We start from the raw sequence: 57,671 nt of genomic DNA, 5'->3' as shown, positions 1-57,671 counted from the left end.
GTTGGAAATTATTAAAAAGGCAGCCTTAAAAGTGCCTGACCATGGTGCGTTAGCTCCTTGGCTGTTTTATGTAGTTGAAGGTGACAGCTTAAACACCCTTGGTGAATGGTTTTTCGAAGCAGCGGTGGCCGAAGCGTTGGATGAGCGAACGAAAGAACGCGCTAAATCGTTACCATTGCGAGCACCTTTAGTAATTATCGCTATTGCTAAAACACAAAAAGACCATCCGAAGGTTCCGTGGTTAGAGCAAGTAGAGTCTGCAGCCTGCAGTTGCTTTGCGATGCAACAAGCAGCTTACGCTCAAGGGTTAGGCGCAGTCTGGAGAACTGGGCATTTCGCGGTAAGTCCCACAATCAAGGCAAAACTAAATTTATCTGAGCACGATGAGATTGTAGGTTACTTATACATCGGGACACCAGAAGTGCAAATAAAGAAACAATCTCGCCATGCTTTGGACTCATTTTTTATTAATTTATAAAAATTTTGAATTTTCTTTCATTGTTGCGGTCTACTATCGGTGTGGCCGCTTATTAATTTTGGTTGTTTTATAAGCGATTGTTTTGTAGGCTTAGATAGTCAAAATTTAACAATAATAAAGACAAAATCATGGGAAATCTCTTTCTTAAAGAAAAAGAAAAATGGCGCGTTTGGACAAGTCTAGGCTTGTTTGGTTCCGTTTGCTCTTTTTTGTTGATTCAACAACAAGACTTATTGGGTTTAAATGAGCTTCATTGGATAGTGCTAAGTTCATTGCCATCGCTGATGTTGGGTGTCTTAGTATGTTGGTGGATGAGCTATTCTAGGCGATTTGAATTCTGGCGTGCTTTTCGAGTTTTATCTACGGTACTTATTTTAGCAAACCTTCCGACCATTTTAGCCGGAATGTTAAAAGTATCAGATGCTAAACATGTTGGTTTAGTTTCAGCAAGTGGATTTGTACTACTTCTTCTCGTTTTAACGATGCTTGGCGCTTGGGTAGCGAAGCGACCTAAACAATACTACTAATATTAAGTTGGTGTTGAATATTCAAATAAATAAAATAATTTTAAAAATCGACCATTTAGTCTTTACATGTCAATTCAAAACCACTAATATGCGCGCCAACAACGGAGAGATGGCTGAGTGGTTGAAAGCACCGGTCTTGAAAACCGGCATACGTTAATAGCGTATCTAGGGTTCAAATCCCTATCTCTCCGCCACCTCATTCCCAAAACCGCCTCTTAGGCGGTTTTTTTCGTTTGGAGGCGCTATGTTAATGAGTTACGTAAAACATACTGTAGTATGGGTTTTGTTTGGATACGCCTACTTACAAGGGCTATCCACAGCTTTAATAATGAGCATTGATGTACAGCCGGATCCTAGTTTGTTTACGACCGTGTTGTTTACGCTTATCTACGTTTTTCTTGCTGCACACCTTATTACCAAGTATGAAAAACTAAGCCCGTTTTTTGGCGCTATTACAGTATCCTTATCGGCAATTGTGTTATTTGGCCATTATGTGACAACAACACTCGTCGAATATTCTACAGAACTTAACCTCGCACTTTTCTTAACGTTACCAGCCGCAACTTGGCTAATCGGCGATTTAAAGAGCAAAGTCTCTTTGGATAAATAAAGCCCTTTTGAGCCCTTAGTCGATGTGTGGTAGCATTGAAGCTTCTTTTAACAAATAAGTAGAACTTAATGTCTGATTTATTTAATAACGATGCTTCTAAAGCAAGCTACGGTATTGGTTTACAAATGGGCGAGCAACTTAAAGCTAACCCATTTGAAGGTCTAAATTTAAACTCAGTATTCGAAGGCATCAAAGATGGCTTCACGGGTGCGGAGTTCCAAGTTGCGATCCCTGAGATCCAAGCAGCATTTGAAAAAATCAACGAAGAGATCCAAGCTCGTCGTGATCAAGAAGCACAGGCGATGGCTGCAGAAGGCAAAGCGTTCTTAGAAGATAACGCAAAACGTCCAGAAATCACTGTAACGCCTTCTGGCTTACAATATGAAGTAATTGAAACTGGTGAAGGTGCTAAACCAGCAGCTGAATCGTCAGTACGTGTTCATTACCACGGTACTTTAATTAATGGTGCTGTATTCGACAGTTCATATGAGCGCGGTCAACCAGCAGAATTCCCAGTTAACGGCGTGATCCGTGGTTGGACTGAAGCGCTTCAAATGATGGCTGCAGGTTCGAAATGGCGTTTATACATTCCGCACGAGCTTGCGTATGGCGAGCGCGGTGCAGGTGCTTCAATTGCACCTTACTCAACGCTTGTATTTGACGTAGAACTATTAGAAGTACTTTAATACTTATAGTTTTTCGAGTTGGGTTAACTGCAACCTAGCAACAAAAAAACCCAGCATCTGCTGGGTTTTTTTATCCAAAGTGAAAACGCTTAGAACGTTGCACTTCCTTTAGTACGAGGGAAGGCGATAACATCGCGAACGTTGCCCATACCTGTTACATAAGCAACCAAACGCTCAAAACCAAGACCAAAACCTGAATGTGGTACTGTACCGTAACGGCGAAGGTCACGATACCACCAGTAATCTTCTTTGTTGAGGCCCATTTCGTCTAAACGAGCGTCAAGCACATCCAAACGTTCTTCACGTTGTGAACCACCTATGATTTCACCAATACCTGGTGCCACCACGTCCATTGCAGCAACCGTTTTGCCATCTTCATTTTGGCGCATGTAGAACGCTTTAATATCGCGAGGGTAATTTTTAATAACTACAGGCGCTTCAAAATGGACTTCAGCCAAATATCTTTCGTGTTCAGATTGAAGATCAACACCCCATTCAACAGGGAATTCAAATTGCTTACCACAATTTTGAAGAATCGTAATGGCATCAGTGTAGTCAACTTGCGCAAAATCTTTATCGATGAAAGACTCAAGACGAGTTACCGCTGTTGGCTCAATACGCTCTGCAAAGAAAGCCATATCATCAGGACGTTCTGTAAGCACTGCTTTAAACACATATTTAAGCATGTCTTCTGCAAGTTTTGCGATATCATTTAGGTCTGCAAACGCAACCTCTGGCTCAACCATCCAGAATTCTGCTAGGTGACGCGAAGTATTTGAGTTTTCTGCACGGAATGTGGGACCAAAAGTGTAGATTTTTGACATCGCGCTTGCGTACGTTTCACCGTTTAGCTGACCTGACACCGTTAGGAAAGCTTCTTTGCCAAAGAAATCCTCACTGTAATCTACATCACCTTTTTCTGTGCGTGGTAGGTTGTTCATGTCTAATGTAGAAACACGAAACATTTCACCAGCGCCTTCACAGTCGCTTGCGGTTACGATAGGCGTGCTAATCCAAACATATCCACGCTCGTGATAGAAACGGTGAATAGCTTGTGCAAGACAGTTACGTACGCGAGTAACGGCACCAATAACGTTCGTACGAGGGCGTAGGTGAGCGTGTTCACGTAAATATTCAATCGAATGACGCTTAGCTGCCATTGGGTATGTGTCTGGATTTTCAACCCAGCCTAACACTTCAACCGATTCTGCTTGGATTTCGAATGATTGACCAGCACCTTCAGACGCGACAAGTTTACCGGTGACTGAAACAGAGCAGCTCGCTGTTAAACGAGTTATTTCTTCATAATTATTGAGTGAATTTGGCACTACAGCTTGAATAGGATCAAAACAAGAACCGTCATGAACGGCTAAAAAAGAAATACCTGCTTTTGAATCGCGTCGTGTACGGATCCAGCCCTTAACTGTGACTTGGCTGTCAACCGCAACGGTGCCCTTTAATAGCTCCGTTATCGCTATGTGACTCATTTTCACTCCAATGATTTTAGTTACCAATAAATATTCTATACGTGCATCATAAATGTTGATGCGAGTGTCGTATCTTACAATCGAAATACAAATAAAAAAACCAGCTTTTTCGTTTCAATGTAAAATTGTTGGAAACAAACGCACGATCTAGAGACTGAGTAGAAATTACATTTCATTTTAGGCGATTTGTTGAACAATTTGACGCTGTGTGAATAGGTTATCTCGTATTTTTATGGCAAACTATAGACTGTGGTTTAAATTCAAAACGATATATAAAAAGAATGAAGCAAGCTTTTATACTCCGAGGACTACCAGGATCGGGTAAGTCACATTATGCCTTCTCGCTCGCCGAAGAATTAGTTGGTGGGGATGAAACACGTTATGTGATTTGTTCTACGGACGATTATTTTTTGCAGTCAGACGGGTCCTATCAATTTGATAAAACGAAACTATCTGAGTTTCATAATTTAAACTTAGCGCGATTCATCAACTCGCTAGCGGAAGGGATTGAGCTGGTCATTGTCGATAACACGAACATTCGACGTTGGGAATATGTCGCCTACAGCGCAGCTGCGCATGCAATGGGGTATCAAGTTAAAGAAGTTGTAGTAGGTGAAGTAAAAGATAAGTCTTTACAGCATCTTTACCAAAAGCGAAATATCCACCATGTCGCACTAAGAACCATCAGTAACATGGCACGTCAGTTTGAGTGGTAGTCCACTCAAACTGTCAGTGAGTTATGCACTAAAATTCATCTTGATAGATAGCATCAAAAACTGCATTACAAAGTCGAGTTATATCTTCTGATGGTGAAGTATATGGCGGCATTAAATAGATTAGTTTGCCAAACGGACGGATCCAGACACCTTTTTCGATAAAGAAACGCTGTATTTTGGCTACATCAACACTTCTATTAAGTTCTACAACGCCAATAGCACCTAATATTCTAACGTCAACAACGGAAGATAACGTTTCACAGGATTTTAGTGCTTTAAGTGACGATTCAACGCGAGTGACATTGTCAGCCCAATTCGATTCAAACAGCAAATCTATACTGGCGCTCGCAACCTTACAAGCTAAAGGGTTGCCCATAAAAGTAGGTCCATGCATAAGCACACCCGCTTCACCAGAACTTATCCCATTTGCAATTTTATCCGTCGTCAAAGTAGCTGATAAGGTCATCATGCCACCAGTCAGAGCTTTACCGATACACAGAATGTCTGGCTCTATATTTGCGTGTTCGTAGGCAAATAATTTTCCTGTGCGGCCGAAGCCTGTTGCGATTTCATCCAAAATGAGAAGGACATCGTATTTGTCGCATAGCAGTCTCAACGATTTAAGGTAGCTTGGATGGTAGAAATTCATTCCTCCCGCGTTTTGTACAATGGGTTCAATGATAAATGCACAAACCTCGTTATGGTGATTTTTAAACGCATCTTCAAGTTGCTCAAGTTCTAGTTCGTCGAAATTGGAATAAAAAGCGGACTTTGGGGCTTCAACGAATATGTGTTCAGGCAAGAAACCTTTATACATGCTGTGCATCGAATTAATCGGATCACAAACACTCATCGCGGCGAACGTGTCGCCATGATAGCCTTTTTTTGCGGTCATGAGTTTTGACTTGGTCGTAATACCTTGGCTCAGCCAATATTGCATCGCCATTTTTATTGATACTTCGACACTTACAGAACCACTGTCGGCTAGAAAAACTTTACTTAAGCGAGGCGCAGTTATATTAACTAGTCTTTTACAGAGCTCAACGGCGGGCTCATGCGTGATGCCTCCAAACATAATGTGACTCATAGTTTGCGCTTGCTCGACGATAGCATTTACGAGTTCGGGGTGACTATAACCGTGAATTGCGCTCCACCATGAGGCCATCCCATCAATGAGCGTTTTGCCATTTTCGAGGATAATTTTATTCTCGTAAGTCCGTGCAACTGGATACACAGGGAGTGGATTAATCATCGATGTATAAGGATGCCAGATATGATTTTTATCAAAATCCAAATCAATAGTGTTTAATTTATTCAATGGTAAACCTTTGGTGGCTGGTCAGCGTTGACAACAAACATTCGTGCAGTAGACTAAGCAAAAACCACAGTCCCGGCAAGGGATAGAAGACAATAAAGAAGAGATAGTTATGAGTTTGGGAACTGTACGTCACGATTGGACTTATGAAGAAGTCAAAGCGCTATTTGAAATGCCATTTAACGACCTGCTATTTAAAGCGGCGTCAATTCACCGTGAAACATTTAACCCGAATGAAGTTCAAATCTCAACGCTCCTGTCCATTAAAACCGGTGCTTGTCCTGAAGATTGTAAATACTGTCCGCAGTCAGGTCATTACAAAACAGAGTTAGAGCGTGAACGATTAATGGAAGTAGAGAAGGTAGTAGAACAAGCTCGACTAGCGAAAACTAAAGGCGCGACACGTTTTTGTATGGGTGCAGCTTGGTCAGATCCGAAAGACAGAGACATGCCGTACATCGAAAAAATGGTAAAAGAAGTCAAAGCGCTTGGCCTAGAAACGTGTATGACGCTTGGCATGCTGTCTGAAGACAAAGCAAATACCTTAGCGACGGCTGGTTTGGATTATTACAACCACAATCTCGATACCTCACCCGAGTACTATCAACAAATCATCACAACACGTACTTATCAGGACCGTTTAGACACGCTTGATCATGTTCGTGGTGCAGGCATGAAAGTGTGTTCAGGTGGCATCGTGGGTATGGGTGAGCAAGCAGCAGATCGTTTTGGCTTATTACTTAATTTAGCAAACTTACCTAAGCAACCAGAAAGTGTGCCAATCAACATGCTAGTGAAAGTAAAAGGTACGCCACTTGAAAACGTAGACGATTTAGATCATTTTGAATTTATCCGCACTATCGCAGTAGCGCGTATCATGATGCCTAAAAGTTATGTGCGTTTGTCTGCAGGCCGCACTCAAATGAACGAACAAATGCAATCCATGTGTTTCTTCGCGGGGGCAAATAGCATTTTTTACGGTGATAAGTTGCTGACAACTGAAAACCCTGAAGCAGATGCAGACATGTTATTACTTAAGAAGCTCGGTATGCGTCCGGAAACTCGAGAAGACTATTCTGACGAAGCCTATGAAGCCTCGCTGAGTTCAGCTATCGCGGATAAACAGACCTCTGAGTTGTTTTACGAAGCCTAATATGAGCCATTTCGCTTTTGTAGAACAAGCAGTAATTGCGCGCGAACTCGAAAATTTGAGAAGAGCGCGCACGTGCATCGAGTCGTCGGATGGTCGCCAGATCACCGTCGATGGTAGACGCTATTTGAATTTTGCAAGCAATGATTACCTCGGAATTGGTTCTGTAACGGATGTTTCGAATTTAAGGCAAAATCGGATAGGCGCGAGTGCGTCGGCGTTAGTGACGGGGTATACGCAAGAACATTACGCGCTCGAAGCTCTTTTATGCGATACATTAGGTTACGAAGCCGCGTTGCTCTGCAATTCAGGTTTTAGTGCTAACGTAGGTGTGATAAAAGCATTATTTAATGACCCGAAAGTCAGCACTAACAGCACTGTATTTCAAGATAAATTGAACCACGCGAGTTTGCTTGACGGTAGCTTAGATTCGAATGCAAAGCTGGAACGCTTTAACCATAATGACGTAAACCATCTTAGAAGTCGGCTCGAAAAATCAAAATCCGAAAACAAGCTTATTGTAACCGAAGGCATTTTTTCAATGGATGGTGACTGTGCCCAGCTCGATGCGATAGCGGACCTTGCCAAAAAGCACAATGCGTGGCTAATGGTTGATGATGCTCACGCGTTTGGCGTTTTGGGCAAACATGGCTTAGGGTCTGTCGAAACGATAAGACCAAACATACTGATCATCACGTTTGGTAAAGCTGTCGGTGGTCAAGGCGCTTGTATTTTAGGTTCGCAATCCTTTATCGATTATCTTCTTCAATTTAATCGCGAATACATCTATTCAACAGCGATGTCGCCGATTTTAGCGGCATTGAATTTAAAGCAAGTAGAACGAGTGCTAAATGCATCGGCGCAACGCGAAAAACTTCAGTCGAACATTGAGTACTTTACTCGTTGTGCAACTGAACTGGCATTACCTCTGCTGAGTTCTAAATCGCCGATTCAACCGATAGTGTTGGGCGATGCTGAAGCAACCGTTTGCGCACAGAAAAAGCTAAGAGAAAAGGGGATTTGGCTTACTGCAATTCGCCCACCTACAGTTCCGTTTAATACCGCAAGACTGAGAATTACGATTACCTCAGAACATACGCGAGAGGATATCGATACGTTACTCATGGAGCTTAAACAGATCGTATGAACGCTATCAACAAGTCCATGACTGCAAAAAAATTTTCTAAAGCCGCTGCATTTTATGAAGAGCATGCGAAAGTGCAAGCAAAGAGCGCGCAGATTCTATTCGAATGGATAGGCTCCGAAAAACGGCGTTGTGCATTAGACTTAGGTTGCGGACCAGGGTTACATTATTCGACATTAAGTGCTGTTTCAAACCTAGTCGTACAATTAGACCTCAGCGAATCAATGTTAGCGTCGAGTGAGGGGATTCATAAAGTTTGTGCTGATATGGATGCTCTGCCTTTTCAACAAAACGTATTCGACTTAGTATTTAGCAATTTTGCGATGCAGTGGAGCCAAGATTTGAACGCGTTATTAACAAATTTAGCATCCGTCCTTAAGCCGCGTGGTGAAGCTTATCTGAGTGTTGTTCTAGAAGGCTCGCTAAGCGAAGTAAAACAAGCCTATCTCGATTCAAACTTAAAAAGTAACGTTAATAAATTCACTCATATTGAGACTCTCAAGCGCTACATAAAATCTTCGTCACTTAAACTGCAAACGATAGAGCAGGTTTCCCTAAAAGACGTCTTTATGACACCAAAAGAAGCATTGCAATCGATCAAGAAGATTGGTGCTAATCACACATTAGTGCCTAAGCAAGCTTGTGTTGGTCTAGGTGGCAAATCCAAAATCTTATCTATTTTGTCTAATTACCCATGCAAAAACGGGATTTATGAAGTGACTTACGAAGTGGCATTATTAAAGTTAACTAAGGGGTAACAAGGAAATGCAATCATTCTTCATTACAGGAACAGACACTGAAGTAGGCAAAACACACGTAACGTCGCTGCTGCTAAAATATCTTGCGCATAAACAAAGGTTAGGCTTCGGGTTTAAACCAATCGCCGCTGGAGCAGAAATCGCGTTTGGACAGCCCGTTAACACGGATGCTTTACTATTGATGGAGTCGTCTACGACGCATGCAAAGTATGAACAAGTCAACCCTTTTTGCTTTATGAGTCCTGTTGCGCCACATATAGCTGCAGCGAGAGAAGGCAGATCGCTTTCAGTATTAGAATTGACAACGAAGTATCAAGAGATTACTTCTCTTGGGCAAGAATACACGTTAGTTGAAGGCGCTGGCGGGTGGATGATCCCGTTGAACGATACTGAATATTATTCTGATTGGGTTAGCCTGCAACAGTTACCAGTGATTTTGGTGGTTGGAATGAAACTGGGTTGTTTGAACCATGCGTTGTTAACGTTAAGAGTCATTGAACAAGCGGGATGTCAATGCGTAGGATGGGTCGCCAATCAAGTCGACCCTGAAATGCTCGAATATGAGCAAAATTTAGAAACGTTAAAAAGTCATCTGCACGTTCCGCTTCTAGCTGAATCACCGTATACCGAAGAGAAGCCTAAATTAAAAGTACAGCCAGCGCTTCATTCAGTGTTTAATCTGTAAGTTCGCCTCGCTGCCATTTTTCAAAATTTGGCAGCAACTCTTGTAAAATTTTTATTGCTGGAATTGTGTATCGAATACCGTTGAACATTACCGACGTATTTTCTTTTTCAGATGTTATACCGGTCAGTGTCCAACCTTCACCACGTTCTTTGCAATATACTTTTGTTGTTGGCGGGATCACGTTAAACTCTGTAGACATCTTATTTTTCCAATCTGAAAACGATAGTCTCGGATTATAACAAACAACAATAAAATGGAAATTATTACAGAACATTTGACGTTACGACCCATCAAGTACAAAGATGTTACATATCTACATAAGATACTCTCTCAACATTCGACGCAACGATTTAACGATTATGAGAAGGGGATAACGAGCACAGAACTTAGAGCTTGGATACAGTGGGATATCGAACAGTACCTACAGAAAAAAGGCGTTCGTTTAGCGATTATTAAAGATAATGAACAATTAATAGGCTCTATAGGCATTCAATTCGCTTCGAGATTTGATGCTTTCTTAGTTTCATTTGAGCTAGATGAGAACTATCGTGGTTATCACTATATGCAAGAAGCGTTAAGCGCGTTGCAAATGTATAGCAAAGGGATAGAGTGGTTACGTTCTAAAAATTGGAAAGCCAAAATCCACGTTGACAATATTGCTGCAATAAACACCGTTACAAACTGCGGATTCCATACTTATCTTCGTCGCTTGAATAATTGCTACTTAATCTATTCGTTTTGAACACATCATACTAACCGATATGTTGAAGTTTCGTACTCAGCAATCTCAACGTGTTACCAACATCGTCATGTTTATCAACTTCACTGAAAACAAACGTCATCACGTAAAGATCGATTAATAGCGGAACTTTCGATTTTAAAAATGGCTGGCCTTGATGTATTTCGTGTTCAAGTAATGATAGATGGCAAGATTCGGATCGACCTGAAAGGATAAGTTCACTAAAGTATGTTTTCGAGAGCGTTCTATGTGCGATATAAAACGGATATAAGAACGATGCAAAATGCCGCAAAGATAAACGAGGGGAGTGTTGTTTGTTCGTTTGTTTAGCTTCAAGAATTAGTGCGCACGCTTGTTTATCAAAAGCCTCCTTTAAAAGAGCACCCTTATTCGGATAATGTGTAAATACCGTACCGTTAGCAACGTGTGATTGCGTTGCTATCTGCCTTGTGGTCGTATCACAAAAGCCTTGATTATGAAAAAGATGCCATGCAGCGTCTAGGATGCGTTCTTTAGTCTTTAGTCGCTTATCCATTTAGTTATCTCTCTGTTATATCGCCATTTTCCTAAATAACTGAGCGTGCTCATTAAATAAATTGAGCGCGCTCAGTTAATAAAATATGGTGTACAAACAAAAATATTTCCAATTTTGACGCCCAAAATCGTAGAACTATGACGTGTTGCAACTTCGCAACAAGGGAAGAGTTGGGTATAATGCAGCTACCCCAATGCGTGCAAGAAACGCATCAATTTATCGTATCGTTACAAGTAAAAGTGAGGAATTTCCTATGACCGTTGGCATTATCATGGGTTCGAAGTCAGATTGGCCTACAATGCAACATGCAGCAGAAATGTTAGATAATTTTGGTATTGCTTACGAAACAAAAGTTGTATCAGCACACCGCACACCTCACTTATTAGCAGAATATGCATCCAATGCTGCTGAGCGCGGAATTAAAGTAATCATTGCAGGCGCTGGTGGCGCTGCGCATTTACCGGGCATGGCTGCGGCATTTACAAGCCTGCCAGTGTTAGGTGTTCCCGTAAAATCTAAAACACTTAACGGTGTCGATTCTCTTTTATCTATCTGTCAGATGCCAAAAGGCGTTGCAGTGGGTACATTGGCCATAGGAGATGCGGGTGCGGCGAACGCAGGTTTACTTGCGGCACAAATTTTAGGATGTCAAAATCCGGAAATTTTCGAAAAAATTGAAGCATTTAGAAAAGCACAAACTGAATCTGTTCTAGCCAACCCTAATCCAGCTGAATAATATGAATATTTTAGTACTTGGAGCGGGTCAATTAGCTCGCATGATGAGTCTCGCAGGGACTCCACTTGATTTAGTAACATTGGCTTATGATTCTTCTTCAGGTAACGTTATCGATCCTGTCAGTTTTAAGCAATATGACATGTCACTGCAAGACGCAATTATCTGGGCAGATAGCATTACCGCAGAATTCGAACACATTCCATTAGACGTCCTTGCGCTTTGCCAAGCATCAAAGAAGTTTTATCCAGGCGCAGAAGCGATTGCGACAGGCGGGGATCGAGCGAAAGAAAAAGCGCTTTTAGACGAAGCTAATGTACCTAGTGCCCCTCACTGTTTGATCACAGAGCGTACGCATTTTGATCAAGCAATTACAAGCTTGGGTTATCCACTCGTTTTAAAAACGTGCCAAGCGGGCTACGATGGCAAAGGTCAGTGGCGTGTAAAAGAAGACTCTAACGTTGAACAAATTTGGTCAGAGATGAGCGAATTTTTATCTCGGGGAAATGCTCAACAACCGCATGCGATATTAGCAGAACAGATGATTAAGTTTGACAGAGAAGTCAGTATTATCGGCGCTCGAGGTAAAAACGGCGAAGTTAAGATTTACCCCTTAACTGAAAATCAGCATACCAATGGTGTGTTAACGTTATCTGTTGCGGGTAAAGAAAAGCCCGATATTCAGTCACAGGCGGAAGAGGCATTTACCAAAATAGCCAATGCGCTCGACTATGTTGGAGTACTCGCCGTGGAATTCTTCGATGTTGAAGGTGATTTACTGGTAAATGAAATCGCACCTCGCGTTCATAATTCCGGTCACTGGAGTCAACAAGGCGCGCATACGAGTCAATTTGAAAATCACATGCGAGCTATCGCGGGTTTACCATTAGGATCGACAACTCTTCTTCGTCCAACAGCAATGATTAATGTGCTTGGCGAAAAAGAAATTCCAAAAGAAGTGCTTGCCGTGAGCGATGTAACCAGTCACTGGTATGGTAAATCTTCAAAACCGGGTAGAAAGATGGGTCATATAAATGTCTCAGGAAATACACTGCATGATCTCGGTGAGAAGTTAGCTGAACTCGCTGAAATATTGCCAGAGGAAAGATACCCTGGTGTGCTAGACACCGCAAAGTCACTCATTTTAAATTAAAAAATTGAGTCCTGAGAGGGACTCAAATTTTTTTAATCTTTTTTATCTTTAATTTGAACTTTCCATGAAATCACTAGTCTTAACTTATGAGACTTGGATGAGTCTCAATCATATTCGTTGTCCGTCAACGACTATGTGAGCGCAGAGAGTATTTGGCCAGTGTTTTACTGGCCTTTTTTTTGCGTTTATTCGTCCCATTGTTGCTTCAGGTTTTTAATAACTTTCGCTAAAGTTACAGCAATTATAAAAAACCAAAGAAAAAACTATGTTGAAGCAATCTTTTCTCGCCGTCGCAATATCTACGTTGATGCTGACGGGTTGTCAATCTACCTCAAAATCCACAATATCAACTAACATCGAAACAACAACGCCCGCAAGCATTGTGCAAACACCGTTAGATTTTGGTGGTGAAAATATTACGCTTGAGCAAGCAATGGCCGACCCAGATTGGCTTGGTCGACAGCCCGAAGCAGCGATTTGGGGAGCGGATTCAAACTCAATCGTGTTCAAACAAAAACGAGAAGGCTCTGTCGTTCGTGATTTGTACAAGGTAACACTCAGCGACAACACGGTTTCTTCGATTCCTTTGTCTAAACTTCATACAGTGGTTAATCGAGACGCAATTTTGTCACCAGACGGGCAATTTCAGGTTTATACCTTTGAAGGTAATATCTTTACAAAAAACGGTATTACCGCTGAGGTTAAACAACTAACGTTTGGCAGTGAGAATGTAAGAATCGACCAGTTTCTCACAAATGGTTTGCTTGCTTACTCTAAAGGTACTTCTCTTTTTACCATAGATGTAAACACAGGTATTTCGAAAGAGTTAGTAAATTTGCACTTGGTCGATGCACCAAAAGGCGTTCAAGAGCCTCAAACATTGCTTGCGAAAAACCAATTGCGTTTGATTAAGTACATCCAAGTACAACATAAAAACGCCAAAGACAGGGAAGCGTATAAAAAGGAGGTTGAAGCGCAAAATGACTTCCAATTCAAAAACGATTTTTATCTGGGCAAAGGCAAAGAGCTTGTTGCAGTAAGTTTAAGTCCATCCGGTAAAGCGCTCGTCGTTGCGTTTAGAGAGAAAAAACCAGCGCGTAGCGAGCACGATATAATGCCGCATTACGTAAACAGCGATGGAAACATTCACCCTAAAGCAGTTCGTCAGCGCGTTGCTGAAAGTACGCCTCAAAATACTGATTTTATGTTTATCGACCTTGAAACAGGCGTGCAAGAGTCGATTGACTTATCTTCAATACCAGGATTTGACGAAGACGTTTTAGCCGCGGTTAAAGCAGAAAATGCTAAAGCAAAAGGTGAAATATACGAATCTAAAAAAGCGCCAAGGGCTATCAACTTAATTGAGGATTGGGTGTGGCGTGATGATGTAATTAAGTGGAGCCCTGACGGTTCTATAGTTGCCATGATGCTAGAGGCTTGGGACAATAAAGATCGTTGGTTAGTGACTTTAAATACGGATGGTAAGTCTGTCACTACGCAACACCGTTTGCATGATGATGCTTGGGTAAACTACAACTTTAATCAATTTGGCTGGTTGCACAATTCCAATACACTGTATTACCTTTCAGAGGAAACAGGATACAGTCAGCTTTACCTAAAACCAGTTAACGGCAAAGCTAAGCATCTCACCGATGGCAAATTTGAAGTTTCTGATCTCACCGTCACAAAAGACGACCAATATATTTATTTTAAATCGAACCAAAAACACCCTGGCATTTACGAAGTTTATCGTGTAAATACCGTTACGGGCGATGTAACTCAGCTCACCGACTTAAATGGTATGACTGACTATAAATTAAGTCCGGATGAGCAGAATTTACTGTTGACACACTCAACCGTAATGCTACCTAACGAGCTTTATGTAACCTCTACAAAAGGTAGCGATAAAGTAACGAGACTTACCTATACGGTATCGGATGATTTTCTAAATAAGAAACTGATTGCACCTAAGATTGTCGCGGTAAAGTCTAGCCATACGGATGCTCCAATCTATGCCAAAGTATACTACCCGGCAGATTACAAAGAAGGCGAATCAGGGAAAACGCGAAAAGCAGTTATTTTTAACCATGGCGCGGGTTACTTGCAAAACAGCCATTTTGGTTGGTCCGGCTATTTTAGAGAATTTATGTTCCATAGCTTGCTTGCCCAAGAAGGTTACGTCGTTATGGATATGGATTATCGAGCATCTAAAGGGTATGGACGAGATTGGCGAACCGCAATTTACCGTCAAATGGGGACTCCTGAAATCCAGGATTTAGCAGATGGCGTGAAATGGATGGCTGAAAACGCCAACGTAAATGTAAACTCAGTGGGCACCTACGGCGGTAGCTACGGTGGATTTATGACGTTCATGGCGTTATTTACACAACCAGACCTTTTCCAAGCAGGGGCAGCATTACGCCCTGTTGCGGACTGGAACTATTACAACCATGGCTACACATCAAATATTTTGAATTTGCCGGATGTTGATCCGATTGCTTACGAGCGTAGCTCACCAATTTTCCACGCTGAAGGATTGAAAAAACCACTCCTAATCAATGCTCCTATGGTTGATGACAATGTGTTCTTCCAAGGTGTGGTGCGTTTAGTACAGCGATTAATTGAATTAGAAAAAACAGACTTTGAAACAGCGATTTTCCCTGTTGAACCGCATGGGTTCGTTCAACCGTCGAGTTGGTTAGACGAATACCGCCGTATTCATAAATTATTTGAAGAAAACCTAAAGTAAACTCAGTTTAAACTGATGAGTCTTGTAAGAAGCCGGCTGTTAAGTCGGCTTCTTTCTTAAATCAATCAACAAAAAGAGGACGAATCCGGCTATTGCACCGAATAAATGGGCGTCGGTAGCAACACTTGATTCAATAAGCGATGCTATCGAGTCACTAGCCCCATGAATTTGTTCCCACGAAAGTTTGCCGATGACACCAATTAATAATAACCAACCATCTTTTCGCCCTAACTTAATATCGTATAAAGTTCCCCAAATAATCACACCGTGTAAAACACCACTTAAGCCAGTGTAATAGTGTATGGAAGGAGAGAGCTGGTAGATAGCAGTACCCGTGGCAATAGACAGCATAACAATATTGAGTAAGTAACGCTGAGCGTTCGTATATTCGCCATGTAATGACCAAATAAACACCACACCAAGGGCATTTAATAATAAATGTGCCAAATTGGAATGCGTAAACTGGCTTGAAAATAGTTGCCAGTATTGGCCTGACTCAATCGCTGTTCGATCAAATTCAAATACGCCGTTTAGCGGTGTGAAAAAGATGACGGCTAAAACCGCGAGTAAGATACCCGGGCCTAAAAGGTGTTGGCGTTCAACAGGGAGATTATAAATCATAATTTTAGCGCAATTTTTTTGCGTATTTTGCACGTTTCCCAGTAAGATGCCAAATATGTAGACGTCAATTCGAACTTAATATGAAGTTATTACCTCTTTCGCTTATCTTATCTAGTCTAAGTTTATCGGCGTTCGCGGACGTATCAACGCCAATAGAAACTCGAGAACCGGAAGCCGCAACAGGCTTTGCCATTCAAACTGAGGCAACAAGCAACGATTATATGGTTGTTGCGGCCAATCCTCATGCAAGTCGTGCAGGTCAATGGGTACTGAGTCAAGGTGGTAGTGCAATTGATGCAGCGATAGCGACACAACTCGTGCTAACGCTAGTTGAACCGCAATCGTCGGGTATCGGTGGCGGAGCATTTATTCTTTACTACGATAAATCATCTAAAAAGATGATGTCTATCGACGGGCGTGAAACCGCACCACATGACGCCGGGCCAGATTTGTTTCTTGACGAAACAGGCAAGCCTGCGCGATGGATTGATGCTGTTGTTGGCGGTCGTTCAGTCGGTGTACCCGGCGTCTTAAAAGCTTTTGCAGAAGCACATAAAAGATATGGCAAATTACCGTGGGCAACGCTCTTTAAACCAGCCATCCATTTAGCCGAAGCTGGATTTTTGGTCTCACCTCGACTCCATAGTTTGCTAGCAAAACGTCTAAATCCAGGTGCATACGAGCTTGAACCATCAAAAAGCTATTTCTATCCACATGGTGAACCACTAGCCACAGGTACGCTACGAACCAACCCAGAATTGGCAAATTTGTATAAAAAAATTGCCCAAGAAGGCGTATCAGCCTTCTATGAAGGAGAAAATGCTGAAAAACTCGTTAAAGCAGTGCGAGAATCGACGGTTTCACCTGGCAAATTATCTCTCCAAGATCTAAAAGATTATACGCCGAAATGGCGTGAACCAATTTGTGTCGAATATAAATTGTATAACGTGTGTTCAATGGCACCACCGAGCAGTGGCGGCATTGCTGTATTACAAATGCTTAAATTGCTTGAAAATAAGCACATGGAAAATTACGCGCCAAACGACGTAATGGCACTTCATTATTTTACTCAAGCGTCTAGACTGGCGTTTGCGGATAGAGATTTTTATGTTGCAGATCCCGATTTTGTTGAAGTACCAACCGCTGAATTGCTGCAATCGCCTTATTTGAAAGAACGCGCATCGTTAATTCAAGACAAAGACGTAAAAGACTACCCGGTTGGTATACCAGTCCAAGGTTTAGCAAGAGCTAAGGACGATGCGTATGAATTGCCTTCAACGTCTCACATGTCAATCATCGATAAAGACGGAAATGCGCTGTCGATGACAACATCCATTGAAATGGCCTTTGGTTCTACCGTTATGGTGAACGGTTATCTTTTAAACAATCAACTTACTGATTTTGCATTGAGTCCTGAAATAAATGGTAAACCCGTAGCAAACCGAGTAGAAGCGGGGAAGCGCCCGCGAAGTTCAATGTCGCCGGTCATGGTTTTTAATAAGGATGGTTCCTTAAAATTATTAGTCGGTTCACCGGGTGGAAGTCGAATAATTAACTACGTAGCACAAACACTGATAGCGGTACTTGATTGGAAGATGACGCCACAACAAGCGATTAATCTACCGAGAATTACAAATCGTAACAAGTACACGACTCTTGAACGAGGCACTTCGCTTGAGAATTACGTTGAACAATTCGAGAAATTAGGGCATGAAGTTAAGATATTAGATTTAAATTCCGGTCTACACGCCATCGAAGTCACTAAAAATGGCTATTTAGGTGGAGCAGACCCTCGCCGTGAGGGCGTTGCACTTGGAGAAAGCAGCCTATAACCATAGGTTTCGATTAAGCTTTCATGTACAATAGTCAGACCATTCTAACTCATAAATGGTCTGACTAGCCGAGTTTACATTGCTTTTTATTTCACTTCGGCAATAATCACCTTTTAGCATTAAAAAATCGTCAAAGCTTATAATATGTCAAAGAAAACTGAGCAAAATTTCTTATATATCCCTTATTCAGGACCAAATTTATTGGAAACGCCGCTTCTTAACAAAGGCAGTGCGTTTACTCAAAGAGAACGTGAAACGTTCAACCTAGCGGGACTCTTGCCTCCTCGCTATGAAACCATTGAAGAACAAGTAGAACGTTGTTACCAACAGTACCGTAGTTTCGAAGACAATTTGAATAAACATATTTATCTTCGTGCCATTCAAGATAACAACGAAACTTTGTACTACCGCCTTGTTCGTGATCATCTTGAAGAGATGATGCCTATCATTTACACGCCTACCGTTGGTGATGCATGTGAAAGCTTCTCGGATATATATCGCAGTTCGCGAGGTCTATTTATTTCGTACGAAGACCGTCATCACATCGATGATATCCTAAGAAACGCGACCAAGAATAAGGTAAAGGTCATTGTTGTCACTGATGGCGAACGTATTCTGGGCCTTGGCGACCAAGGTATCGGTGGTATGGGGATCCCAATTGGTAAGCTGTCACTTTATACCGCGTGCGGTGGCATAAGCCCAGCCTACACGCTGCCTGTTATGTTAGATGTTGGTACAAACAACGAAAAATTACTAAACGATCCTATGTATATGGGCGCGCGTCATAAACGTATTAGCCAAGAAGAATACGATGAATTTTTAGATATATTCATAAAGGCCGTTAAACGTCGTTGGCCGACGGTACTTCTTCAGTTTGAAGATTTTGCACAACCAAATGCGATGCCATTGCTAAAACGTTACCGCGATGAAATTTGTTGTTTTAATGATGACATTCAGGGTACGGCTGCGGTTACCGTCGGTTCATTGTTGGCTGCTTGTCGTGTGAAAGGTGCAAAATTATCTGAGCAAAAAGTAGTCTTTGTAGGCGCAGGGTCTGCTGGTTGTGGTATCGCGGAGCAAATTATCGCGCAAATGGTTTCAGAAGGTGTTTCTGACGAGCAAGCGCGTAGCCAAATTTACATGGTTGATCGATTCGGTTTATTAACCGAAGGCATGGAGGACCTACGAGACTTCCAAGCGGCGTTAGTACAGAAGAAAAACGTAATTGGCGAGTGGAGCTATAGCGGCGAATTTGCATCCTTACTTGACGTAATGCACTGCGCGAAACCGGATATTTTGATTGGAGTTTCTGGTCAACCAGGCTTGTTCACTGAGCAAGTTATCCGTGCTATGGCGAATGGTTGTGAACAACCCATTATATTCCCATTAAGTAACCCATCCCGTCAGGTTGAAGCACACCCTAAAGACGTTGTTGTATGGACGGATGGTAAAGCAATCGTAGCAACGGGTAGCCCATTTGGCGCTGTTGAGTGGAATGGCAAAACGCACACGATCCCGCAATGTAATAACAGCTACATTTTCCCTGGGATTGGCTTAGGTGTTATCGCAGCAAAAGCCTCAAAAGTAACGGAAAGTATGTTGATGGTCGCAAGTGAAACACTAGCCGCTTCCTCTCCGCTAGCCAATAAAGGGTCGGGAAGTTTGCTTCCACCACTCACTGAGGTTGAATCACTTAGCCGTGAAATAGCGTTTGCGGTTGCTAAAAAAGCAATGGAAGAAGGCGTAGCGCTAGAAATGGAAGACGATGCAATTCATCACGCGATAAAGAAAAACTACTGGTTACCAGAGTACCGAAACTACAAACGTCGTAGTCTGTAACTAAAATATAAGAGCCAGCAAAATGCTGGCTTTTTTATTCAGAAGCAATTCAGGACAAACTAGTAACATGTCGTTGTGATACCAATATAAGGATTTATCATGAAAAAATTAATGTTGGCATTTGCTGCTTTAATAACGCTTAACGCGAATGCAAATTCACTTCCTGATGCCCCTCATCTTTATGTTCAAGGCAATGCAAAAATTCAGGTTAAACCTGATAGAGCAAACATTGTTATTGGTATTGATGATACGCAGGCAAACACCGCTGATGCGAAGAAAAACGTTGATGCGATTGCTGCAAAAGTGATTGAAATCGCAAAACGTTATCAGATTGCAGAAAAGGACATTCAAGCAGAGCAACTAAATGTCTATCGACAAACTGAATATGATCGAGAGCAAAACAAACAACGTTTCGTGGGTTTTCGAGTATTTCGAAACATTCGCATGACGTTAACGCTTGTTGATAAATACCCTGAGCTTCTTCAAGATTTAGTCGATGCGGGTGTTACTGAATTTAGAGACACTCAGTTCTCTGTCGCCGATCACAATTCAATTTTGAAAACGGTTCAAAAGGCTGCGATTAAAGACGCCAAAATGGCTGCAAAAGAACTCGCCAAGGATTTCGACGTTAGGATTGGGAAATTGTATTCTGTTTCATTTTCACCTATGGATGCACCAACAATGCCTTATATGCGTGCTGAGAAAATGATGGTACAAGCAGATTCTGGCTCGGGGGCTGGCTATAATACTGGCTTTATTACAGTCGATGCACAAGTTTATGCTGTATATTTAATTGACTAAAACTGATATTATTTTCACGTTACTTGCTAATTACAAAGCGTCTTAAAAGGCGCTTTTTTATTGATGAATTCAAAAAAAACACTCATCGTCGGACTACCACGAACTGGTACAACGAGCCTTTGTGCCGCAACTTTGCAATTAGGGTATACAACGGCCCATACGGCTTACACTCGAGACACCTTTCTTGAAGCCGAGGTACTCGCCGACACACCTATTTTTTGTGATTACCAGAAGCTTTCGATGTATTTTGAAAATACACAATTGATTCTGTTGCAACGAGAACAGACAGGGTGGGCTATTTCTGTGTCAAAATTGCTAAACCGCATGGCTAAAAATCTCATGTCCCAATCTGGTGGTTTTAACGACACGATAAAACGTGCTTATTTTCAAATATTTCCAGGATTAACTCTCGATCTAACAAATAACTTCGACTATCTAATCGAGTGTTATAAAAAGCATCAACACCAAGTTTTTGAATTCGCAAAGCGCAATTCAATACCGTTACTTTCGTTAAATGTACAAACCGATAGCATTAATACGTTAACCAATTTCTTGCCAAACAAAACAAGCGAACCGTTCAAAATATTTCCTCATTTGAATCAAAATGGAAAAGTAACCGCTTGGAAGGATGTAAATCACCCATTGAAAATAGAATCAACCCATTTAGGAAAAGCTGAAAAAGACAGCTTACTGTATCAATTTTTTAGTGAAGTCAAAGATGTTTGAATTAAAGTATAAAACGCCTAAAGAATGGGCGAAAAACGTAGTTGAAGATTTCGACACTTTCTTGCAAGACCATGCGGCCGCAGAAAAAAAAGCATCTGGAATGGCAATGGGCATGATTGGTCATTACCCTGATAAAACAAAATTGGTAAGAGCAATGACCGATTTAGCAATCGAAGAAATGATTCATTTTAAGCAAGTTTTAAAATTACTTGGAGAACGAGGGATCACTCTAGGAAAAGATAAGAAAGACGATTATGTTAAATTGATTAGAACTGTAATTCGTCAAGGTCGAGATGACTATTTATTGGATAGATTACTCGTTGCTGGTGTAATAGAAGCACGAGGCCATGAACGATTTTCGCTGGTTGCTGAAGCACTAGAAGAAAGCAAAGAAAAAGAATTTTACGTAGCGATTGCAAAATCTGAAGAGAAACACAAAAACCTGTTTGTTGAGCTTGCCTGTGAATATTACGATGAAAAACGTGTTTATTCTCGCCTTGAAGAAATTCTAGAGTTTGAAGGCGATATTTGTAAAAACCTTCCTTGGACGGCCGCATTACACTAGCCAAACCTTCCGAGTGTAATCCTCACATTATTCAATGTTAACACCGATTTTGCACTAATGGTCCGTGGTGAAATCCACGGGCCCTCATATGAGAACACATCTAAACTCGAGCTGTTTTCCTGCGAACGAATAAAGAAGCGTAGGGGACAACTATGCGGTTGACCCAAAAATAATGTTTATTGAAACACGTAAAATGCTTCTTTACTGTCTTGGTTGCGATTTTCATTAGATAAAACTATTGGTTCCTGTACTGTAATACGGATAACTTACGGTTAAACCGAAGTTTTTATTACTTTTCTAACTAACTTTATAAGCGCGTTCTTTGTTTGTAGTACAGTAGTTAGTCGAACCAAACAAATCTAAGTTTGCAAATATGGTTCTGAGTCGCATTGATTATATACGTTCAGACGTCGCCAAAATAGAAAACGTATACACCGGCTGGGTTGGTTGTTGCGAATAATGTCTCCAGCATTATTATGGTGCCGATTGTAGGAGGTGGCAATTTGGGTGGTCGAAATTGACGACAGTAAATTAGTTGATATTTATCATGATTACAGTACGAAATTCGCAATATCGGAACAAAGTTTGGATAGGGCGTTTGAGTCAAAATTCGGTGTTCCTTTCAACGATGTAAACTATGACGGCTCGCACCAAATGATAATTGTAGCTGCTGCATTGGATGCAAGTTCAGAACGGATCATCAACTATTTAAATGACAAAGCTAAGATACCTGTTAATGCTGTGTTTTTTACAGTATTTGAGGATGGTACAAATCAGTATTTAAGCCGAGCTTGGATGATAGCACCTGAAGAAACCCAAGAGCGCGTTATTTCAAAATCAACAAAAGAGCCGTGGAACGGTGAGTTTTATGTTTCTTTTGGGCATGGTAAAGAGCGCCACTGGAATGATGCGCTGAAATATGGATTTGTTTCTGCGGGCCGAGGCCGTTGGTATTCAAATACATTAAACATGTTAGATATTGGTGATCGTGTATGGGTAAAAATTCCTAAAACGGGCTTTGTAGCTGTTGGAAAAGTCGCTGGTGAAATATCAAGAGCAGAAAACTACCAGTTTTCAAAGCACGATAATAAAACCTTGCTAGATTTAGAAACTGATGGCGACTATTCGAATTTCACTAATTTAGACGATGATGATGCAGAGTAGCTGATTCCTGTTGAATGGATTAAAGCAGTGCCGTTGGCTCAAGCATTTAATGAAACAGGATTGTTTGGAAACCAGAATTCAGTCTGCAAACCACAAACACCAAAGTGGTCACATACTGTTGAAAGAGTAAAAACGCATTTTGCTATATAATTAAAAAATAAGAGTGGATGAAAAAAATAAACAGTGTTTTCCATAAATACATCCACTCAGGCCAAAATTTAACTCGCTATAAATCATAAAGTAAAATCTAATCTCACAGAAGGCGACAATCTCAAAACAAATAATCTTTTACACAAGAAAACCCGACAAAGTGACGTGAAATACTACATTTAACATAATATATATTATAGGTGGTATTAGCAAAACCAAGCAACCTCCTTTACTATGTCCAATACTAGACGGTATCGGACATTAAGCATTGTTTCTCGTAGTTTTTTGTTGAGGTGTTTTTGATGTTAGCTTAGTATGTCTTCAGTTCAGTTTAGAAGTATCTTTCTTATGGAATTTTTAAAACCGCTCGAGCCAATTCTCATCATTGATGATGCTCCAGAAATCAGAGAGTTTCTTGGCGATATTTTATCAAATCTTGGTTATGAACAAATCTACGAATCAGAAGATTTCAACTCTGCAAAGCCACTCATTGCAGACAAACAACCAAACGTAATTTTCTTAGACATTGAATTGCCGGATACTGATGGCACCTCAATACTTGAATACATTAACTATAATTATCCAAACATCCATGTCGTGATGTGCTCAGGTCATAATAGTTTGGAAAATGTTCAAAACACTTGGGAGCTTGGTGCTAAAGGATTTATTGCAAAACCATTCAACGCCAAAAAAGTTGATACTGTTATGAAGCGCCTTGAACTAATTTAATGAATCATAAAATTGAGTCGATCCTTAATGTTTTAAGTGATGTTATTTTAGACAAACCGTTCGAGCTAAAAATCGCGTTGTGCTGTCTTCTTAGCAAAGGCCATTTGCTTATTGAAGATTTGCCAGGCATGGGAAAAACGACTTTAGCGCACGCGTTAGCTAAAACATTTAATTTGCAATATCAACGTATTCAATTTACAAACGACTTGCTGCCGATGGACATCACCGGTAGTTCGGTTTTTAATTCGACCAACCATACGTTTGACTTTCATCCTGGTCCTATTTTTACTCAACTGTTACTTGCAGACGAATTAAACCGTGCAAGCCCAAAAACTCAGAGTGCCTTACTTGAAGCCATGGAAGAAAATCAGGTCACCGTTGATAAAAAAAGTTATCCATTGGATACCCCATTTTTTGTTATCGCGACACAAAACCCAAGGGAGCAGTTTGGTACACATGATTTGCCAGAATCTCAATTAGACCGATTTTTTATGCGTTTAAGTTTAGGGTTTCCTTCACTTGATGCTGAAAAACAACTTATTTTAAATCCGTCACAAAGACGACAAGTTCATAAGGCAATCTCCAACGCAGGTGAATTAGTTGAAATTCAAATGCAAATAGAAAAAGTCAATGTTTCCCCTGTCGTTGTCGACTATATTTTGAAACTCGTTTCTAAATCACGCAACCACCCTACTTTACGTTCAGGACTCTCACCAAGAGCCAGTATTTCTCTCGTTAATGCTGCAAAATCTTGGGCATTTATGGAAAACCGTGAATTTGTTACGCCTGACGACGTTCGGCTTGTAGCACCATTTGTATGCGCACACAGATTGGGAATGAGTAAATCCGAGTTCTCAACGGCCGTATTGGATCAAGTAGCGATTGGCGTGTGATCGTGGCGAAGAAAAATCGTTTAGAATCGAGATTAATCCGTTGGCTGGGAAATAGATATCGAAAAGAACGTGTTGAATTTCGCCACCACAATATATACATCTTGCCAACAAATTTAGGTTGGTTATTTTTATTTTTTACAACGCTTGTGTTTATTCTTGGTGTCAATTACCAAAATAATTTACTGCTATTTTCAAGCTACTTTTTCTCATTATTTCAATTGCTTACTTTTTTCCAGACGTTTAAAAACATCAACTCTCTGCGTGCAGAAATTCTAAAATGTGAACCCAGTTATTCACCAAACTCGCCTCGTTTTCTCATTCGCTTTACCATTAAAAACAAAACAATAAATCAACTTAAATTAAAATATGATAATCAAGAAGTCATGATTTCTTCGTTGTTTGAAGAAACGTCGCTGTGGCTCGAGACTCAATGGCATTTACGTGGGCGCTATGAACTTCCGAGAATTACGTTAGAAACAAGTTTCCCCTTCGGACTCGTTCGTGCATGGTGTTATTGGCAACCTTCTGGCGATTTATACATTTACCCAAATAATCACCGCCGGATTGAGAATCAGATAGTAGAACGTATGGTCTCTGATGATAGAGATTATCAAGGCCCTCAGCCAATGAAACCTGGTGAAAATCCTAGTCGTATTTCATGGAAACATTTCGCTAAATCAGGTGAATTGTTTATCAAACAGTTTGCTCCAATAAGCGATTCAAATAGCACTGAAGCAATCTTGAATTATCAAGATTTGTTTGGAACAAAAGAAGAAAAATTAGCGCAATTAAGTACACTACTTTTTCCATATTACGAATCTAAATTACCGATTAAAGTCAATTTACCAAATTCAGGACTTATGCATTGCACTGACAACAAAACTTATCACCAAGTTTGGGAGAAGATGAGTGAGTATTGAGAATAACAAAAGCAAACGGCTCGTTGTTTGTGTGTTATTTATTCAAGTTGCGCTCTTAATGAGTGAATTAGGTAGCATGAATGCCCTACTCATTATCCTATTGCTAAGTTGGGTTACCTTGTCTAATAGACTAGTATCAAGCATTTTTATTAATCTGATTGCGTTGATAAGCATCGTCATTATTGTGCTTAGTTCAGGATTTGAAAAAACACTCACTTTATTCGTACTGTTGTTGCTAACTGCGACTGGTCTTAAGCTAAAACAGGCAAATACACCCGTGTTACTGCAGCACACAATCGTGCTTGCATTCTTTTCGACAACATTAACGTTTCTTTTTAGCCAAAGTCTATGGTTTACGGTGGTCGTTGTCTTTCAATGGTTATTGTTAATCGCAAGTCTAGCGCTCAGTATTAATGCGAATATTAATGTTATATCGACTATAAAAACGAGTGCCCGGAGCTTACTGTTGCTTTCGCCACTTGCGCTTCTTATGTTATTCCTATTTCCAAAACTGCCTTCATTTTGGAGCATGCCGAATCAATCTGTGGCAAAAACCGGACTAAGTGGCGAACTAGATCCTTTTAAAATTAGTGAACTGTCGAACAGCGATGAAGTTGTTTTTAGAGCTAAATGGGGTCAGGAAATTCCCAAAGATCCGCTTTACTGGCGAGCGATCGTTCATGATAGATTCGATGGTAGGGTTTGGCAACAATCTAGATGGCTAACCATACCAAGTCAACTAGTTGATAATTCGACTAATCCAATGGCCTATTCGATTATTGCTGAAACAAGTTCCTCTCAATGGTTATATGGTTTAAGTTGGAGTACGAGTTCACATTCATCTGTTCATTCAAACGGGTTCGGCACACTTTTTAAAGACAATTATGTTACGAATAAATTCGAATATGATGTGATTTCAAATCGTTTCCCAAAGTATCACCTTAGCGAAAGCCAAATTGCCTTTTATACACGCTTGCCAGTAAACAAAAATCCACAAGCTATCGAGCTTAGTCAGCAACTCTCCAAATTCGCAAAGTCAACCAACGACTATATCGATGCCTTGAAGCAATTTTTTCAATCTCAGGAATTCAAATACACCCTTACACCTCCATCTATTCATGTCGACAATGCGATAGATAGCTTTTTGGTAAATACAAAATTAGGCTTTTGTGGTCACTACGCATCGAGCACCGCCTTTCTACTCCGAGCAGCAGGGATCCCTAGCCGGATTGTTTCAGGGTATCTAGGTGGGAAGTTAAATCAGGAACAGCGATACACAACAGTTAGGCAGTTCGAGGCGCACGCTTGGGTTGAATATTACGATGGCACACAATGGCAAACGCTAGATCCAACTGGTTGGATTGCACCTGAGCGATTGCAGGGTTCATTACTTGAAGACAGCCAATTACGCGCTCAATTAGTTTCGAGCCGAGGTTTCGAATTCCTTGGATTAAGCCATCTAGATGCGTTCTATTGGCTTCGCGACCAATTCGATAGCCTCGACTACCAGTGGTCTCGTTGGGTTGTTGCCTTTGATAGAGAGAATCAATCGTCTTTTTTTAGCACTCTTCTTGGAAACAACTGGTATATAAAAACAGCCGCTATATTGATAGGTACTATTTTTGTGGCCTTTCTAGTTTACTTTACTATTGGTAGATTAAAGGCAAATTCACACAACCCCATACCAGTACGACTTTGTCTGTCACTGCTTCACGTCTCAAATCTTGAAGATCACAGCCCGATCAGTGCTTGTAATGTACTGAAACAAAGGTATCCTGAATACGCATCGGATTTAGACGCATTTTGTAAAGCGTTTATGGAATATCGTTACAATGGAAAGCTTTTTCCTGTTCGCCGAATAGACGATGCCAAGCGTCTTATAAGTAATATAAAAATAAAAGAAAAGAGAAAAAATGAACGCAGTAATAATTGGAGTCATTTTGATGCTCGGTCTATCGTTAGCCCGAGTAAACGTAATTGTCGCTATGACAGTCAGTGCATTAGTTGCAGGGCTAACGTCAGGTTTATCTTTGTCAGACACACTAAACGCATTTAATTCTGGGTTATCCGGTGGTGCTGAAATAGCCCTAAGCTATGCTATGTTAGGTGGCTTTGCGGTCGCTATCTCAAAGTCTGGGTTAACGAGAATACTTGCCAATAAATTGTTGGCAAAAGTAGATAAAGCAGATTCTGAATACACCCATCATCTCTCAATGGGCATTATGACGATTATACTCGCTTGTTCCATTTCATCTCAAAACCTTGTCCCAGTTCACATTGCGTTTATACCGATACTTATTCCACCACTGCTCTCAATTTTCACACAACTCAAAATTGATAGACGTGCAATTGCGTGTATTTTGACGTTTGGTTTAGCTACATCTTACATGGTTTTGCCTTATGGATTTGGCGGTATCTATCTATTCTCTATATTACATAAAAACCTTGTCGATAACGGCCTTGAAATTGCTCAAAATGCAGTGCCTTGGGCCATGGTTATTCCTGCACTTGGTATGGTAGTTGGACTAATAATCGCGGTGTTTTTCACCTACAGAAAGCCTCGACTGTACGAAATCAAGGAAGCAAATCAAGCTAAAACGGTTCTGGTTACAAATGAACGTAAGACGGTCATCATTGGTCTTCTTGCCATTATTGCTTCCCTAATTGCTCAGAATGTGAGTAATTCGATGATTTTAGGCGGTCTTGTTGGTGTTATGGTTTTCAGCCTATTTGGTTTAGTTAAATGGGAGGAGAGCTCAGACGTCTTCACTAAAGGTGTCGCGATGATGGCAATGATCGGTTTCATTATGATCTCAGCACAGGGGTTTGCCTCCGTCATGAAAGAAACGGGTGAAGTGGCGAGTCTAGTCCAAACATGTGCAGATATAGTGGGATCAAATAAGCCGTTAGCCGCTGCGTTAATTCTGCTGGTTGGATTACTTATCACGATGGGTATTGGCAGTTCTTTTTCCACGGTGCCAATTATCGCAACATTGTTTGTTCCACTTTGTCTGCAAATTGGTTTCTCTCCGATGGCCACCGTTGCACTCGTTGGTACAGCTGGTGCACTTGGTGATGCAGGAAGCCCGGCTTCCGACTCAACACTCGGTCCCACTTCAGGACTAAACGCAGATGGTCAACACGATCATATTAATGATTCCGTTATCCCTACTTTTATTCATTTCAATATTCCGCTTGTAATTTTCGGATGGATTGCAGCGCTAGTGCTATAGTTAAAGCGAGTAAACGGTACGCCTTTAGAGAATAGAATCATTTTCTTTCAGAGGTTTACCGTTTAATTAACTTCAACATAGACGAGATGCGCATGTCAAAGATATTGCTAGTAGACGATGATACCAATGTACTAAAGGCACTAACGCGAGCAATCTCCTCTTTTCACTATGAAATCATTTCTACCAACGATCCTTTCGAAGCCGAAAGCCTGTTATTAAAGCACCACCCTGAAGTATTAATTACCGACTTTAGAATGCCGGGGCTAAATGGGTTTGAACTTATTGAACGGCTAAAGAAATATTCAAATGACTTGGTTTGTATTGTCCTTAGTGGGCAAACAGACTTTGACGACCTAAAAAAACTCTTAAATTCAGACAATGTCGCTAGGTTTATCAGCAAGCCTTGGAGCAATGCGGAGTTAATTCACGAAATAAATCTCGCTTTTCAAAATAGTAAGAAATTAAAAATTAAGAAAGAATTTATCCAAAACGGCGATACCCCACTTGTCGAAGTGGATGAAGATGGCAATATTCTCGACTATAACTACTTCTTTAATAGACTCCTCGAAAAGAGCGACAATAAACAGAATCTGCGAGATTATTTCGACCTTACTTTGCAACCTAATACTATTTTAAGTGCTTCAACATTAACAAATTTGGTGGTGAGCAAGCTGACCAATAGCTCAATCTTTTGCATTGATGTGAAATTTACAACGGGGCGAACGTTTTTGCTTAGTTTTACGCCTGTAATCGCGAAAGGTTCAATTAAGCAAAACTTTTCATCGAGCAAAACTAAATTCATCAAAGACGTCAAACGCACCGATAAATCAATTATGATTTGTATAAAAATAAGGGATTTATTGGTTAAAAATGTCATCTGTAATAATCAGGTTTATTCTGAAACCTTAAAGAAAATTGTCGGCGTTCAACTATCTAAAGAGCTCAAAGAATTTCATATGCTTGAAATAAGTTATGACCAAGGCGTATTTTGGTTGTCGACCGTTGAAAATGAAATTGAAGTACATTCCTATCTAGATGAAATTATTTTAAAAATAAGAGAATATTTCGATTCAACCAATGTACAAGTTGATTTTGCAGTTTCCTATGTGGCTGTATCACTTGATTCCAATCTAGCTGAACTACTGAATAATCTCCTCCTTTTTAATCAATACGTATCCGATTCTAAGACAAAGTTCTATATGAAATACTCTGATGAGTATTTAGTTGAAAAACTAACAGAACATCGTGTCTCAGATGCCTTATTTAGCGCAATTGAAAATGATGAGCTGTATTTAAGATTCCAGCCCAAATTGAATTTGAGTGATCATACAATTTCATCTTGTGAAGTTTTGCTCCGCTGGGAAAGTAAAAAAACAGGGCCAAATTCACCTGACTATTTTATTCCTCTAGCAGAAAAGGATGGTCAAATTAATAAAATTGGGTATTGGGTTCTTGAAAAAGCCTGTCAGACGCTCAGAAACTGGCTAACTGAGGGCATTGAAATTAAAAAAGTGGCTATCAATATTTCGCCTATCCAACTAACAGACACATCATTTATTGATAATTTAATCGACATCGTGAGACGGTATGATTTAGATAATCGTTTCATCGAGTTAGAAATTACCGAAAACTATTTAATCGCAAATTTGGATGAAGCGTATCAATTGCTTAAGCGCTTAAAAAGTCTTGGGTTTACTATCTCTATTGACGATTTTGGCAAAGGTTATTCTTCTCTCGGCTACATTGCTAAATTACCGATTGATGTCATTAAACTCGATAAGTCATTGATAGATCAGATAGATACATCTAGCACAAGTTTGAATCTCGTCGCTAATATTATCAACCTTGTGCATGATTTAAATTTTAAGGTCGTTGCTGAAGGCGTTGAAAAGGCAGAGCAACTTGAATTACTCGAAAACATGGGGTGCGATGAGGTTCAAGGATACTTAATTGGCCGACCTGTGCTTTGTGATGAATTAACACACTATATTTTTACTTTACCTAGGTAAACAACGCTAAATTACATGGAATTGTGTAGCAAAAAGTTTCAATTACCGATGAGTAGTTACTATAGTTTTATAGTAAAACCGAATTTTGAGGTGTGACGTATGACTCTTGATACCAATTCAGCAATATACAGCCACTACTCTATTGTCCTTGTAGACGATGAAATACCAATATTGAAAACGCTGGAAAGAGCCTTACGGCAATTTGGCTTTAACATCACTTGCTTTTCAGTCCCTTCGGAAGCACTAGACTATATCGGAAATCATGACGTTCATTTAGTGATATCTGATTTTCGAATGCCTCTTATGAACGGGAACAACCTATTAAAAAACGTTCGCGACATTTCGCCAGATACTGTTGGATTGATCCTCAGTGGCTATACCGATGCTGACATGCTGGTAGAGATGATAAATCTAGGTGTTGCGTTTAAGTTTTTGCACAAACCTTGGAAAAATGAAGCGCTTTACGATGTTATTGACGTTGCATTAAATGAATATGAAAAGCGCCACAATGAATCCACGGTCACACAACTCTACACTTCTGAACATTCAGTTGTGATTGAAATTGACGACTCTCTAGCCATTACCAAATCGAATCTTCACTTATCCGATAGTAAACTTATTTTTGATGTACTGTTGTCTGTTGATAGAGGGAATGAATTAATACATTCATTGTTGGAGCACCCTCATGATCCATTAACGCTAGTAGCCCCTGTATTTGGCCTTGTAACACTCAAGCGGCAGGCTCGTATTAAAAACAAACATGTTATCGAGATTGAAGGTTTTTCTTCTGTCGTTATACAAGACAATCAGTCATTTTTTAATGCGCTTTCAGAATTGACAATCTTCTTAAGGAAGTGGGAAGAGTTTTACGTATTCACGACCGATTTGCTTGATAGAGCGCAACTGCAGCGTTTGAAATCTGAATTAAGAAATCTATACAAAAATGTCGTCTGTATTCGAGACCCTCATAAGAAAGAAGTCTGTGTCTGGGTACCGACAGATAAATTTCACGATCCAAATCGCATTAAAGTAGAAATCGAAATTATTCTCGAAAGTATTACGTATGCCGTAGTTGAAGGTACGTTTGAACCGCATGTAGACTTCGATTGCGTTAAAAAAGAAACGTTTTCAGTATTTTGACCCAGTGTGTTAAGTCATCAGATGCAATCTCTGATGACTTGTTTTAAAGAAAAGGCTTTTAAAAACCGTTGATCATTTTGTCACATACCACAGGCGTAGGACGGTGGTTATCGTCAACGGCAACAAAGGTAAATGAACCTGAAATTGCTAAATGCTTGTCGTCTTTGTGCATTCTTTCCAAATAAATATTTACATCTACCTTTAAACTGGTATTGCCTACATAAACAACTTCTGCGACCAATTCAGCAAACGTGCCTGCAGGGATTGCTTCTTTAAAATCAACTCTATCCGATGAAATCGTAACGAGAGGCTTTCGACAAAAGCGCGTGGCAGCAATAAATGCGACTTCGTCCATCCAAGCAAGTGCGTCTCCACCAAACAAGGTATTGTGGTGGTTTGTACGACTTGGGAAAACCGTTTTTGTTACATAAGTAACCGAATCTTTGATTCTTTTTTCAATAATTTGCTCAGCGCTTAACGTCATTTTTTGCTTCTTTAACTGCTAAAGTTTCTTTCATTATAAGAGCGGGATCTAGTCGCTCGTTAAACCAGTTTAGTCGCCAATCTAGGTGTGGCCCAGTAACTCGGCCTGTCGCTCCAATATCGGCAAAATGTTTACCTGTGGTAACTTCATCCCCTGCTTTCACGTGCAATTTACTTAAATGCAGGTAAGTCGAAGTAACACCAAAACCATGATCGATAATGACAGTACCGCCACTGTAATAAAGATCCGGCTCTGCTAAAACAACGGTTCCTGATGCTGGTGCATAGACATGCGTGCCTATTTTATTTGCTATATCAAGGCCATAATGTGGGTTCTTGGGCACACCGTTAAACACGCGTTGGCTCCCATATACCCCAGATATGCGACCTTCTGCAGGCTGATAAAACGGGTCTAAGAAAAATCGCTTCTCGCTAAAACCAGAGCGAGCTTCTGTAACCTTTTTTGAGTCATTCCGGATCCGTTCTAAGACAGCTTCAGGTGGTGAAACGTATTTTTTCTCAACACCATTTACCCTGTCAATTTTGAATTCGCGTTGTGCAACTTTTATTACTTTGCTGTAAGACTGACCGTTTCGGTCAGTCCAGTTAAGTTCAGCGGTTGGAGCAGCGTCGCGGGCAAACCCAAAGACGAAATAGCCGTCTTTGGTGTGTCTCAGAGTCTTCCCATTTAATGAAACGTTTGTCAGGTCACCAAGGTGCCCGATCACTAACCCGCCTTGCGTAAGACTTCCTTTTAGTTCTACCTCTTGTGCTTGAATTGAAAAACCAGTCAATGTGCAAGCTAAATAAACTGCTTTAAGCCAACGAAATCGCACCTTTACCAACTCCTTCGTATGCTTTTACTTTCACTTTTTTATCCGGGTACTCTTTTTTTACTTCTTGGGCAAGGTAGTCTGCAATACATTCGACAGTTGAATCACAAGGTAAGATATCGCAACGTTCTTTGGCAATCGCAAGTTCGAAATAGCCTTGAGTTGATTCATATGCAAAGCAGTAGTCTTCTGGTTTTGCTACAACGTACTTAAGTGATTCTGCCGATACTTGATCTTCTTCGCTACCTAAGTAGATGTCTTGCCATTTATCAGCGCGTTCCTTTTGTAAACGAGGCATTGAAATGCCATCAAGTTCAATTTCAATAAGTGAACGGTGGCCATGTACAATCCGCTGACAGTTTCCATCGTGCTTTTTGAGACCATGGCTGTAGTGATAATAGAAGCTTCGGCTCTGCTCAGGTCTTAACGTGAATTCAATGTCTTTCACATTACTTGGTAAGGCAGGAAGGATTATGGATTTTAAGAACGCTATAGTACTTTGGATATCAACACTGTCGCCTGTTACAAAACACGCTGATGATTTTGGGGCATTCATTGCGAAATGATGACCGTTAAACTCATATTCTACTTCTACGCGGTCATTTGACAATTCATAACGACCGCTTAATCCAGTCGGTATTGCTAATTTATGATCAATAGAATCATCTATGATACGTTTAATTTGTTTTTTTACTAACCCAAAGTCTAACACCATTGATTCTTCATTCAGATTACCATGTAAGACGACATCAACGATCCAGCTTTCACCGACAGGGCCTCGTTGATTACAAAGATAAGAAAAATCAATGACAGTTAAATCGTTTACAAAAAGTATCATAAACAGCCTATAGAGTAGTAAGTTGAAGGTTAGATTATAAAGAAATTCATTGGAAAAATCGCGAATAATTCTTAATCTGATTATTTGTTGTTGAATTTATAGACTACTCTAACTGTTCAGAGTTGTTTAGCGTACAAGTGTAAGCTAAAGTAGCAGCAATTTCTAAGCGAAGAACAAGAGATATGGAACCTAAAAACAGCTATTCAAAAGAAGAACTTATCCAATGTGGTAACGGTGAAATGTTTGGTGAAGGCAACTGTCGCCTCCCAAGCGATAACATGCTTATGATGGATCGTATCGTTGAAATCAACGACAACGGTGGAGAATTTGGTAAAGGCCAAATTATTGCAGAATTGGATATTAATCCTGATCTTTGGTTTTTTGCATGCCATTTTAAAGGTGATCCTGTGATGCCTGGTTGTCTAGGTTTGGATGCGATGTGGCAGTTGGTTGGTTTCTTCTTAGGTTGGTCTGGTGGTCCGGGTCTCGGTCGCGCGTTAGGTGTAGGCGAAGTTAAGTTTACCGGCCAAATTCTACCAACATCGAAAAAAGTAACTTACCGAATCGATATGAAACGTGTTATCAAGCGTAAACTCTTTATGGGCATGGCTGATGGAACGGTTGAGGTTGATGGACGTGTTATCTATGAAGCGAAAGATTTAAAAGTCGGTCTTTTCCAAGATACTAGCGCGTTTTAATCGACTTGTTACGCTCATTGAAAATAAAAATCCGCCTAAAGGTGGATTTTTGTTTTTCATCTTTCGATTTTCTAGACAGCTAATAGAGTTATTCAAGACATGCTATTTATAAATAGTTAAAGAGTGTGAATACCGTCTAGAAACAAAGAGCCCCGATATTTCGGGGCTCTTCGCTTAATCCTTATCAAACTCACGTTTTGAAAATGTTTCGACTATCAATTGCTTCACGCCAACCACCCAACCACTCGGAGCGGGGTTCGATTTGTTGGTATGGGCAAAGTTCCTTAGACCGCCCTTGTAACCCAGCTTTAAAACCTTGTGAAAATGCTCTTTCTAAACGGTCTCTTTTCTGTCTCTTCATAGGTAAATTCCTCACCTTTGTTCTGTTCGAGGCCTTCAAACTGGAAGGCACTATTACAATTAAGATTTCTACCCTACTTCAAGCTAATACACGCTTCACTTGTTGTTTTTGAGCGTGGCTCAAGTAGTTGGATTGAATTGCAATGAAATTAGAAAGGGTTACATTCATTGCTTTTAATTGAACAAAAACGAGAGTTGTATCTAGTGCAATTTGTAACACTTATACATACAGATACTCACGTACCACAGTGCGGATTTGGCCAAACCTCACCTTCAATAAACCACAACCTAGCTGAGGTTGCAACGTTAAAAAACGATAAAATTTGGTGCGTCATTCACAATTAAATTGAAAAAGCGGTAATTGAAGAAAATTGAGGAATTTATGCAAAAGCTGTAATTTTTCGATCTTATTTTTGCATAATGATGTTTAAAAAAACATTCATATATCTGTAATGATAAAGCAATAAAAAAAGCCGCCTATTGGCGGCTACTTACGAAATAAAAGTATTATTTTGTTAACACTTCAAGTCCGTTCATGTAAGGTCGAAGTACCGTAGGAACGATAACTGAACCATCTGCCTGCTGATAGTTTTCCAAAATAGCAACTAGCGTGCGGCCCACGGCTAACCCCGAACCGTTCAATGTGTGAAGTAGTTCTGGTTTCTTTTCGCTTTGACGACGGAAACGTGCTTGCATACGTCGAGCTTGGAAATCCCACATGTTAGAACATGATGAAATTTCACGGTAGGTGTTTTGCGCTGGCAACCAAACTTCTAAATCATATGTTTTAGTTGCACCAAAACCCATGTCTCCTGTACACAAGACGACTTTACGGTATGGAAGCTCTAATGCTTGGAGAATTTGCTCTGCGTGACCTGTAAGCTCTTCGAGTGCCGCCATTGAATCTTCAGGTTTGACTAATTGCACAAGTTCTACTTTGTCAAACTGATGTTGGCGAATTAGGCCACGTGTGTCACGCCCGTAACTACCAGCTTCGCTACGGAAACACGGTGTGTGAGCCGTTAATTTAAGCGGTAGCTCTTGCTCGTTAAAAATGACGTCTCGTGCTGTATTCGTTAATGGCACTTCCGCTGTTGGGATCAAGCTAAAACCGTCTTCATCTTCAGACAACGCTTTTGTGTGGAATAAGTCTTCTGCAAACTTTGGTAACTGGCCTGTGCCAAATAAGCTGTCTTTATTCACAAGGTATGGAACATACATTTCTGTATAACCATTTTCCTGTGTATGTGTATCCAGCATAAATTGAACAAGTGCACGGTGCATACGAGCAACACCTGCACGCATAACTGAAAAACGAGCACCACTTAGCTTCACGCCTGTCTCGAAATCAAGTCCTTTATTTAGGCCTTCACCAACATCAACGTGATCTTTCACTTCAAAGTCAAACTGACGCGGTTCGCCCCATTTTAACACTTCAACGTTTTCACTTTCGTCTTTACCTACTGGCACATCATCAGCCGGCAAGTTTGGTAACGTCGCAGAAATGTCTTCAAGTTGCTTAAGAATTTTATCTTGTTCAGTCTTAGCCGCATCAAGTTCATCACCTAAATGTGCTACTGCGTCCAACAATGGTTGAACATCTTCGCCTTTTGCTTTGGCCTGACCAATCGCTTTGGAGCGGGAGTTTCTCTCACTTTGCAATTCTTGCGTGCGTGTTTGTAGTGCTTTGCGCTTTTCTTCTAGTTCGTTAATTGCAACTACATCAAGTTCAAAACCGCGTTTAGCCAATTTTTCTTGTGCTTCAGCAATGTCTTGTCTTAAAAATCTTGAATCTAACATGTGTTATTTCTTTAACCTTTTTGCACTATGAGAGTCAGCCCTAACCACGCAACAGTGATGCAAACACTGACGTTTAATACGATGTTTAGCGCCATTTTAAAAAACTGTCCCTGCTGAAGCAGTAACAGTGAGTCCATTGAGAACGTCGAAAAAGTCGTCAACGCTCCTAAAAATCCGATTCCTATTAGCGTTTTCGTTGGGCTTACGGAAACAACTTGTTTCTCGAGCAATCCAACGAGTATTCCCATTAGAAACGAACCAAGAATATTAACCAGCAACGTACCAAAAGGGAATCCCTTACCGAGCAGTTTAATCGTAATTTCACTAATAAAATAACGAAGGCAGGCTCCAGATGCACCACCAACAGCAATCATTAAATACGTTTGAAGCATTTTTAATATCTCTTTTTTTCGCTTTTCGTGTTTAATTCGTCCAGGTATCGCAGTTTTTCAGCAATTTGTTTTTCAAGACCTCGTTCACTGGGCTGGTAATACTTTCTATCTTGCAATTTTTCTGGAAAGTAACATTCACCTGCTGCAAACGCGCCGGCTTCATCGTGTGCATACCGATATTCCGCGCCATGTCCTAGCTCGGCTAAGAGTTTTGTCGGCGCATTACGCAGGTGTAGAGGAACTTCGACCATCTTATCATTAAGCGCGTCTTGCTTCGCTTGATTAAATGCCATGTAGACCGCATTGCTCTTAGGCGCGGAGGCAAGATATAACGTCGCCTGGGCTATTGCACGTTCACCTTCAGATGGCCCAACTCGGTGATAGATGTCCCAGGCATTTAGCGCTACCTGCATCGCTCTTGGATCGGCGTTGCCAATATCTTCTGTCGCAATAGCAAGTAACCTTCTCGCGACATAAAGTGGGTCACCACCGCCTGCCAAAATACGACAATACCAATACAAAGCGGCATCGGGACTGCTTCCTCGAACCGATTTGTGAAAAGCAGAAATTAAATCATAATAGATATCGCCAGATTTATCATATTTAGCGCCATGGTGACCAAGTAGCTCTTTGATATGTTCAAAAGCGATATGCATAACACCATTTATTTCAGGTGTTACGTCTACGGCTTGTTCAAGTAAATTAAGCGCCTTACGAGCATCTCCTTCTGAACAATCAACGATAGTCTCCAAAACCTCTTGTCCGAGCGAAATCTGCTTTTGAGAAAGGACTGCATCATGATTAAGTGCGTTGGTCACAACCTGCTTTAACTCGTCGTGGTTAAGTGCTTTTAGGGTGTATACTCGTGCACGTGAAAGAATCGCATTGTTAAGCGCAAATGAAGGATTTTCTGTCGTCGCACCAATAAACAAAAACGTACCGTCTTCAATGTGCGGCAAAAAAGCGTCTTGTTGAGCCTTATTGAATCGATGAACTTCATCGACAAATAGCAACGTTCTTGACCCTGATACCGCTAAATTATTCTTAGCTTCAATTACAGCATCTCGGATTTCTTTAACGCCAGCAGTCACCGCAGACAATTTTACGATTTTTGCTTTGACCGTACTTGCAATAAGTTCTGCAAGCGACGTTTTACCGATACCCGGTGGTCCCCAAAGAATGAGTGAATGACACTGCCCTTTGAGCAAACTTTGATAAAGCGGTGTACCCCTGCCAATTATATGCGATTGACCGATATAGGTTTCTACTGAAGTTGGCCGCATGCGTGCTGCAAGCGGCCGGACATCGGGGGCAAAATCAAATCCGAAATTGTTATTCACTAGGTGTTTGATCGTCTACGAAGACGCCTTCCGGGATCGTAAAATTAAAATTCGATTGAGGTATCGTAAGGTTCGTTTTTACCTCAAAGAAATCATAAGTAGAGCGTTGTCCAGAAACATCTGTCAAAACGACCGATTTTAGGATCCCTGTATCATCGAATGCGACGACGAGTCTTTCAACTTGGCTATCGCCTTGCGTTATCGGTGTGATCACATAAGTACTTTTTTCTTTTGTCACATCATAGCGTAACCAACTCTCACTTTGAGTGGATGTCAGCAAAACAAATGGTGTTTGTTCAACTAATTTAGCTGAATCCATGACCGTTACTTGTTCTGCAAAACTATCAAAGTAAAATCCTTGCTTACCATTAGAGACAAACAAAGTCTCATCGGGCTCTTGTTGTTCCCAACGCATTTTCAACGGAGATTCGAGGAGTAATTTTCCTTTACCTTCCATGACACGTGTACCCTGCTCATCGTCAACAGTTTGCACAAACTGTGCTGAGTAGGTTTTCATTTCACTCAGTTTCGCTTTCAAACTAGCCACATCCTCGGGCTTAGCTTGTACATGAACCGCACCGAAGATAGAAATCATTGATAACGCTAAAACTAACTTTTTCATTAATTTGCTCCACCTCGAGGTACTAATACGTCGCGTGAACCGTTATGGCCTGGCGCACTGACAATACCCGACGTTTCCATTTGTTCCACTAGGCGCGCGGCACGGTTATACCCAACTCGTAATTTACGTTGAACACTCGATACACTCACTTTGCCTGTTTCAATGACAAAAGATACCGCTTCGTCGTAAAGAGGATCTGATTCTCCATCCCCTTCTTCAGAAGACGCTTCACCGGGCAATAACATATCTTCTGTCGTGTCGCCGTTAAGAATTTCATCAATATAATTTGGCTTACCACGGGCTTTCCAATCACTCACAACCGCGTGGACCTCATGATCATCTACAAATGCCCCATGCACACGAACTGGTACACTAGTACCTGGAGGTAAATAGAGCATGTCACCCATACCTAAAAGGTTTTCTGCACCTTGTTGATCCAAAATGGTCCGTGAATCTATTTTACTGGATACTTGGAATGCCATCCGGGTTGGAATATTTGCTTTAATTAAACCTGTTATTACATCTACTGACGGTCTTTGCGTTGCTAGGACTAAGTGAATACCGGCAGCACGTGCTTTTTGTGCAATACGCGCAATGAGTTCTTCGACCTTTTTACCAACAATCATCATCATGTCGGCGAATTCATCTATTACAACAACAATACTCGGCATTTTTTCGAGTTCAGATGGGCCATCTGCCATACCATCGGTGTCTTTAAATAACGGGTCCATAATCGGGTAACCCGCTTCTTTCGCATCTAAAATCTTTTGGTTATAGCCTTTTAAGTTTCGTACGCCTAATGCAGACATCAGCTTGTAGCGACGTTCCATTTCGCCTACACACCAGCGAAGTGCGTTTGCCGCCTCTTTCATGTCTGTAACGACTTCACACAATAAATGCGGAATACCCTCATATACTGAAAGTTCTAACATTTTCGGATCAATCATGATCATGCGGACATCTTCAGGTGGTGATTTGTAGAGTAAGCTTAAGATCATGACATTAACGCCAACTGACTTACCCGAACCCGTTGTACCTGCAACAAGTAAATGTGGCATCTTAGCAAGGTCCGCGACGACCGGTTCACCCGCGATGTCTTTTCCAAGCACCATGGTAAGGGGCGATGGATTTTGCTCAAATTTTGGCGCATTAATGACTTCGGATAAACGTACAATTTCGCGGTGCTTATTTGGAAGTTCTATACCGACATACGTTTTGCCAGGAATAACCTCCACCACGCGCACACTCACTGCGGATAAAGAGCGAGCTAGATCTTTAGACAAACTCGTGATCTTCGCAACTTTTATGCCTGGTGCCAAATCAAGTTCAAATCGCGTTACTACCGGGCCTGGGAAAACATCGACTACTTTCGCTTGAATGTTGAAATCAAGTAATTTTTCTTCCACTAGGCGTGACACCGCGTCTAGCTCTTCTGGACTAATCGGGTTTTTCTGCTTGTCCGGTCTATCCAACAAATCCAGTGATGGCAAAGGCCCCGCTGGTGGCTCTGCATTCATTAGCGCGTCAAATTGCTCTTTAGCTGTTGGCGGCGGCTGATAGCCGGCAGACTTAGGTGCCGGTGTTTGGACAGATTCTGTAGCTGGTTTCAATGGTCTAGCTGGTGACACAACTACTGTTTCCGCTGCTTTAGGGTGCATATGTGCGGTTTCGTCTAACTGGTTTAAAGCAGCGACGGTGTCAATGTCATCATCTTCAATGGCACTGAACGAAAGCTCTTGTTCAAGTGCTGCATCTAAATCATCAAATACAGAGGGCACGATGGGCGTTGAGTGATTTACGACAGGCTCAACTTTAGGTTCGACTTTAGGCACTGCCACTTTCTTAGCAAACAGCCTGTCTTTGAGTTTCAGCGGTTCAGTGGGTTCAACTGACCCCACCTCGAGGTGTTCTTCAATCGTTCTTTCCGCGTGCTCATCTGAAATTGTGACGGTTGCAGGAGCAGTTGATGTAGCAACCTCATTATGCTGTTCAAATTTTTTCGAAACCCACTTGAAGCAACGAACGACTTGTTCACCCAAGTAATCGACGAACTGTACCCAGGAAACACCGGTCATCAAGGTTAGGCCGGCAAAAAAGAAGCACAACAGTAAAATAGACGTACCAGTAAAATTAAAAGCAGGCATCATCGCTTGTGCTATCACATCTCCCACTACCCCACCTGATGAGAAATTGAATATGTCGTCGAAGTTGATACTACTAATAGCGCTCGATGAAGTAACGAAAAGCGACATACCAATTACGCGTAGACCAAGCGTAACGTAATCAAGTTGCAGAATTTTATGCGGTTTTTTAAAAAGCAAATAACCGAACAACTGAATGGCTGCTGGAATTAAAAACGCAAGCCAGCCAAACGAGACCAACAAAATGTCAGCAATCCACGCTCCAGCCGCACCCGTTACATTATTTACTTTTACAAATTCGCCTGTTTGTGACCAAGCAGGATCTGCTGGGTCAAAACTGATCAAAGCAGCAAGGATGAAAAGCGCTGCAGCAGTGCTGAAAATAAGACCAGTTTCTAAGAGGCGTTGTACACCATTTAAACGCATACCTGCGTATTCCTCTATTTATTGTTATATCAATGGACATCCTGCTTACAATAGCAAAATTTGTTAAGGTGTATAAGGTTTAATTACCTCTCCCTCCTCACCTTTTACTTCTTCCATTACGACATAAGTACGACTTTCACTCACATTTGGAAGCTTTAAGAGTATTTCACCAAGAACTCCCCGATATTCAGACATATCAGCTACTCGTGTCTTTAGCAAAAAGTCGAAATTGCCAGAGACCAAATGACACTCAGATATTTCATCATGCTTTTTGACAGCCTGACTAAATCTATCGAAAACATCAGGTGAGTTTTTGTTTACGGTGATTTCAACATAGACTAGAAGTCCCTGTCCCAATTTAGCAGGATCCACTACTGCTTTATAACCACGAATGTAGCCTTCTCGCTCTAATTTTTTAACTCTTTCTAAACAGGGAGTTGCACTTAAACCTATGCGTTTCGCGAGTTCCACATTCGAAATACGCCCATCTTTTTGTAATTCGACTAAAATCTTTCTATCTATTCTGTCTAATTGCTGCGCCATGGTAATAGTCAAACATTCTAAAACTGAATTTATATCAGTTTATATGACTACCATGAAAACCACAAACAGTAGGACACACTAGTTACTGATAGATATAATAGTGAAATATTTCATCCCGTTCTGATTTAGAGGCGATTTATTATGATTATCGGTGTACCAAAAGAGATTAAAAACCATGAGTACCGTGTAGGTATGGTTCCAGCGAGTGTTCGTGAGTTAATCAACCATGGCCACCAAGTTTTCGTTGAGCACAATGCTGGTATTGGCATCGGTTTTACAGACGAAGACTATGTTGCAGCTGGTGCAGAGGTACTAACTACAGCGCAAGAAATTTTTGCAAAAGCTGAAATGATTGTAAAAGTAAAAGAGCCACAAGCGGTTGAGCGTGCAATGCTGCGCGAAGATCAAATTCTATTTACTTACCTACACCTTGCTCCAGATCTTCCACAAACCGAAGACCTAATCAAAAGCAAAGCTATCTGTATTGCATACGAAACAGTGACTGACGCACGTGGTGGTTTACCACTTTTAGCGCCAATGTCTGAAGTAGCAGGTCGTATGTCTATCCAAGCCGGTGCGCAAGCTCTAGAAAAATCACGCGAAGGCCGTGGTATGTTACTAGGTGGTGTACCAGGTGTAGAACCAGCTAAAGTAGTTATCATCGGTGGTGGTATGGTTGGTCGTAACGCGGCTCAGATGGCGGTTGGTTTAGGTGCTGACGTAGTTATTCTTGACCGTAGCATCGACGTACTTCGCTCGCTTAATGCGCAATTCGGCAGCCAAGCAAAAGTAATTTACTCAACTGCTGACGCACTTGAGAAACACGTTTTAGAAGCAGATCTTGTAATTGGTGGCGTACTGGTACCGGGCGCAGCAGCGCCTAAACTTGTAACGGCAGAACACATCAAGAACATGAAACCAGGTGCAGCTATTGTAGACGTTGCTATCGACCAAGGCGGTTGTATTGCAACTTCAAAAGCAACAACACACGCTGAGCCTACGTACATTGTTGATGACGTTGTTCATTACTGTGTAGCAAACATGCCTGGTGCTGTGCCACGTACATCGACGTTTGCACTAAACAATGCAACACTTCCTTACATCGTTAAACTTGCGAATAAGGGTTATAAACAAGCACTTCTTGATGACCAAAACTTCATGAACGGCTTAAACGTAATCAAAGGCCAAGTAACGTGTAAAGAAGTCGCTGAAGGCTTCGGCATGGAATTCGTTGACCCGCGTACAGCGCTTCAAAACGCGTAATTCCAGCTCATACATAATAAAAACCCAAGCATGTGCTTGGGTTTTTTATTTCTGATGATTGCGAGATTTTCTGCACTTGGGCAAGTCAAACAGACCCCTTTTTTGTCTCTGAGTTTAGAATTTCTTTCGGATTTCTAGGGTAATAGGATTCTTTTTGTTTTTCACAGAGGCTAAATTCACGCGTATTTTTATACGGTAACTTCATAAACCCAGCTACACCAACGTCCTCAATGCTCATCGCATATTGCATGATTCTGTCTAACAACGTTTTAAACTGGTGTTCTTTTGATGCGTCCAACAAACGGTAGTAATGGTGTATTTTTAGGCGATTCTCTAACGATTCAAAAATAATGCAACCAGTATGGTGTATCTGGTTGAGCTCAAATACACATTGAATAATTTGTTTGGGCAGTTGCAACTGCTCATCTGGGTCTTTGCCATCTTCAAAATAGGAATGCGGGCGTGTGACTTCGGAAGCCTTTAAATCAACCACATCAAAAGCAAGTGAAGGAAGTTTATCGAAAATAAACGCGCCTGTTGCGTCTCGTTCAAGTTGGATTGTCTGCCTTGCATCGAATAAACAACACTTAAACAAGCCTTTTTGCGAGATACCTTGCGCTAACATAACGGTTGCGTTTACGGCATCAGTGAAGGCTCGACTTAAACGGTCATCGTGTAAAATCAAACTAGATTCAACGAACAACTGTTCTTCTTTCCAATGAAAGCTAAGCCCGCCAACAACGGGATATTTCGCAAGTCGACTTATCGACGCTAGGAACGCTTTTTCAGTATCACCTGTATCAAATAAAAACTCTTTGTAATACCGATCTAATTGAGCGTCGTTGACGTCGCGAAGCTGTTGATTTTGGTCAGCTCTTCTTAAAAACTGTTTACGAGAGCTATAGACTACAGTGTCTGGTTTTTCGGTTTTGTCAGACAACCAAAAAGGTATATTCGCTTTTCGTTTTACCTCTGGCAGCTCGGGCAAATAGGCCTTTGCTATCGTAGGCATATTACGGATAAAGTAGTCACCCGCTTTATCTCGCGTTAACTTATCCTTAGAAAGCATGCCATCAATGACTGCAGCAAACTCTTTAGGTAATCCTAAACTCGATGCAGGCATAACTTGCGCACCAAAACGGCAAGATTGTGCGCTTGCGAGCGAATATAATGTGGATGCTACACCTTGCTCATCAAATCTAGGTGACGATTTTGCCCCAGACATTTGTTCATCCCCAATAAAATAAACATCGCCCATTCGCGCATTCGTTTGACTTATGTCGCTAGACATTAAATCCATAATATTGCTTGCAATTGGTTGTCCATACGCGTCTTGCTGAGCGTAGACAGAACTCCCCCAATCCACCAGTGAAAATGACTCTGACAGGTTATCCAAAACAATATTTGACGGTTTTATATCCCCATGAACGATTGGTTGTGGTGACATGCCGTTTTTATGTTCTCGTAAATCGACCAGCACGTTTCTTAGTTTTAACCCAAGAGCAACCACTTCGTGTGCTTTAAAACGACCTCGTTTAAGCGAAATTTTCTCAAGATCTTCGCCTTTAGCCCTTGCCATCATCAAAATACCTTGCTTTTTGATGCGCTCAAAACCATAGAATTTTGGAACCATGGGATTGTGTATTTGAGAAAGCATAAATGCCTCATCTTCGAGGCGATCACGAACACTTTGTGCAAGCGTGATTCGAGAGAATTTAAATACCCAGTGGTTACCATCCGCGGCCACGCCTGCGAATACAAAGCCAAAAGCACCCGACCCAACTAGTTCAACATCTTTGTAACCCAACATACTGAGTTGCTTCTTACAAATATTGAGCCATTGTCGGTGTTTTTTAGCATCATGATGTGAGAGCAAGTAAATCGATTGCTCTTCATTGATGTAAAAATTACGAATTGATTTGGTTGTCACTGCTATCACTTAAAACGAAACGTCGACCAATTCTAACAGGAACATAAAGCCTAAGCACTTTAGAAATATTTCAAATTTTTTTACACAGGTAATGGTAAGTAATTAATAAACTGCGTGATCCTTGGCGATTTGTCATAATTAGGGCTACTACTGTGCGGTAAGTGATGGTGCCAAATAATCAGGTCTCCAGCGTTTGCCGCTAAAGATGTCGTCGCGTAATTGCGAAAATCTTGTCGCAATTCGTCCGGTGTTTCCTTAAACCATTGTGAATACTGCCGGTGAAAACCGGGTACGACAGTGAGTGCTCCTTGAGTTTCAGACGTATCCGTGAGGTAAAGAATACCTTGTGTTGATAACTCAATTGGCTTCGTGAAGTTGACATCCAAATGTATTGGTTGGCCTTTGTACGGCGTATTTTCATTTACAGGCGGGTTGAAACCACACTGATCGACTGAAGGATAAACATCAGCAGATTGCCAAAGTTGAGAAAAAGCCTTTTTGATGCGCATGTTTTGGCGATTTTTAGACAGCAATTTATGGTATTTCAAGCTAACCCAAATTCCTTGTGTGTTTTGACTTTTATGCCACGAGTCAGGATTTTGATAAGCAATCCCAATGTAATCGCAAATTAGTTCTCGTGTCGCAACACAATCTTCAGGAGAAATCGCATTTCTTACAATGACATAACCATATTTATCCCAACATGCTAAGTCTTGATCCGATAGTACATTTGGCATCAATTCGATTTCATTAAACCACGTTTTTAACGCGGTTGAGAGTGGCTTTTTAGCAACGTGGCTGTTAATACGTTCGACGATGTTGGTGTTAGGTTTACCCGCAATGTCACAACACCAAAGTTCAAACTCTTGGAAACTGGGCTTCACCGAGAGTAAATAATCCAGTGCATCACGAAAATTAATACCGAGCATGTCAAACACACTACGTTCCAATTCAAATTCAGCGCTAGTCCCATCAGGGCCTTTATAGGATACATATTTAGACCACGTACGCTTTAACTGCATTACGCCAAGCTGTCCGACTTCAGTTTCGCTCACCAAACGAGAAGTTGAGGTCATTAAGATATTTCCTTATTAAAGTTTCAGCCTTGCGTTAGGTTGGCTGCATATAGCTAAAGACTAGACGTTTCTTTGAATACGTTAAATGATGATAATCAACCCCAAGACAAATTCAATTACAGCAGATAACAAAAAGACCGAACATGTCGGCCTTTTTTTAAACGTCATTTTGAGTTTTTAGATTAGCGCACGCCTAGTTGCTTTTCCTTTTCAGCAACGCTTGCCAAATATTCATCGAAAGTTCCGTGGAAACTTTCCACTTTTTTGTCTTTAATGTCGATGATACGAGTTGCTAATGAAGAAACAAACTCACGGTCATGGCTCACAAAAATAAGAGTACCGTCGAACAACTTCAACGCGTTGTTTAACGCTTCAATTGCTTCCATGTCCATGTGGTTTGTTGGTTCATCCATCACAAGGACGTTGATGTCTTGCATCATTAACTTACCATACAATAAACGGTTTTTTTCTCCACCTGAGCAGTTACGCACTTTTTTATTTGCGTCGTCAGCAGTGAAAAGTAAACGTCCTAACATGCCTCGCACCATTAAATCGTTATGTTTTGCCGTTCTCCACTGAGACATCCAATCGAACAAGGTAAGATCGTTGTCAAAGTCTTCAGAACTGTCTTGAGGACAATATCCCAGAGCTGCATTTTCGGACCATTTGATAGTCCCTTCCATTGCTTCTAATTCGCCGACTAAACATTTTAAAAAGGTTGTCTTACCAACACCATTTTCACCAATGATAGCAAGCTTAGAACCTGCCTCAAGAATTAGGTCACCTTTACTGAATAATAGTTCGCCATCAAATCCATGGCCGAAGTTTTCAAGCGTTAGCGCTTGGCGATGCATCTTCTTACTCTCGTTGAAACGGATGTAAGGTGCGACACGGCTACTTGCTTTTACTTCATCAAGGGTGATTTTTTCCATTCGTTTAGCACGCGAACTCGCCTGCTTTGCTTTTGACGCATTCGCACCGAAACGATTAACGAAATCTTGAAGCTCTTCAATTTCAGATTGCTTTTTGGCATTTGACGAAAGCAATTGTTCACGCATTAACGTAGAGGCTTCAACGAATTTTTCATAGTTACCTGGATAAATTCGTAGCTCACCATAATCGATGTCTGCCATATGCGTACAGACCGCATTCAAGAAATGACGGTCATGCGAAATAATGATCATTGTACATTTTCGTTGGTTCAACTCGTTTTCAAGCCAACCGATGGTATGAATGTCTAGGTTGTTGGTTGGCTCATCTAGCAACAAAATATCAGGATTTGCGAAGAGTGCTTGAGCAAGTAACACGCGAAGCTTCCAACCCGGTGCCACTTGCGACATTAAGCCAAAGTGGAATTCTTCTTCGATACCCGCTTTGAGTAGAATATCGCCGGCTCTTGCTTCAGCACTGTAACCGTCCATCTCACCGTATAGGCTTTCAAGTTCACCTACTTTCATGCCATCTTCTTCGGACATTTCAGGCAACGAATAAATTCTATCGCGCTCGTTTTTCACTTCCCAAAGCGCTTTATCGCCCATAATAACTGCGTCGATCACTGAGTATTGCTCGAAGGCAAACTGATCTTGGCTCAAAACCCCAAGCTTAAGTCCAGGTTCAATCGATACATTGCCAGATGTCGGCGACAATACACCACTTAAGATTTTCATGAAAGTTGACTTTCCGCACCCATTCGCGCCGATTAGGCCATAGCGATTGCCGTTACCAAACTTCGCTGAAATGTTCTCAAAAAGTGGTTCTGCACCAAACTGCATGGTGATATTTGCGGTAGAAATCAAGTTGAAATACCTTAAGTGACTATCAAGTTAAAAGCGGATTGTTGTTCATCAGTTTGAACAAATTAGGGCGCGGATTATACAGAAAATGTAGCGTGCCAGTCGAGCAATGAATTATTGTTTAACGTTTTAAACGCATGAAATATTCATCTTCTCCCTCATGCTCGATGACAAAGCCGAGTCTTTCATACAGTGCACGAGCGGGATTTCGTTTTAGTACAGACAGTTGTACTTCAAGTATCTTAGAATCCTCTAGCAATTTTTCAATTACACTTCGTCCAAAACCCTGATTTTGAAAGTGAGGTGAAATCTGTAATTGGATAATTTCAAGTGTATGTCCATCGACAAACGATTTGACCATACCTATAACGTCGTTTTTTTCATTCAAAATAAGTTCTGCATGCTCAAAACAGTACCAAATGCGCATCATGTGGTCATCATCAGACGGGGATTTCCCCATTGCTTCTAAATGCGCTGTCATCGTCGCTTTTCGAAGCGCTAGTAGATAAGGCTCATCGTCTGATTTTACTGGCGTGAATGTTAAATTCATCTTTTACCTTAGAAAATTGAATGAAATTCACTAACAAAAAAGCCGAAGATACGCTTCGGCTTTTAATATTAATTGGCTATTTCAGCCCACAAATCATATTCATCAGAGTGTGTAATTAAGCCCGTTATGACATCACCTGGTTTAAGACTCGTTTCGCCGTTTAGGTAGACTAGGCCGTCAATTTCTGGGGCATCCGCATAGGTACGACCTATCGCACCCTCTTCGTCAACTTCGTCGACTAAAATTTGCATTTTCGTACCAACGCGTTTTGCTAATCGAGCTTGGCTAATCGCTTGTTGTTTTAACATGAATCGTTCAAAACGATCTTGTTTGACTTCTTCCGGCACTTGATCTGCAAGTTCATTGGCTTTTGCACCTTCAACTGGCGAGTATTTAAAGCAACCTACTCTATCCAGTTGCGCTTCTTCTAACCAATCAAGCAGGATGTCGAAATCTTCTTCTGTTTCACCAGGGAAACCTACGATAAAGGTTGAGCGGATCACCAGTTCTGGGCACAGTTCACGCCACTTTTTGATGCGCTCTAACGTTCGTTCTGCTTGACCTGGACGTTTCATCATTTTCAAGACACGTGGACTTGCGTGTTGGAAAGGAATATCCAGATACGGTAGTAATTTGCCCTCAGCCATTAATGGAATGACATCGTCTACATGCGGATAAGGATAAACATAGTGAAGACGAGTCCAAATTCCTAGTTGGTTTAATGCCATACACAGGTTAAGCATATCGGTTTTTACCGGTTGACCATTCCAAAAGCCTGTACGGTGCTTAACGTCAACACCATACGCACTCGTGTCTTGGCTTATTACCAACAACTCTTTTACACCCGCTTGTTTTAATCGCTCTGCTTCAGTAAGCACTTCACCAACTGGGCGAGAAACTAAGTCACCGCGCATTGACGGGATGATGCAGAATGTACAACGGTGGTTACAGCCTTCCGAAATTTTTAAGTACGCGTAATGCTTAGGTGTTAATTTGACACCTTGGTCTGGCACTAAACTTAAAAATGGAGAGCGTTCAGGGCGCGTCGTATACTTGTAAACGTGTTCCATGACATTTTCATAGGCATGTGGTCCTGTAATTCCGAGCACATTTGGGTGAACCTGACGGATTTCGTCTTCACGAGCACCTAAACAACCCGTAACGATGACCTTGCCATTTTCTTTTAGTGCCTCACCGATAGTGTCAAGTGACTCTTGCACTGCAGAATCAATAAAACCACAGGTGTTTACGATAACCACATCTGAATCGTTGTAGCTGCTCACGACTTCATAACCTTCGGTACGAAGTTGCGTTAGGATACGCTCAGAATCTACTAAGTTTTTTGGGCAACCCAAAGAAACGAAACCGACTTTAGAACCCATAGGGACATCACTTTCACCAATGCCTTGGTCAAGTTGCTTTTTTGCCGTTTCTAAGGTGGTGGTTTGTTTAGGATCAAACTGCTCAACAGACATTTACTTGCTCATATTTACGACGACGAAAGTAAAATTATACCTAATGCCTGACACCATCGCTACTAGCGACGAGAATGAAATAGGCTGTTTGGAACAAATTTAAATCATTCGTCGAGAATTAAAGTGGATAAGTCTTGTTTTTTTTGATCCTAACCCCTATAAATACCAACGGGAAATGCTTGGGATAACCTGAATTATTTGGATTAAGTAACTGCTTTGGCGTACTTAGTGCCTTGTCACGTCTGTTATAAGTGACAATTCTAGTGTGTGAACAATGGACTAGAGGCCAGTACGGAATCAAAGTACGGAGCACTTAGTTAATACATTTATTTACTTGAGGTTATTTTATGAAACGAGTCGTGTTATTTCTCATTACCAACTTAGCCGTCATGCTCGTGCTCGGTATTGTTTTATCCGTACTGATGAGCGTGTTCGGTATCGACAACAGAAGCCTTGGCGGCATATTAACTATCGCCGCGGTATTTGGTTTCGGTGGTTCTTTTATTTCTCTTTACATGTCCAAATGGATGGCCAAAAAATCGACGGGTGCGATGGTCATTGAACAGCCGCGTAACGAAACAGAGCATTGGCTGATGTCTACCGTTGCTCGTCAGGCACAACAAGCTGGTATCAAAATGCCAGAAGTTGCCATTTATGACAGCCCAGAGATGAACGCCTTTGCGACAGGACCTAGTAAAAATAACAGCTTAGTTGCCGTTAGCACTGGCCTGTTACACAACATGACCAGAGATGAAGCGGAAGCAGTACTTGCGCACGAAGTGTCACACGTTGCAAATGGTGACATGGTGACGTTAACACTCATTCAGGGTGTGGTGAACACGTTCGTTATTTTCATTTCGAAAGTGTTGGCAGGTATCGTTGACAACTTCTTAAACAGTAACGATGAAGAAGGTGAAAGCAGTGGCCATAGTTGGACTTATTTCTTGTTCGATATGGTGTTCCAAATGGTCTTTGGTATTTTAGCGTCGATTGTCGTTGCGTATTTCAGCCGCAAACGCGAGTTTGCAGCGGATAGAGGTGCAGCAAACCTAGTTGGCGCACATAAAATGCGTGCAGCACTTGAACGCTTGCGCAGTAACCATGAATCTCAACTAGAAGGTTCGATGATGGCGTTTGGTATCGCTTCTGGAAAAAGCTTGTCAGAAATGTTTGCGTCTCATCCGCCTCTTGAGGCGCGTATCAACGCACTTCGTTAAGTTGTAGAGAAAACGGCGCCTAGTGCGCCGTTCTTCTTTTTGCTGAAAAGGTTTCCCCGCCCTGATGCAAATATAATGTCATTCCCTCTTTACCTTCTTCAAACTCAATTGATGCATCAAACGCTCGATAGAAAAATGAAACAGTGGATTCTGGGTAGAGGTTTAGAAGAAATTGTTCACCAAACCTAGCTTTGAGCTGAGTACCTTCAAGTTTAATTTCCATTGGCACGCCAAATTCCATGTCGTATACGCCAACAAAACGTTTTTGTTGGGGCGCTTCTAATTTAATTTGAACATGTTTTGGCGTTGAACGTATTTTTGCATTACCGTCTAGAAACGCCATTCCTAAATCATCGTTTCCATCCCCACCCGAGTTTGCAAGTACCACCACCGCCTTTTGAGCTTGTTCGTCAAATCCGATAAATGAATAGAAACCACCTGTCGAACCATTATGCCAGTATATTTTTTGCGCCGGCTCTACCGTCTTAATATGCCATCCAAGCCCGATTTGAGTCCCTTCCCAAGCAACTTGCCTTGGCCTTTTAGTCTCATTGAACAGCGATGCTAAAATTGGATCCTTTTCATTGAAATGCGCAGCTACAAATTGGATCAAGTCACTCACGGTAGATAATAAAGCGCCAGCTCCATCAAGCAGCCCATTTGGAAAATAGGCCGTGCGGACCTGTCCATGGTGACCTTGCGCTAGATTGTTCGAATCGACGTTTTGTATGCCGATAACCGTACTTCGCATGTTTAATGGCTCGGTAACAACTTGCTTTAGTAATGCGTTTAAATTTTTCCCCGTATTGAGTTCTAGAATATAGGCCAACAACCCGTAGCCTAAGTTGGAATACGCGTATTCTGAATTTGGAGCAGACAAGTCTTCTGGATTACGCAAATACTCGCACAAGCCTTCAACGCTGTAACCCTCAAGACTTAAACTGTAGTACGGCGTCTCGTAATTTGTGGGCATTCTGGGGAGTCCCGCATAATGTGATGCGAGCATCTCAAGCGTTATCCCTTTAAGTTTTTCAGACCGACAATCCGTTGGCAAGAGCGTAAAAATATCTGAGCTATAGCTTAGTTGATTTAGCTTCACCTGATTGGCTAAAAGTGTGGCAACCATCACTTTTGTTATTGAGCCAATTTCGAATACCGTGTTTTCGTTTGGTACTTTACCATCTTGGATGTCCGTTTTACCGTAGGCCAAATAGTCTATGTTGCCTTTATCGTATAGCCCAATAACGATTGATGTTGATAGCCCGAAATCAACACGTTCAACCATGGCCTGGTTAATTTCGGTACGGATATCACTCGCGAAAGTGGAGAAAGCTATCGTATTGAACAGCGCCGTCAATACGGCTAATTTTGAGGAAACGCGATTCATATGCAATACAATTATTATTTTTTTAGATTGCCCCGTTTATAACGCAATTTTTACTTTTCAGTTATTGAAATTGCATTCAGGGGCATAAAGATTTGTAACGGTTTATTTTCGACGTGTCCGATCAGGGATTGTCGAACGAACGAATATGCTGTGCTAATGCACTGAGGTTGTCATCGTCCGCTCTTTTGAAGTCGTGAGACGATAAATAGCCTTCATAACATTCGAAATATTTATCGATATTTGCTTCAATTAATCGAAAGGCCGGATCTTCACCTGTGCCATGCATTGGTGATAGTTTGCTATGCAAATGGTCAACGCCATAGCCCTCAAAAAACATGCCGCATCTCGCTACACCGTCAAGCGCTCTATCAAGTAAACACGCTACTTTTTTTGTCGCTATCATTAACGCTGACAACACGTCATCCTTTTGTTCAAACGCGTAACTAGAATAATGCTGCTTTGGTATAACAACCGTAAACCCTAGTGTATTGGGAAAAATAGACAAAAACGCTAAATGCTTTTCATCCTCCCAAACCTTATGACAAGGTGCTTTGCCAGCAACAATTTCGCAAAATATACAACTCATCGGCTATTCCTTTTTCGAGTCTAATTTGCCATTTTGGACTCACGTAACAATAAGGTGTTGATTAACGCACCAACCAGCATGACGGAAGAGATCAGTAAACAGACTTCTAAACCAAATTCGAGATAGGCCCACCCTGACAAAATAGTACCAAGTAGCCGTCCTACCGCATTAGACATATAGTAGAACCCGACATCGAGCGAAACGCCATCTTTGTCAGCTAATTTGACTATCAAATAACTGTGAAGTGAAGAGTTAATCGCAAAAACGGCGCCGAATATTAGCAGTCCGACTAAGAGCAATAAACTTTCATTAAAATAATCAAGTTCAAGTGCCCAAGCTAACATAAAGGGCAGAATCGCTAGTAGCCCTACCCAAATCTGCGCATCTTTAAAGCTTTTCGCTATTGAGGCCGCACGCGTAAACCGAGGAGCAAGTGTTTGTACAAAACCGTATCCAATTACCCATACGGCCATAAATGAACCTACTTCGGTATAGGTCCAATGAAGTTGCTCAGCAAAATATACCGGTATCGCAACAACAAACCATACGTCTCGTGCGCCAAACAAAAGCAAGCGAGCCGCGGATAAACGATTTACATTGTTGCTTTTAGAAAAAAGCTCTTTAAATTTAGGCTTATTCTTTTTCTTCCCAAGTTCGGTCTTTAACAGCAGCAGACTGAGGGCCCACGCCAAGATAATTAGGCATAGAAGAATCAGAATTGACGGTGTAAAGCCAACCGTTGTTAGTAAAAGCCCACCAAGAAAGAACCCTACACCTTTTAACGCGTTTTTAGAACCAGTTAGCCTCGCAACCCATCGATATAAATTTTGATCTTGGTTTTCGGGAATAAATAGTTTTATCGAGCTCTTTGCACTCATTTTGTTTAAGTCTTTCGCTATTCCTGACAGCGCCTGTGCCGCCATAACCACAGGCACAGTTAACCAGGCATTTGGTACGAGCAATAAACCAAGCGCCACGATTTGTAGCATAAGTCCCAAGTTCATGGTTTTGTTTAAACCAACGCGCGCGCCAAGCCAACCACCAAATAGGTTGGTTATGACACCGAACAACTCATAGAACAAAAACAACGAAGCAACTTCTAACGCGTTATAGCCAAGCTGGTGGAAATAAAGTACCACAAGCATTCTGAGCGCTCCGTCTGTTAACGTAAACGCCCAGTAATTTCCTGTGATAACCGCGTATTGCTTCAAGGCATCACGATTGACCATTAGACACCTTTAGCAATGACTAAACGCGTCAAATCAGCGACTCGGTTCGCATAACCCCATTCGTTGTCATACCACGCGTAGAGCTTTACTTGGGTGCCATTAATCACCATCGTTGAAAGTGCATCAATAACTGAAGAACGAGGGTCCGTTTTATAGTCAATAGAGACTAACGGACGTGTTTCAAAACCGAGAATATCTTTTAACTCTCCCTCAGACGCTTCATGAAGCCAGCCGTTAATTTCTTCGGCCGACGTTGCACGTGACACCTCAAACACACAATCGGTAATCGATGCGTTTGCCAGTGGAACTCGAACTGCGTGGCCGTTCAATTTGCCTTTCAATTCTGGGAAAATATGTGTGATTGCGGTCGCGGATCCCGTTGTGGTTGGAATTAAACTCATTCCACAAGCGCGTGCGCGGCGTAAATCTTTGTGTGGCGCATCTAAAATAGTTTGTGTATTTGTGATGTCGTGGATGGTTGTCATTGAACCATGCACAATCCCGATTTTCTCTTGCAACACTTTGACAATCGGTGCCAAACAATTGGTCGTACAAGAAGCCGCTGTCACAATGTTGTGTTGCACAGGATCATAGAGGTGATGATTTACGCCAAAAACGCAGTCTAAAACCCCCTCTTGCTTTACTGGCGCTGTTACGACAACACGTTTAACGCCTTGCAAAAAGTAATCATTGAGTACTTCTTTGTCTTTATTTTTGCCAGATGCATCGATGACAATGTCACAATGAGACCAATCCACATCAGCAATTGCTTTTTGGCTTGAAACAGAAATGTGGTGTGTGCCAATGATCATCGCTTGCTCAGATGAATCAGTGTCATGGTGCCAACGCCCATGAACTGAATCAAACATTAAAAGATGAGCGAGCGTTTTTGCATCCCCTGCAGGATCGTTAATATGCACGATTTCAAGCTCTGGCGAGTCAAACAACACACGCATAGACAATCGACCCATACGGCCAAAACCATTAATACCGACTTTTACTTTCATGTGATTACCTTATTTACAACACGTTTGTTGACGGACTGGACGCTCGCCCATTTGATTTAATTTGCTAATCGCGCTGTCGACGTTGCATTGATTTTCTTTCACAACACGCGCAATGACCGCTTTTGCCCAAGGGGCGAGTTCTGGGTGGATACGATAAAACACCCATTGTTTGTCTTTTATATCTTGAAGAATGTGGTGTTTACGGAGTAGAGAAAGATGACGCGATATCTTCGCTTGATGAATGTCTAGTGCTTCGACGAGCTCACAAACGCAAAGCTCTTCTTCTTGAAAAATCAACGTGATCAGCGCAAGACGTGTTTCATCGGATAAGCATTTAAAGAAATCAACCAACATAATAGTATATATGGATAAGCGTATTTATGTTTATAATATACACTTTTCCATATATAGCAATCTGTTGTCAGAAAATCATGTTCTAAATCATTAGAATGACTTGACATGCCAACAAGAGAAAGGAAAGTCCAAGCCACCACTTAGCATAGCGATAGGCTTGTTCTGCATTGTGAAAACATTGTTCAGGCCTTGTTGGGTCAACCAAAATATGCGCTTTACCTGATAGATGAAAGTCGTTCCAAAGTCTTTCTCGAAAGGCCATTTGGCACGTGAACTCCTTTTCTTTATAGTGATAAACAGCGAGTAAGCTTGGTTCACCGAGCAATTCAAGCGGCCCTGTTTTATGTTGTTTAATTTTAGTTAAAGAAATAACTTCAACTTGGCGCCATACTCGTTTTTTAAGCTTAACCCGACGTCGATACCAAAAAGGGATCAACCCCAACACCATCACTGTCCCTATGATTATGAAGATAGACATAATTTAGCAAGCCTTATAGACATGGTGCGCGGTAATCAAGTCAGCCAAAGCCGTGCCGACCGATTTAAAAATGGTGATGTCATTGTCATCGCGTTGAAATGGTTCTTTGCAAAGTTCGCTGAGCTCGGCAAGAACACGTTCTTCGTTAAATGTGCCTTCTTGGATGGGGATTATTAACTCCCCTGCTTCGTTCAAGACGTTCGCTCGACTATCGACAAATACTTTTCCACGCGTAATCGTCGCTGAATCGCATTCGCGCGCATCTCGATGATGATTACCAAGCAAGTCGACATGCGTCCCTACTGTTAACCATTCCCCATTAAATAAAGGCTTGTGGGAACCTGTTGCAGTACAAATTACATCCGCTTGTGCAATAAGCGTCTTACTCGCTTTGTCGCAACATTCAACGTTAACATTCGGAAATTCTCGCTTCACGAAATCACAAAGCGAGTGCGCCTTATCTAGGTTACGCGCAACTATCGTGATTTGTTCAAATGCTCTTACGGTTAAATGTGCCCTTATTAAATAGGGAGCTAAATTCCCAGACCCAAAAAGCACCAGTGTTTTAGCTTTTTCGCTGGACAGGAGCTTGGACGCGAGTGCTGAAATCGCCGCTGTGCGCCAGTAAGTCACGCTTGTTCCATCGACCAAGGCGAGCGGCACGCCATTCTCTCGAGAAAAAAGCATAATTTTAGAATAGAGAGAATCAAACCCTATTTCACTGTTTTGAGGAAAATAAGTAAAACTTTTTACGCCAATTACC

56 protein-coding genes and 1 tRNA gene (2 of these 57 cut by a window edge) are annotated in these 57,671 nt (G+C 41.3%); 30 read left to right on the top strand and 27 right to left on the bottom strand.

All coding sequences use genetic code 11. The features are described from left to right. From NI389_RS01285 to NI389_RS01265, 5 genes are all read left to right on the top strand, one after another. Positions 1-478, top strand: partial view of a nitroreductase family protein gene (locus tag NI389_RS01285; RefSeq protein ID WP_308361235.1) — the 3' portion only. It extends 74 nt beyond the left edge of the window; 478 of the gene's 552 nt are visible here — the last part of the coding sequence; its start codon lies off the left edge, out of view; the stop codon is at positions 476-478. 128 nt (positions 479-606) lie between these two features. Next, entirely contained in the window at positions 607-1,005 is a 399-nt protein-coding gene (locus NI389_RS01280; protein ID WP_308361234.1) for a hypothetical protein, read from the top strand. A gap of 103 nt (positions 1,006-1,108) precedes the next feature. Next, positions 1,109-1,199: transfer RNA gene (locus NI389_RS01275), tRNA-Ser, on the top strand. A 56-nt stretch (positions 1,200-1,255) separates the two neighbouring features. After that, positions 1,256-1,615, top strand: a complete 360-nt coding sequence (locus NI389_RS01270; protein ID WP_308361233.1) for a hypothetical protein — start codon at positions 1,256-1,258, stop codon at positions 1,613-1,615. Positions 1,616-1,683: 68 nt separating this feature from the next. Next, positions 1,684-2,301, top strand: a complete 618-nt coding sequence (locus NI389_RS01265) for an FKBP-type peptidyl-prolyl cis-trans isomerase (RefSeq protein WP_308361232.1) — start codon at positions 1,684-1,686, stop codon at positions 2,299-2,301. 89 nt (positions 2,302-2,390) lie between these two features. Here NI389_RS01265 and asnS read toward each other — a convergent pair whose 3' ends face one another. Continuing rightward, positions 2,391-3,788, bottom strand: a complete 1,398-nt coding sequence (gene asnS, locus NI389_RS01260; RefSeq protein WP_308361231.1) for an asparagine--tRNA ligase — start codon at positions 3,786-3,788, stop codon at positions 2,391-2,393. Between the two features lie 281 nt (positions 3,789-4,069). On the opposite strand from asnS, the gene NI389_RS01255 reads away from it, so the two are divergent. After that, on the top strand, positions 4,070-4,504 hold the full coding sequence (locus NI389_RS01255; protein ID WP_308361230.1) for an AAA family ATPase: 435 nt from the start codon (positions 4,070-4,072) through the stop codon (positions 4,502-4,504). A 28-nt stretch (positions 4,505-4,532) separates the two neighbouring features. On the opposite strand, the gene bioA is transcribed toward NI389_RS01255, so the two are convergent. After that, entirely contained in the window at positions 4,533-5,822 is a 1,290-nt protein-coding gene (gene bioA, locus NI389_RS01250) for an adenosylmethionine--8-amino-7-oxononanoate transaminase (RefSeq protein WP_308361229.1), read from the bottom strand. Positions 5,823-5,931: 109 nt separating this feature from the next. Here bioA and bioB point away from each other — a divergent pair, with 109 nt between their 5' ends. From bioB to bioD, 4 genes are read left to right on the top strand one after another with little or no spacing between them, the layout of a single operon-like run. Then, the gene (bioB, locus tag NI389_RS01245) at positions 5,932-6,972 is read left to right on the top strand and encodes a biotin synthase BioB (protein ID WP_308361228.1); all 1,041 of its coding nucleotides are present in this window, start codon (positions 5,932-5,934) and stop codon (positions 6,970-6,972) included. A gap of 1 nt (position 6,973) precedes the next feature. Continuing rightward, a complete protein-coding gene (locus NI389_RS01240) occupies positions 6,974-8,116 on the top strand; it encodes an aminotransferase class I/II-fold pyridoxal phosphate-dependent enzyme (protein ID WP_308361227.1) in 1,143 nt (380 codons plus the stop codon). Next, on the top strand, positions 8,113-8,871 hold the full coding sequence (locus NI389_RS01235) for a methyltransferase domain-containing protein (RefSeq protein WP_308361226.1): 759 nt from the start codon (positions 8,113-8,115) through the stop codon (positions 8,869-8,871). Before NI389_RS01240 ends, NI389_RS01235 begins: the two co-directional genes overlap by 4 nt. Before the next feature lie 7 nt (positions 8,872-8,878). Continuing rightward, positions 8,879-9,556 carry a dethiobiotin synthase gene (bioD, locus tag NI389_RS01230; RefSeq protein WP_308361225.1) on the top strand — a complete coding sequence of 226 codons (678 nt, stop codon included), beginning with the start codon at positions 8,879-8,881 and terminating at the stop codon, positions 9,554-9,556. Here bioD and NI389_RS01225 read toward each other — a convergent pair. Then, positions 9,546-9,755: a hypothetical protein gene (locus NI389_RS01225; RefSeq protein ID WP_308361224.1), complete on the bottom strand. Its 210-nt coding sequence runs from the start codon at positions 9,753-9,755 to the stop codon at positions 9,546-9,548. The two genes, bioD and NI389_RS01225, sit on opposite strands and share 11 nt — an antisense overlap. 54 nt (positions 9,756-9,809) lie before the next feature. Between NI389_RS01225 and NI389_RS01220 the strand changes: the two genes are divergently transcribed. Then, on the top strand, positions 9,810-10,298 hold the full coding sequence (locus NI389_RS01220) for a GNAT family N-acetyltransferase (protein WP_308361223.1): 489 nt from the start codon (positions 9,810-9,812) through the stop codon (positions 10,296-10,298). Positions 10,299-10,308: 10 nt separating this feature from the next. Here the strand turns inward: NI389_RS01220 and NI389_RS01215 are convergent, their stop codons facing one another. Further along, positions 10,309-10,830 carry a TetR/AcrR family transcriptional regulator gene (locus NI389_RS01215; RefSeq protein ID WP_308361222.1) on the bottom strand — a complete coding sequence of 174 codons (522 nt, stop codon included), beginning with the start codon at positions 10,828-10,830 and terminating at the stop codon, positions 10,309-10,311. A gap of 253 nt (positions 10,831-11,083) precedes the next feature. On the opposite strand from NI389_RS01215, the gene purE reads away from it, so the two are divergent. From purE to NI389_RS01200, 3 genes are all read left to right on the top strand, one after another. Further along, positions 11,084-11,566 carry a 5-(carboxyamino)imidazole ribonucleotide mutase gene (purE, locus tag NI389_RS01210; protein ID WP_308361221.1) on the top strand — a complete coding sequence of 161 codons (483 nt, stop codon included), beginning with the start codon at positions 11,084-11,086 and terminating at the stop codon, positions 11,564-11,566. 1 nt (position 11,567) lies between these two features. Further along, on the top strand, positions 11,568-12,716 hold the full coding sequence (locus NI389_RS01205; RefSeq protein WP_308361220.1) for a 5-(carboxyamino)imidazole ribonucleotide synthase: 1,149 nt from the start codon (positions 11,568-11,570) through the stop codon (positions 12,714-12,716). A gap of 265 nt (positions 12,717-12,981) precedes the next feature. After that, the gene (locus NI389_RS01200) at positions 12,982-15,465 is read left to right on the top strand and encodes a S9 family peptidase (protein WP_308361219.1); all 2,484 of its coding nucleotides are present in this window, start codon (positions 12,982-12,984) and stop codon (positions 15,463-15,465) included. 39 nt (positions 15,466-15,504) lie between these two features. Here NI389_RS01200 and rrtA read toward each other — a convergent pair whose 3' ends face one another. Beyond that, positions 15,505-16,086: a rhombosortase gene (gene rrtA / locus NI389_RS01195; protein WP_308361218.1), complete on the bottom strand. Its 582-nt coding sequence runs from the start codon at positions 16,084-16,086 to the stop codon at positions 15,505-15,507. Between the two features lie 80 nt (positions 16,087-16,166). On the opposite strand from rrtA, the gene ggt reads away from it, so the two are divergent. From ggt to NI389_RS01130, 13 genes are all read left to right on the top strand, one after another. Further along, on the top strand, positions 16,167-17,918 hold the full coding sequence (gene ggt, locus NI389_RS01190; protein ID WP_308361217.1) for a gamma-glutamyltransferase: 1,752 nt from the start codon (positions 16,167-16,169) through the stop codon (positions 17,916-17,918). A gap of 144 nt (positions 17,919-18,062) precedes the next feature. After that, a complete protein-coding gene (locus tag NI389_RS01185; protein ID WP_308361216.1) occupies positions 18,063-19,757 on the top strand; it encodes an NAD-dependent malic enzyme in 1,695 nt (564 codons plus the stop codon). Between the two features lie 99 nt (positions 19,758-19,856). Further along, positions 19,857-20,558: an SIMPL domain-containing protein gene (locus NI389_RS01180; RefSeq protein WP_308361215.1), complete on the top strand. Its 702-nt coding sequence runs from the start codon at positions 19,857-19,859 to the stop codon at positions 20,556-20,558. A gap of 63 nt (positions 20,559-20,621) precedes the next feature. Beyond that, positions 20,622-21,284, top strand: a complete 663-nt coding sequence (locus NI389_RS01175; protein WP_308361214.1) for a sulfotransferase — start codon at positions 20,622-20,624, stop codon at positions 21,282-21,284. After that, the gene (locus NI389_RS01170; RefSeq protein WP_308361213.1) at positions 21,277-21,849 is read left to right on the top strand and encodes a tRNA-(ms[2]io[6]A)-hydroxylase; all 573 of its coding nucleotides are present in this window, start codon (positions 21,277-21,279) and stop codon (positions 21,847-21,849) included. Before NI389_RS01175 ends, NI389_RS01170 begins: the two co-directional genes overlap by 8 nt. 495 nt (positions 21,850-22,344) lie before the next feature. Further along, positions 22,345-23,013 carry a hypothetical protein gene (locus tag NI389_RS01165; protein ID WP_308361212.1) on the top strand — a complete coding sequence of 223 codons (669 nt, stop codon included), beginning with the start codon at positions 22,345-22,347 and terminating at the stop codon, positions 23,011-23,013. A 498-nt stretch (positions 23,014-23,511) separates the two neighbouring features. After that, positions 23,512-23,892 carry a response regulator gene (locus NI389_RS01160; RefSeq protein WP_308361211.1) on the top strand — a complete coding sequence of 127 codons (381 nt, stop codon included), beginning with the start codon at positions 23,512-23,514 and terminating at the stop codon, positions 23,890-23,892. Continuing rightward, entirely contained in the window at positions 23,892-24,785 is an 894-nt protein-coding gene (locus NI389_RS01155; RefSeq protein WP_308361210.1) for an AAA family ATPase, read from the top strand. The genes NI389_RS01160 and NI389_RS01155 overlap by 1 nt, the downstream gene beginning before the upstream one ends. Positions 24,786-24,787: 2 nt before the next feature. Continuing rightward, positions 24,788-25,705 carry a DUF58 domain-containing protein gene (locus NI389_RS01150; protein ID WP_308361209.1) on the top strand — a complete coding sequence of 306 codons (918 nt, stop codon included), beginning with the start codon at positions 24,788-24,790 and terminating at the stop codon, positions 25,703-25,705. Further along, on the top strand, positions 25,695-27,761 hold the full coding sequence (locus NI389_RS01145) for a transglutaminase family protein (RefSeq protein WP_308361208.1): 2,067 nt from the start codon (positions 25,695-25,697) through the stop codon (positions 27,759-27,761). Before NI389_RS01150 ends, NI389_RS01145 begins: the two co-directional genes overlap by 11 nt. Further along, the gene (locus NI389_RS01140; RefSeq protein ID WP_308362598.1) at positions 27,649-28,938 is read left to right on the top strand and encodes a Na+/H+ antiporter family protein; all 1,290 of its coding nucleotides are present in this window, start codon (positions 27,649-27,651) and stop codon (positions 28,936-28,938) included. Before NI389_RS01145 ends, NI389_RS01140 begins: the two co-directional genes overlap by 113 nt. A gap of 92 nt (positions 28,939-29,030) precedes the next feature. Further along, complete coding sequence (locus NI389_RS01135) at positions 29,031-30,947, top strand: GGDEF/EAL domain-containing response regulator (protein WP_308361207.1); 1,917 nt, start codon at positions 29,031-29,033, stop codon at positions 30,945-30,947. Positions 30,948-31,046: 99 nt separating this feature from the next. Then, positions 31,047-32,087, top strand: coding sequence for a response regulator (locus tag NI389_RS01130; RefSeq protein WP_308361206.1), 1,041 nt, complete (start codon positions 31,047-31,049; stop codon positions 32,085-32,087). A gap of 58 nt (positions 32,088-32,145) precedes the next feature. Here the strand turns inward: NI389_RS01130 and NI389_RS01125 are convergent, their stop codons facing one another. From NI389_RS01125 to NI389_RS01115, 3 genes are read right to left on the bottom strand one after another with little or no spacing between them, the layout of a single operon-like run. After that, positions 32,146-32,571, bottom strand: a complete 426-nt coding sequence (locus NI389_RS01125; protein ID WP_308361205.1) for an acyl-CoA thioesterase — start codon at positions 32,569-32,571, stop codon at positions 32,146-32,148. Beyond that, positions 32,555-33,406 (bottom strand): M23 family metallopeptidase, encoded by an 852-nt coding sequence (locus NI389_RS01120; RefSeq protein WP_372588609.1) that lies wholly within the window; start codon positions 33,404-33,406, stop codon positions 32,555-32,557. Before NI389_RS01120 ends, NI389_RS01125 begins: the two co-directional genes overlap by 17 nt. Continuing rightward, entirely contained in the window at positions 33,387-34,241 is an 855-nt protein-coding gene (locus NI389_RS01115; RefSeq protein ID WP_308361204.1) for a 6-carboxytetrahydropterin synthase, read from the bottom strand. The genes NI389_RS01120 and NI389_RS01115 overlap by 20 nt, the downstream gene beginning before the upstream one ends. A gap of 182 nt (positions 34,242-34,423) precedes the next feature. Here NI389_RS01115 and fabA point away from each other — a divergent pair, with 182 nt between their 5' ends. Beyond that, on the top strand, positions 34,424-34,939 hold the full coding sequence (fabA, locus tag NI389_RS01110) for a 3-hydroxyacyl-[acyl-carrier-protein] dehydratase FabA (RefSeq protein WP_208843275.1): 516 nt from the start codon (positions 34,424-34,426) through the stop codon (positions 34,937-34,939). 190 nt (positions 34,940-35,129) lie between these two features. Here fabA and rmf read toward each other — a convergent pair whose 3' ends face one another. The 7 genes from rmf to lrp form a co-directional block, all read right to left on the bottom strand. Further along, positions 35,130-35,300: a ribosome modulation factor gene (gene rmf / locus NI389_RS01105; protein WP_308361203.1), complete on the bottom strand. Its 171-nt coding sequence runs from the start codon at positions 35,298-35,300 to the stop codon at positions 35,130-35,132. Positions 35,301-35,806: 506 nt separating this feature from the next. After that, on the bottom strand, positions 35,807-37,099 hold the full coding sequence (gene serS, locus NI389_RS01100; RefSeq protein ID WP_308361202.1) for a serine--tRNA ligase: 1,293 nt from the start codon (positions 37,097-37,099) through the stop codon (positions 35,807-35,809). Positions 37,100-37,110: 11 nt separating this feature from the next. Continuing rightward, positions 37,111-37,491 (bottom strand): fluoride efflux transporter CrcB, encoded by a 381-nt coding sequence (gene crcB, locus NI389_RS01095; RefSeq protein ID WP_308361201.1) that lies wholly within the window; start codon positions 37,489-37,491, stop codon positions 37,111-37,113. Positions 37,492-37,493: 2 nt separating this feature from the next. Continuing rightward, positions 37,494-38,774, bottom strand: a complete 1,281-nt coding sequence (locus NI389_RS01090) for a replication-associated recombination protein A (protein WP_308362596.1) — start codon at positions 38,772-38,774, stop codon at positions 37,494-37,496. A 49-nt stretch (positions 38,775-38,823) separates the two neighbouring features. Continuing rightward, a complete protein-coding gene (gene lolA / locus NI389_RS01085; RefSeq protein ID WP_308361200.1) occupies positions 38,824-39,453 on the bottom strand; it encodes an outer membrane lipoprotein chaperone LolA in 630 nt (209 codons plus the stop codon). Beyond that, a complete protein-coding gene (locus NI389_RS01080) occupies positions 39,453-42,020 on the bottom strand; it encodes a DNA translocase FtsK (RefSeq protein ID WP_308361199.1) in 2,568 nt (855 codons plus the stop codon). Before NI389_RS01080 ends, lolA begins: the two co-directional genes overlap by 1 nt. Before the next feature lie 63 nt (positions 42,021-42,083). Then, positions 42,084-42,563 carry a leucine-responsive transcriptional regulator Lrp gene (gene lrp / locus NI389_RS01075; protein ID WP_208843269.1) on the bottom strand — a complete coding sequence of 160 codons (480 nt, stop codon included), beginning with the start codon at positions 42,561-42,563 and terminating at the stop codon, positions 42,084-42,086. Positions 42,564-42,704: 141 nt separating this feature from the next. Between lrp and ald the strand changes: the two genes are divergently transcribed. After that, the gene (ald, locus tag NI389_RS01070; RefSeq protein WP_308361198.1) at positions 42,705-43,826 is read left to right on the top strand and encodes an alanine dehydrogenase; all 1,122 of its coding nucleotides are present in this window, start codon (positions 42,705-42,707) and stop codon (positions 43,824-43,826) included. 85 nt (positions 43,827-43,911) lie between these two features. On the opposite strand, the gene NI389_RS01065 is transcribed toward ald, so the two are convergent. The 5 genes from NI389_RS01065 to rimO form a co-directional block, all read right to left on the bottom strand. Then, the gene (locus NI389_RS01065; RefSeq protein WP_308361197.1) at positions 43,912-45,756 is read right to left on the bottom strand and encodes a protein kinase domain-containing protein; all 1,845 of its coding nucleotides are present in this window, start codon (positions 45,754-45,756) and stop codon (positions 43,912-43,914) included. Between the two features lie 80 nt (positions 45,757-45,836). After that, positions 45,837-46,832, bottom strand: a complete 996-nt coding sequence (locus tag NI389_RS01060) for a phytanoyl-CoA dioxygenase family protein (RefSeq protein WP_308361196.1) — start codon at positions 46,830-46,832, stop codon at positions 45,837-45,839. Between the two features lie 182 nt (positions 46,833-47,014). Next, positions 47,015-48,628 (bottom strand): ABC-F family ATPase, encoded by a 1,614-nt coding sequence (locus NI389_RS01055; RefSeq protein WP_208843265.1) that lies wholly within the window; start codon positions 48,626-48,628, stop codon positions 47,015-47,017. A gap of 118 nt (positions 48,629-48,746) precedes the next feature. Further along, on the bottom strand, positions 48,747-49,175 hold the full coding sequence (locus NI389_RS01050; protein WP_308361195.1) for a GNAT family N-acetyltransferase: 429 nt from the start codon (positions 49,173-49,175) through the stop codon (positions 48,747-48,749). Between the two features lie 68 nt (positions 49,176-49,243). Beyond that, a complete protein-coding gene (gene rimO, locus NI389_RS01045) occupies positions 49,244-50,650 on the bottom strand; it encodes a 30S ribosomal protein S12 methylthiotransferase RimO (protein ID WP_308361194.1) in 1,407 nt (468 codons plus the stop codon). A gap of 347 nt (positions 50,651-50,997) precedes the next feature. Here rimO and htpX point away from each other — a divergent pair, with 347 nt between their 5' ends. Beyond that, entirely contained in the window at positions 50,998-51,867 is an 870-nt protein-coding gene (gene htpX / locus NI389_RS01040; protein ID WP_308361193.1) for a protease HtpX, read from the top strand. A 19-nt stretch (positions 51,868-51,886) separates the two neighbouring features. Here the strand turns inward: htpX and NI389_RS01035 are convergent, their stop codons facing one another. From NI389_RS01035 to NI389_RS01005, 7 genes are all read right to left on the bottom strand, one after another. After that, positions 51,887-53,254: a serine hydrolase domain-containing protein gene (locus NI389_RS01035; protein WP_308361192.1), complete on the bottom strand. Its 1,368-nt coding sequence runs from the start codon at positions 53,252-53,254 to the stop codon at positions 51,887-51,889. Positions 53,255-53,375: 121 nt separating this feature from the next. Continuing rightward, positions 53,376-53,840, bottom strand: a complete 465-nt coding sequence (locus tag NI389_RS01030) for an HIT family protein (protein ID WP_308361191.1) — start codon at positions 53,838-53,840, stop codon at positions 53,376-53,378. Between the two features lie 20 nt (positions 53,841-53,860). Then, positions 53,861-55,069, bottom strand: coding sequence for an organoarsenical effux MFS transporter ArsJ (gene arsJ, locus NI389_RS01025; RefSeq protein ID WP_308361190.1), 1,209 nt, complete (start codon positions 55,067-55,069; stop codon positions 53,861-53,863). After that, positions 55,069-56,076 carry an ArsJ-associated glyceraldehyde-3-phosphate dehydrogenase gene (locus tag NI389_RS01020; protein ID WP_308361189.1) on the bottom strand — a complete coding sequence of 336 codons (1,008 nt, stop codon included), beginning with the start codon at positions 56,074-56,076 and terminating at the stop codon, positions 55,069-55,071. The genes arsJ and NI389_RS01020 overlap by 1 nt, the downstream gene beginning before the upstream one ends. Positions 56,077-56,085: 9 nt before the next feature. After that, positions 56,086-56,430 carry an ArsR/SmtB family transcription factor gene (locus NI389_RS01015; RefSeq protein WP_308361188.1) on the bottom strand — a complete coding sequence of 115 codons (345 nt, stop codon included), beginning with the start codon at positions 56,428-56,430 and terminating at the stop codon, positions 56,086-56,088. Between the two features lie 82 nt (positions 56,431-56,512). Then, positions 56,513-56,908: a hypothetical protein gene (locus tag NI389_RS01010; protein WP_308361187.1), complete on the bottom strand. Its 396-nt coding sequence runs from the start codon at positions 56,906-56,908 to the stop codon at positions 56,513-56,515. A gap of 3 nt (positions 56,909-56,911) precedes the next feature. Then, a protein-coding gene (locus tag NI389_RS01005; RefSeq protein ID WP_308361186.1) for an ornithine cyclodeaminase family protein crosses the window boundary here: on the bottom strand, positions 56,912-57,671 show its 3' portion. It continues 176 nt past the right edge of the window; the window shows 760 of its 936 coding nt (coding positions 177-936); its start codon lies beyond the right edge, outside the window; it ends in the stop codon at positions 56,912-56,914.

The sequence above is a fragment of the Pseudoalteromonas xiamenensis genome, assembly GCF_030994125.1.
GTDB classification, from domain to species: domain Bacteria; phylum Pseudomonadota; class Gammaproteobacteria; order Enterobacterales; family Alteromonadaceae; genus Pseudoalteromonas; species Pseudoalteromonas xiamenensis_B.
This window is presented reverse-complemented; position numbering and strand designations above follow the sequence as displayed.

Coding starts and splice junctions, on each gene's coding strand:
- NI389_RS01280 (WP_308361234.1), top strand. CDS start 607: ATGGGAAATCTCTTTCTTAAAGAAAAAGAAAAATGGCGCGTTTGGACA.
- NI389_RS01270 (WP_308361233.1), top strand. CDS start 1,256: ATGAGTTACGTAAAACATACTGTAGTATGGGTTTTGTTTGGATACGCC.
- NI389_RS01265 (WP_308361232.1), top strand. CDS start 1,684: ATGTCTGATTTATTTAATAACGATGCTTCTAAAGCAAGCTACGGTATT.
- asnS (WP_308361231.1), bottom strand. CDS start 3,788: ATGAGTCACATAGCGATAACGGAGCTATTAAAGGGCACCGTTGCGGTT.
- NI389_RS01255 (WP_308361230.1), top strand. CDS start 4,070: ATGAAGCAAGCTTTTATACTCCGAGGACTACCAGGATCGGGTAAGTCA.
- bioB (WP_308361228.1), top strand. CDS start 5,932: ATGAGTTTGGGAACTGTACGTCACGATTGGACTTATGAAGAAGTCAAA.
- NI389_RS01240 (WP_308361227.1), top strand. CDS start 6,974: ATGAGCCATTTCGCTTTTGTAGAACAAGCAGTAATTGCGCGCGAACTC.
- NI389_RS01235 (WP_308361226.1), top strand. CDS start 8,113: ATGAACGCTATCAACAAGTCCATGACTGCAAAAAAATTTTCTAAAGCC.
- bioD (WP_308361225.1), top strand. CDS start 8,879: ATGCAATCATTCTTCATTACAGGAACAGACACTGAAGTAGGCAAAACA.
- NI389_RS01225 (WP_308361224.1), bottom strand. CDS start 9,755: ATGTCTACAGAGTTTAACGTGATCCCGCCAACAACAAAAGTATATTGC.
- NI389_RS01220 (WP_308361223.1), top strand. CDS start 9,810: ATGGAAATTATTACAGAACATTTGACGTTACGACCCATCAAGTACAAA.
- NI389_RS01215 (WP_308361222.1), bottom strand. CDS start 10,830: ATGGATAAGCGACTAAAGACTAAAGAACGCATCCTAGACGCTGCATGG.
- purE (WP_308361221.1), top strand. CDS start 11,084: ATGACCGTTGGCATTATCATGGGTTCGAAGTCAGATTGGCCTACAATG.
- NI389_RS01205 (WP_308361220.1), top strand. CDS start 11,568: ATGAATATTTTAGTACTTGGAGCGGGTCAATTAGCTCGCATGATGAGT.
- NI389_RS01200 (WP_308361219.1), top strand. CDS start 12,982: ATGTTGAAGCAATCTTTTCTCGCCGTCGCAATATCTACGTTGATGCTG.
- rrtA (WP_308361218.1), bottom strand. CDS start 16,086: ATGATTTATAATCTCCCTGTTGAACGCCAACACCTTTTAGGCCCGGGT.
- ggt (WP_308361217.1), top strand. CDS start 16,167: ATGAAGTTATTACCTCTTTCGCTTATCTTATCTAGTCTAAGTTTATCG.
- NI389_RS01185 (WP_308361216.1), top strand. CDS start 18,063: ATGTCAAAGAAAACTGAGCAAAATTTCTTATATATCCCTTATTCAGGA.
- NI389_RS01180 (WP_308361215.1), top strand. CDS start 19,857: ATGAAAAAATTAATGTTGGCATTTGCTGCTTTAATAACGCTTAACGCG.
- NI389_RS01175 (WP_308361214.1), top strand. CDS start 20,622: ATGAATTCAAAAAAAACACTCATCGTCGGACTACCACGAACTGGTACA.
- NI389_RS01170 (WP_308361213.1), top strand. CDS start 21,277: ATGTTTGAATTAAAGTATAAAACGCCTAAAGAATGGGCGAAAAACGTA.
- NI389_RS01160 (WP_308361211.1), top strand. CDS start 23,512: ATGGAATTTTTAAAACCGCTCGAGCCAATTCTCATCATTGATGATGCT.
- NI389_RS01155 (WP_308361210.1), top strand. CDS start 23,892: ATGAATCATAAAATTGAGTCGATCCTTAATGTTTTAAGTGATGTTATT.
- NI389_RS01140 (WP_308362598.1), top strand. CDS start 27,649: ATGCTCGGTCTATCGTTAGCCCGAGTAAACGTAATTGTCGCTATGACA.
- NI389_RS01135 (WP_308361207.1), top strand. CDS start 29,031: ATGTCAAAGATATTGCTAGTAGACGATGATACCAATGTACTAAAGGCA.
- NI389_RS01130 (WP_308361206.1), top strand. CDS start 31,047: ATGACTCTTGATACCAATTCAGCAATATACAGCCACTACTCTATTGTC.
- NI389_RS01125 (WP_308361205.1), bottom strand. CDS start 32,571: ATGACGTTAAGCGCTGAGCAAATTATTGAAAAAAGAATCAAAGATTCG.
- NI389_RS01115 (WP_308361204.1), bottom strand. CDS start 34,241: ATGATACTTTTTGTAAACGATTTAACTGTCATTGATTTTTCTTATCTT.
- fabA (WP_208843275.1), top strand. CDS start 34,424: ATGGAACCTAAAAACAGCTATTCAAAAGAAGAACTTATCCAATGTGGT.
- rmf (WP_308361203.1), bottom strand. CDS start 35,300: ATGAAGAGACAGAAAAGAGACCGTTTAGAAAGAGCATTTTCACAAGGT.
- serS (WP_308361202.1), bottom strand. CDS start 37,099: ATGTTAGATTCAAGATTTTTAAGACAAGACATTGCTGAAGCACAAGAA.
- crcB (WP_308361201.1), bottom strand. CDS start 37,491: ATGCTTCAAACGTATTTAATGATTGCTGTTGGTGGTGCATCTGGAGCC.
- NI389_RS01090 (WP_308362596.1), bottom strand. CDS start 38,774: ATGCGGCCAACTTCAGTAGAAACCTATATCGGTCAATCGCATATAATT.
- lolA (WP_308361200.1), bottom strand. CDS start 39,453: ATGAAAAAGTTAGTTTTAGCGTTATCAATGATTTCTATCTTCGGTGCG.
- NI389_RS01080 (WP_308361199.1), bottom strand. CDS start 42,020: ATGCGTTTAAATGGTGTACAACGCCTCTTAGAAACTGGTCTTATTTTC.
- lrp (WP_208843269.1), bottom strand. CDS start 42,563: ATGGCGCAGCAATTAGACAGAATAGATAGAAAGATTTTAGTCGAATTA.
- ald (WP_308361198.1), top strand. CDS start 42,705: ATGATTATCGGTGTACCAAAAGAGATTAAAAACCATGAGTACCGTGTA.
- NI389_RS01060 (WP_308361196.1), bottom strand. CDS start 46,832: ATGACCTCAACTTCTCGTTTGGTGAGCGAAACTGAAGTCGGACAGCTT.
- NI389_RS01050 (WP_308361195.1), bottom strand. CDS start 49,175: ATGAATTTAACATTCACGCCAGTAAAATCAGACGATGAGCCTTATCTA.
- rimO (WP_308361194.1), bottom strand. CDS start 50,650: ATGTCTGTTGAGCAGTTTGATCCTAAACAAACCACCACCTTAGAAACG.
- htpX (WP_308361193.1), top strand. CDS start 50,998: ATGAAACGAGTCGTGTTATTTCTCATTACCAACTTAGCCGTCATGCTC.
- NI389_RS01035 (WP_308361192.1), bottom strand. CDS start 53,254: ATGAATCGCGTTTCCTCAAAATTAGCCGTATTGACGGCGCTGTTCAAT.
- NI389_RS01030 (WP_308361191.1), bottom strand. CDS start 53,840: ATGAGTTGTATATTTTGCGAAATTGTTGCTGGCAAAGCACCTTGTCAT.
- arsJ (WP_308361190.1), bottom strand. CDS start 55,069: ATGGTCAATCGTGATGCCTTGAAGCAATACGCGGTTATCACAGGAAAT.
- NI389_RS01020 (WP_308361189.1), bottom strand. CDS start 56,076: ATGAAAGTAAAAGTCGGTATTAATGGTTTTGGCCGTATGGGTCGATTG.
- NI389_RS01015 (WP_308361188.1), bottom strand. CDS start 56,430: ATGTTGGTTGATTTCTTTAAATGCTTATCCGATGAAACACGTCTTGCG.
- NI389_RS01010 (WP_308361187.1), bottom strand. CDS start 56,908: ATGTCTATCTTCATAATCATAGGGACAGTGATGGTGTTGGGGTTGATC.